At 70.8% G+C, this 56225-nt stretch carries 48 protein-coding genes and 1 pseudogene (2 of these 49 only partly in view); 37 read left to right on the top strand and 12 right to left on the bottom strand.

Features of this window, described 5'->3' with window-relative positions; translation table 11 throughout:
• From WG923_RS13210 to WG923_RS13195, 4 genes are all read right to left on the bottom strand, one after another.
• Nucleotides 1-1668, bottom strand: partial view of a hybrid sensor histidine kinase/response regulator gene (locus tag WG923_RS13210; RefSeq protein WP_340351434.1) — the 5' portion only. The gene continues 99 nt to the left of window position 1, outside the view; the window shows 1668 of its 1767 coding nt (coding positions 1-1668); the start codon lies at nt 1666-1668; the stop codon falls past the left edge of the window.
• A 28-nt stretch (nt 1669-1696) separates the two neighbouring features.
• The gene (locus WG923_RS13205; RefSeq protein ID WP_340351433.1) at nt 1697-2446 is read right to left on the bottom strand and encodes a hypothetical protein; all 750 of its coding nucleotides are present in this window, start codon (nt 2444-2446) and stop codon (nt 1697-1699) included.
• A 268-nt stretch (nt 2447-2714) separates the two neighbouring features.
• Nucleotides 2715-4460 carry a hybrid sensor histidine kinase/response regulator gene (locus tag WG923_RS13200; RefSeq protein WP_340351432.1) on the bottom strand — a complete coding sequence of 582 codons (1746 nt, stop codon included), beginning with the start codon at nt 4458-4460 and terminating at the stop codon, nt 2715-2717.
• 93 nt (nt 4461-4553) lie between these two features.
• On the bottom strand, nt 4554-5243 hold the full coding sequence (locus WG923_RS13195) for an N-acyl amino acid synthase FeeM domain-containing protein (protein WP_340351431.1): 690 nt from the start codon (nt 5241-5243) through the stop codon (nt 4554-4556).
• Between the two features lie 236 nt (nt 5244-5479).
• Between WG923_RS13195 and WG923_RS13190 the strand changes: the two genes are divergently transcribed.
• The 16 genes and pseudogenes from WG923_RS13190 (at nt 5480) to WG923_RS13115 (ending at nt 23848) form a co-directional block, all read left to right on the top strand.
• The gene (locus WG923_RS13190) at nt 5480-7579 is read left to right on the top strand and encodes a 3-hydroxyacyl-CoA dehydrogenase NAD-binding domain-containing protein (RefSeq protein WP_340351430.1); all 2100 of its coding nucleotides are present in this window, start codon (nt 5480-5482) and stop codon (nt 7577-7579) included.
• 49 nt (nt 7580-7628) lie between these two features.
• A pseudogene (locus tag WG923_RS13185) lies at nt 7629-9125 on the top strand (M20 family peptidase); the annotation flags it as partial.
• A 25-nt stretch (nt 9126-9150) separates the two neighbouring features.
• The gene (locus WG923_RS13180; RefSeq protein ID WP_340351429.1) at nt 9151-10326 is read left to right on the top strand and encodes an acetyl-CoA C-acyltransferase; all 1176 of its coding nucleotides are present in this window, start codon (nt 9151-9153) and stop codon (nt 10324-10326) included.
• A 148-nt stretch (nt 10327-10474) separates the two neighbouring features.
• Entirely contained in the window at nt 10475-12301 is a 1827-nt protein-coding gene (locus WG923_RS13175) for an acyl-CoA dehydrogenase (protein ID WP_340351428.1), read from the top strand.
• Nucleotides 12301-12516 (top strand): hypothetical protein, encoded by a 216-nt coding sequence (locus tag WG923_RS13170; protein ID WP_340351427.1) that lies wholly within the window; start codon nt 12301-12303, stop codon nt 12514-12516. The genes WG923_RS13175 and WG923_RS13170 overlap by 1 nt, the downstream gene beginning before the upstream one ends.
• A gap of 149 nt (nt 12517-12665) precedes the next feature.
• Complete coding sequence (locus tag WG923_RS13165; RefSeq protein ID WP_340351426.1) at nt 12666-13685, top strand: NAD-dependent epimerase/dehydratase family protein; 1020 nt, start codon at nt 12666-12668, stop codon at nt 13683-13685.
• Nucleotides 13682-14539 (top strand): phosphatase PAP2 family protein, encoded by an 858-nt coding sequence (locus tag WG923_RS13160; RefSeq protein WP_340351425.1) that lies wholly within the window; start codon nt 13682-13684, stop codon nt 14537-14539. Before WG923_RS13165 ends, WG923_RS13160 begins: the two co-directional genes overlap by 4 nt.
• The gene (locus WG923_RS13155) at nt 14536-15468 is read left to right on the top strand and encodes a hypothetical protein (RefSeq protein ID WP_340351424.1); all 933 of its coding nucleotides are present in this window, start codon (nt 14536-14538) and stop codon (nt 15466-15468) included. The genes WG923_RS13160 and WG923_RS13155 overlap by 4 nt, the downstream gene beginning before the upstream one ends.
• Nucleotides 15465-16532, top strand: coding sequence for a glycosyltransferase family 2 protein (locus tag WG923_RS13150; RefSeq protein ID WP_340351423.1), 1068 nt, complete (start codon nt 15465-15467; stop codon nt 16530-16532). The genes WG923_RS13155 and WG923_RS13150 overlap by 4 nt, the downstream gene beginning before the upstream one ends.
• Nucleotides 16525-18099: an ArnT family glycosyltransferase gene (locus tag WG923_RS13145; protein ID WP_340351422.1), complete on the top strand. Its 1575-nt coding sequence runs from the start codon at nt 16525-16527 to the stop codon at nt 18097-18099. The genes WG923_RS13150 and WG923_RS13145 overlap by 8 nt, the downstream gene beginning before the upstream one ends.
• Before the next feature lie 87 nt (nt 18100-18186).
• Complete coding sequence (locus WG923_RS13140; protein ID WP_340351421.1) at nt 18187-18975, top strand: SDR family oxidoreductase; 789 nt, start codon at nt 18187-18189, stop codon at nt 18973-18975.
• Between the two features lie 5 nt (nt 18976-18980).
• Nucleotides 18981-19409 (top strand): PaaI family thioesterase, encoded by a 429-nt coding sequence (locus tag WG923_RS13135; protein WP_340351420.1) that lies wholly within the window; start codon nt 18981-18983, stop codon nt 19407-19409.
• Nucleotides 19410-19419: 10 nt separating this feature from the next.
• Nucleotides 19420-20433: an NADP-dependent oxidoreductase gene (locus WG923_RS13130; RefSeq protein WP_340351419.1), complete on the top strand. Its 1014-nt coding sequence runs from the start codon at nt 19420-19422 to the stop codon at nt 20431-20433.
• A 217-nt stretch (nt 20434-20650) separates the two neighbouring features.
• The gene (locus WG923_RS13125; RefSeq protein WP_340351593.1) at nt 20651-22300 is read left to right on the top strand and encodes an isovaleryl-CoA dehydrogenase; all 1650 of its coding nucleotides are present in this window, start codon (nt 20651-20653) and stop codon (nt 22298-22300) included.
• A gap of 16 nt (nt 22301-22316) precedes the next feature.
• A complete protein-coding gene (locus WG923_RS13120) occupies nt 22317-23270 on the top strand; it encodes a glutathione S-transferase family protein (protein ID WP_340351418.1) in 954 nt (317 codons plus the stop codon).
• 8 nt (nt 23271-23278) lie between these two features.
• Nucleotides 23279-23848, top strand: a complete 570-nt coding sequence (locus WG923_RS13115; RefSeq protein WP_340351417.1) for a methylated-DNA--[protein]-cysteine S-methyltransferase — start codon at nt 23279-23281, stop codon at nt 23846-23848.
• Nucleotides 23849-24222: 374 nt separating this feature from the next.
• On the opposite strand, the gene WG923_RS13110 is transcribed toward WG923_RS13115, so the two are convergent.
• A complete protein-coding gene (locus WG923_RS13110) occupies nt 24223-24915 on the bottom strand; it encodes a hypothetical protein (protein ID WP_340351416.1) in 693 nt (230 codons plus the stop codon).
• 131 nt (nt 24916-25046) lie between these two features.
• Here WG923_RS13110 and WG923_RS13105 point away from each other — a divergent pair, with 131 nt between their 5' ends.
• The 4 genes from WG923_RS13105 (at nt 25047) to WG923_RS13090 (ending at nt 30606) form a co-directional block, all read left to right on the top strand.
• Complete coding sequence (locus tag WG923_RS13105; protein ID WP_340351415.1) at nt 25047-27368, top strand: Tex family protein; 2322 nt, start codon at nt 25047-25049, stop codon at nt 27366-27368.
• Nucleotides 27369-27465: 97 nt separating this feature from the next.
• Complete coding sequence (locus tag WG923_RS13100) at nt 27466-28365, top strand: hypothetical protein (protein ID WP_340351414.1); 900 nt, start codon at nt 27466-27468, stop codon at nt 28363-28365.
• A gap of 5 nt (nt 28366-28370) precedes the next feature.
• On the top strand, nt 28371-29507 hold the full coding sequence (locus WG923_RS13095) for a serine/threonine-protein kinase (protein WP_340351413.1): 1137 nt from the start codon (nt 28371-28373) through the stop codon (nt 29505-29507).
• A 10-nt stretch (nt 29508-29517) separates the two neighbouring features.
• Entirely contained in the window at nt 29518-30606 is a 1089-nt protein-coding gene (locus tag WG923_RS13090) for a patatin-like phospholipase family protein (RefSeq protein ID WP_340351412.1), read from the top strand.
• Nucleotides 30607-30744: 138 nt separating this feature from the next.
• Here the strand turns inward: WG923_RS13090 and WG923_RS13085 are convergent, their stop codons facing one another.
• Nucleotides 30745-31881 carry an iron-containing alcohol dehydrogenase gene (locus WG923_RS13085; protein ID WP_340351411.1) on the bottom strand — a complete coding sequence of 379 codons (1137 nt, stop codon included), beginning with the start codon at nt 31879-31881 and terminating at the stop codon, nt 30745-30747.
• Nucleotides 31882-31981: 100 nt separating this feature from the next.
• Between WG923_RS13085 and WG923_RS13080 the strand changes: the two genes are divergently transcribed.
• From WG923_RS13080 to WG923_RS13070, 3 genes are read left to right on the top strand one after another with little or no spacing between them, the layout of a single operon-like run.
• Nucleotides 31982-32893, top strand: a complete 912-nt coding sequence (locus WG923_RS13080) for an alpha/beta hydrolase (RefSeq protein ID WP_340351592.1) — start codon at nt 31982-31984, stop codon at nt 32891-32893.
• Entirely contained in the window at nt 32890-33759 is an 870-nt protein-coding gene (locus WG923_RS13075; protein WP_340351410.1) for a YbgC/FadM family acyl-CoA thioesterase, read from the top strand. The genes WG923_RS13080 and WG923_RS13075 overlap by 4 nt, the downstream gene beginning before the upstream one ends.
• A 3-nt stretch (nt 33760-33762) precedes the next feature.
• Nucleotides 33763-36024 (top strand): O-antigen ligase family protein, encoded by a 2262-nt coding sequence (locus WG923_RS13070; protein ID WP_340351409.1) that lies wholly within the window; start codon nt 33763-33765, stop codon nt 36022-36024.
• Nucleotides 36025-36042: 18 nt separating this feature from the next.
• Here the strand turns inward: WG923_RS13070 and ygfZ are convergent, their stop codons facing one another.
• The gene (ygfZ, locus tag WG923_RS13065; RefSeq protein ID WP_340351408.1) at nt 36043-36948 is read right to left on the bottom strand and encodes a CAF17-like 4Fe-4S cluster assembly/insertion protein YgfZ; all 906 of its coding nucleotides are present in this window, start codon (nt 36946-36948) and stop codon (nt 36043-36045) included.
• A 72-nt stretch (nt 36949-37020) separates the two neighbouring features.
• Between ygfZ and mltG the strand changes: the two genes are divergently transcribed.
• From mltG to WG923_RS13035, 6 genes are all read left to right on the top strand, one after another.
• On the top strand, nt 37021-37989 hold the full coding sequence (gene mltG, locus WG923_RS13060; protein ID WP_340351591.1) for an endolytic transglycosylase MltG: 969 nt from the start codon (nt 37021-37023) through the stop codon (nt 37987-37989).
• Nucleotides 37986-38630: a dTMP kinase gene (tmk, locus tag WG923_RS13055; RefSeq protein WP_340351407.1), complete on the top strand. Its 645-nt coding sequence runs from the start codon at nt 37986-37988 to the stop codon at nt 38628-38630. Before mltG ends, tmk begins: the two co-directional genes overlap by 4 nt.
• Nucleotides 38627-39622 carry a DNA polymerase III subunit delta' gene (locus tag WG923_RS13050; protein ID WP_340351406.1) on the top strand — a complete coding sequence of 332 codons (996 nt, stop codon included), beginning with the start codon at nt 38627-38629 and terminating at the stop codon, nt 39620-39622. The genes tmk and WG923_RS13050 overlap by 4 nt, the downstream gene beginning before the upstream one ends.
• A complete protein-coding gene (locus WG923_RS13045) occupies nt 39619-39975 on the top strand; it encodes a PilZ domain-containing protein (protein ID WP_340351405.1) in 357 nt (118 codons plus the stop codon). The genes WG923_RS13050 and WG923_RS13045 overlap by 4 nt, the downstream gene beginning before the upstream one ends.
• A 78-nt stretch (nt 39976-40053) precedes the next feature.
• The gene (locus tag WG923_RS13040; protein WP_340351404.1) at nt 40054-40860 is read left to right on the top strand and encodes a TatD family hydrolase; all 807 of its coding nucleotides are present in this window, start codon (nt 40054-40056) and stop codon (nt 40858-40860) included.
• Nucleotides 40857-41516: an ankyrin repeat domain-containing protein gene (locus WG923_RS13035; protein WP_340351403.1), complete on the top strand. Its 660-nt coding sequence runs from the start codon at nt 40857-40859 to the stop codon at nt 41514-41516. Before WG923_RS13040 ends, WG923_RS13035 begins: the two co-directional genes overlap by 4 nt.
• A 38-nt stretch (nt 41517-41554) precedes the next feature.
• Here the strand turns inward: WG923_RS13035 and WG923_RS13030 are convergent, their stop codons facing one another.
• Nucleotides 41555-41926 (bottom strand): hypothetical protein, encoded by a 372-nt coding sequence (locus WG923_RS13030; protein ID WP_340351402.1) that lies wholly within the window; start codon nt 41924-41926, stop codon nt 41555-41557.
• A gap of 396 nt (nt 41927-42322) precedes the next feature.
• Between WG923_RS13030 and WG923_RS13025 the strand changes: the two genes are divergently transcribed.
• The 3 genes from WG923_RS13025 to WG923_RS13015 all read left to right on the top strand — a co-directional run bounded on the left by WG923_RS13025 (nt 42323) and on the right by WG923_RS13015 (nt 47234).
• Complete coding sequence (locus WG923_RS13025) at nt 42323-43699, top strand: hypothetical protein (RefSeq protein ID WP_340351401.1); 1377 nt, start codon at nt 42323-42325, stop codon at nt 43697-43699.
• 124 nt (nt 43700-43823) lie between these two features.
• Entirely contained in the window at nt 43824-44831 is a 1008-nt protein-coding gene (locus WG923_RS13020; RefSeq protein ID WP_340351400.1) for a hypothetical protein, read from the top strand.
• A gap of 45 nt (nt 44832-44876) precedes the next feature.
• Nucleotides 44877-47234 (top strand): hypothetical protein, encoded by a 2358-nt coding sequence (locus tag WG923_RS13015; RefSeq protein ID WP_340351399.1) that lies wholly within the window; start codon nt 44877-44879, stop codon nt 47232-47234.
• 76 nt (nt 47235-47310) lie between these two features.
• Here WG923_RS13015 and WG923_RS13010 read toward each other — a convergent pair whose 3' ends face one another.
• Nucleotides 47311-48207, bottom strand: coding sequence for a LysR family transcriptional regulator (locus WG923_RS13010; protein ID WP_340351398.1), 897 nt, complete (start codon nt 48205-48207; stop codon nt 47311-47313).
• Nucleotides 48208-48304: 97 nt separating this feature from the next.
• Between WG923_RS13010 and WG923_RS13005 the strand changes: the two genes are divergently transcribed.
• Genes WG923_RS13005 through WG923_RS12985 form a run of 5 tightly spaced genes read left to right on the top strand, consistent with a single transcriptional unit; the run spans nt 48305 to nt 54427 of the window.
• Nucleotides 48305-49279 (top strand): Bug family tripartite tricarboxylate transporter substrate binding protein, encoded by a 975-nt coding sequence (locus tag WG923_RS13005; RefSeq protein ID WP_340351397.1) that lies wholly within the window; start codon nt 48305-48307, stop codon nt 49277-49279.
• Between the two features lie 10 nt (nt 49280-49289).
• Nucleotides 49290-51413, top strand: coding sequence for an acetate--CoA ligase family protein (locus tag WG923_RS13000; RefSeq protein WP_340351396.1), 2124 nt, complete (start codon nt 49290-49292; stop codon nt 51411-51413).
• Nucleotides 51406-52188 carry an enoyl-CoA hydratase/isomerase family protein gene (locus WG923_RS12995; RefSeq protein WP_340351395.1) on the top strand — a complete coding sequence of 261 codons (783 nt, stop codon included), beginning with the start codon at nt 51406-51408 and terminating at the stop codon, nt 52186-52188. Before WG923_RS13000 ends, WG923_RS12995 begins: the two co-directional genes overlap by 8 nt.
• Nucleotides 52185-53618: an aldehyde dehydrogenase family protein gene (locus WG923_RS12990; RefSeq protein WP_340351394.1), complete on the top strand. Its 1434-nt coding sequence runs from the start codon at nt 52185-52187 to the stop codon at nt 53616-53618. The genes WG923_RS12995 and WG923_RS12990 overlap by 4 nt, the downstream gene beginning before the upstream one ends.
• Nucleotides 53615-54427 (top strand): enoyl-CoA hydratase, encoded by an 813-nt coding sequence (locus tag WG923_RS12985; protein ID WP_340351393.1) that lies wholly within the window; start codon nt 53615-53617, stop codon nt 54425-54427. Before WG923_RS12990 ends, WG923_RS12985 begins: the two co-directional genes overlap by 4 nt.
• Nucleotides 54428-54469: 42 nt before the next feature.
• Here the strand turns inward: WG923_RS12985 and WG923_RS12980 are convergent, their stop codons facing one another.
• The 3 genes from WG923_RS12980 to WG923_RS12970 all read right to left on the bottom strand — a co-directional run.
• On the bottom strand, nt 54470-54937 hold the full coding sequence (locus WG923_RS12980) for a L,D-transpeptidase Cds6 family protein (protein ID WP_340351392.1): 468 nt from the start codon (nt 54935-54937) through the stop codon (nt 54470-54472).
• A gap of 136 nt (nt 54938-55073) precedes the next feature.
• Nucleotides 55074-56141: an ACR3 family arsenite efflux transporter gene (gene arsB, locus WG923_RS12975; RefSeq protein ID WP_340351391.1), complete on the bottom strand. Its 1068-nt coding sequence runs from the start codon at nt 56139-56141 to the stop codon at nt 55074-55076.
• A gap of 16 nt (nt 56142-56157) precedes the next feature.
• A protein-coding gene (locus WG923_RS12970; protein ID WP_340351390.1) for an ArsI/CadI family heavy metal resistance metalloenzyme crosses the window boundary here: on the bottom strand, nt 56158-56225 show its final stretch. 397 nt of this gene lie beyond the right edge of the window; the window shows 68 of its 465 coding nt (coding positions 398-465); its start codon lies off the right edge, out of view — the gene reads right to left on this strand; the stop codon is at nt 56158-56160.

Below are 56225 nucleotides of genomic sequence, written 5' to 3'. Positions count from 1 at the left end.
CGGCTGGATCGGCTTGGTCAGGTAGCCGTTCATGCCGACCGCGAGCGCGCCTTCGCGCCACGCGGGCAGGTCGTTGGCGCTGAGCGCCAGCACCGGGATGGAATTGGCCGGCGCCGGCCGCTCCCGCAGGGCGCGCGTCGCCTCGATGCCGCTGATGCCCGGCATCTCCATGTCCATCAGGATCGCCGCCGGACGGGCGCCGTCGTCGATGATCTTCAGCGCTTCCTGGCCATGGCGGGCCTCCACCACGCGCAGGTCCAGCTCGCGCAGGCGCGCCTTCACGATGGCGCGGTTGAACGCGCTGTCGTCCACCACCAGGATGGTGCGGCCACCGAAGCTCACGTGCGGCGCTGCGGGCAGGGCGAGCGGCGCCGGCAGCGGCGCGGGCTCGATGCCCTCGGGCGCGGGCGGGAAGCTCAGGGTGAATTCCGTGTAGCGGCCGAGTTCCGAATCGCACCGGATGTCCCCGCCGAAGGCCCGCATCGCGCGGCGGCAGAAGGCCAGGCCGAGGCCCGTGCCCTCGCTCTTGCCGAACGAGTGGAATTCCTCGAACAGTTCCGGCAGGCGCTCCGCCGCGATGCCGGGGCCGGTGTCGCGCACGACGATGCGGTGCACCGGTGCGGCCTCGACCGAGACGGTGATGCTCGCCTCCGGGTGCAGCGGCAGGTAGTACAGCGCGTTCTTCAGCAGGTTGAAGAGGACCAGCACGCAGGCCGTCTCCTCGCCGCGGAAGATGAAGTCGCCGGCGACCTGCACCTCGACGCGGGAGCGCTGCTCCTGGCTTTCGTACGCGTACTCCTGCACCGCCTTGTGCACGCACATGGCCGCCGACAGCAGGGTGAAGCTGCTGCTGTCCAGCGCCTTGCCGTTGACCTGCTGCAGCGTCAGCGTGATGGCCTGCAGCCCGCGGTGGGCGGCGTTGGTGCCCTGCGCCAGCTCGCGCGCGATGGCATCGAGCTGGTGCAGCGGCACCGCCACGACATCGCCCTTGCCGCGCGGCAGCAGGGACTGCGCGGTGCGCATGGCATGCTGGACCTGGGCGAGCGGATTGCGCACCTCGTGGGCGATGGAGCCCGCGAGGCCCGAATACAGGCGACGCAGGCGTTCCAGCTCGGCGCGCCGCTCCACGTACTTGGAGATGCTGCCGCCGGCGACGACCACCAGGCACAGCGGCACCCACCAGTAGAGGAATTCCAGCGGGAAATCGGCGGCCGGCTTGGTGGCCAGGAAATACGCCGAAGCGGCAACGTAGCCGCCCACGATCATGATCAGGGTGTTGCGCCAGTCCGTCAGCAGGATGACCAGCATCGCGCCGAGCATCATGTTGACCACGGTGTTGGGCGCGCCGCGGTTCTCCAGCAGCGACAGCGGCATGAAGAACGCGAGGCAGTAGAAGACCGTGGCGTAGGAGTAGGGCAGGTAGAAGCGGGCGACCGGTGCGGGCCACCAGCGGCGCAGGGCCAGCAGCACGCAGCCGATGATGGCCGGGATGCGGAACCAGACGTCGTCCCAGCGCGGCGGCAGCTTGCCGGTCAGGCGCACCAGGTACAGCGCCGAGAACGCCACCACGCCCACCACCCCGATCCAGTCCAGCAGGGTCGAGTTGGTCTCATGGTGGAAGCGGTACGAACGCGAGAGCCCGCGGGTGAAGCGTTTGAAGGCGTCCATGCGTTATCCCTCCTTTCCGGCACTGCTTTCAGGCGGCGGCAGCCGGCGCGATGGCCGGCTCCCGGCGGGCGAAGCCCCCCTGCAGGTGGGGCGCCTGGATCGCGTGGGGCTGCCAGGCCCGGGGCTCCTCCAGCGGGACCGGCAGGTGCAGGGCGGCGGCGACATCGGCCACGCGGCCGTGCACCAGGGCATAGCGCCCGCCGCTCTCGCCGGTGGCGGTGAGGACGGTGCGCATGCCGACGCGGCGCCACAGCCGGGCCATGGCCAGGGTGGTCGTCGCGTGGAAGTGGCGCACGTCCTCGAGCTGCATCAGCTCCTCGAGCGTGACGCTCAGGCATTCCAGCAGCAGGTCGGGATGGCGGTCCTCGGGTTCCATGATCACGCGCCCGACCTCCCAGCTGCCTTCGCCGAGGATCGAAGCGTCGAACGAGGTCTTCTGCAGCAGCCGCTCGGCCCCGGTGAGGCCGTGGCCGGTGGGCACGAAGCGCAGCGTGGCGAGCGGCCGTTGCTCGCGGTAGACCGCCGTGACGATGCCGATCTCGTCGCGGGTCTGCTCGAAGGGCTTGAGGCCCAGGCCGAGGTCCTGCTCGACACGGAAGGCGGCGTGACGGCGCAGCCCGGCAATGTCCTCGCGTTCGCGCGCCGTCCTGAGCACGCGCAGGCGCAACCCCGGCACGTAGCCCGCCTGCTCCGGATTCAGCGCCGCGAGCGGCAGCAACAGCGGCTCGTCCAGCCAGTCGGCGTGACGCGCCGACGGAAAGTTGCTCATCGTGCTCATTCTTCTGTTTCCTCCTTGATATTGCTCTGTGTTTCTGTGATCGCCGTCACATGCCCGAAGGGCCCAGCACGCAGCATGCCAAGAAAGGCCGCGGATGGCCATGAGCCTCAAGCTTCCTTAAGGAAATGGAGTAATGGCCGGGAGGGAAAGCGATGCGAAAACGAGTCTGCGGCGACAACACTGTCGCAAGATCGCGAACCTTCGTATGACTCGCCACAGAGGGGAAAAACCCCCATTGCCGGGCGTACCGGGGGGGGCTGGCGAGGGGTCAGAAACCCGCCGTCTGGCCCGAGGGCTGAAACGGCTCGTTGCTGGCGGCGAGCCTCAGGACGCGCTCGAGTTCGGCGCGCAGCAGCTCGGGTTGCAGGGGCTTGGTCAGGTAGCCGTCCATGCCGGCGGCGAGGGCGCTGTCGCGCGAGGCCGGCAGGTCGTTGGCGCTGACCCCCAGCACCGGGATGGTGCTGGCGGGCCCCGGGCGGGCCCGCAGGGCGCGCGTCGCATCCATTCCGCTCAGGCCGGGCATCTGCACATCCATGAGGATGGCCGCCGGCCGGGCGCCTTCGTCGATCATGCGCAGGGCCTCGCTGCCGTGCTGGGCCTCCAGCGCGTGCACCCCGAGTTCGCGCAGGCGCGCCTTGACGATGGTGCGGTTGAAGGCGCTGTCGTCCACCACCAGCACGGTGCGGCCGGCCAGGTCCACCTGCGGGCCGGCGGACAGGGCGGCCGGAGTGCTTTGCGGTTGCGCCGCCGGGGAGGCCGGGGGGAAGGTCAGCGCGAACTCGGTGAAGCGGCCGAGTTCCGATCGGCAGGAGATGTTGCCGCCGAAGGCCTGCATCGCGCGCCGGCAGAACGCCAGCCCGAGGCCCGTGCCCTCGCTCTTGCCGGAGGACTGGAACTCCTCGAACAGGCGCGCCAGCAGTTCCGGGGCGATGCCGGGACCGCTGTCGCGCACGACCACGCGATGCTCCGGCGTGCGCTCGACCGTGATGGTGATGATCGCGTCCGGGTGCAGGGGCAGGTAGTACAGCGCGTTCTTCAGCAGGTTGAAGACGATCAGCACGAAGGTGGTCTCGTCCCCGATGAAGGTGAAATCGTCGGCCACCTCGATGCGCACGCGCGAGCGCTGGTGGGCCCCTTCGTAGACGTACTCGTCGACCGCCTTGTGCACGCAGGCGGCGGCCGAAAGCGGCCGGAACTGCGCCGGATCGAACGCCCGGTGGCTGAGTTGCTGCAGCGTGACCGTGATGCCCTGCAGGCCCCGCCGGACGGCATGCCGGCCCTGCGCCGCCAGGGCGGACAGTCGCCGCAGTTCGTCCCGGCTGAGTCCCGGCGCATTCGGCTGGCCGGCACGGCGCAGGCTCGCCTCGATGGTCTCCAGGGCATGTTCCACGTGGGCCAGCGGCGTGCGCATCTCGTGCGCGACGGAGCCCGCCATGCCCGAATAGAGCCGGCGCATGCGCTCCAGCTCGGCCCGCTTTTCCACGTACTTGGAGATGCTGCCGCCGGCCACCAGCACGGCGCTGAGCGGCACCCACCACACCAGGAAGGTGGAGGGCAGGCGCGGGTCGGGGTTGGTCAGCCAGTACGCCGCGATGCTGGTGGCGTAGCCGCCCAGCATCAGCACCACCGAGTTGCGCCAGTCGGTCAGCAGGATGATGAGCAGCGCGCTCACCACCATGTTGATGATCGTCGGCGTGGCGGCCTGGTTCTGCAGCAGCGTGAACGGCAGGAAGAACGCCAGCGAGTAGAAGATCGTGAGGTACGAGAAGGGCAGGAACCAGCGCTGCAGCCGCTGCGGCCAGGACTTGCGCGCCACCAGCAGCGCGCACATGGCGATGGCCACCAGCCGCCAGGGCAGGTCGTCGTACAGGGGCGGCAGCTTGCCCGTGAACCGCAGCAGGTAGATCAGCGGGAAGGCGACCGTGCCGACCAGCCCGATCCCCTTCAGCAACCCGGGGCTGCCGGCGTGGTGCAGCCGGTAGCTCCGTGCCAGATCCCTGATGACTGTCTTCATGCCCCTCCCGGCTCCCGGTGCCGCCTCACGCCAGTGGCCTGCGCCCGGCCCGGGGTTTGCCCATCAATGTAGCAAACACCGGACGCGCGCCAATCAGTCGGCCAGCGCCATGTCTTCTTCGTGCCGCGCAGCCGCCACGAGGCCGGGGTGCCGTTGCGGCACGGCGACGTGCAGGGCCGCCGCGACGGCGTCCACGTGGCCGGACACCAGCACGAACGGCCGGCCGCTGGCGCCCACCAGCGGCGCCGTGGCATGCATGCCGAAGCGGCGCCACAGCCGCGCCATGGCGGGGGTGGAGATCGCATAGAAATGCTCGACCTCGCGCGTGTCCATCAGCACCTGCAGCGCCATGCAGAAGCACTGGTGCAGCAGTTCGGGCGAACGCTCCTCGGGGGCCACGATCAGGCGGCCCACCTCCCAGTTGCCGGGGCCGAGGATCTCGGGGGCCGCGCTGCGGTCCGCCCAGACGCGCTCGGCGGCGGTCAGGCGCAGGCCGCTGGGCACCAGGCGCAGCGTGGCGACCAGCTTGGCGCCGCGGTAGATCGCGGTCACGACGCCGACGTCGTCGCGCGCCGACTCGAAGGGCATCAGGCCGGCGCCCAGGTCGTCCTCGACCCCCATGGGCGCGTGCTTGCGCAAGGGAACCAGCACCTGCCGCTCCTCCGGGGTGGTCAGCACCTTCAGGTGCAGGGCCGCGCCGAAGCCGCTCCACTCCTGCCGGGCGAAGTCGGTGCCCGGGAAGGCGGCGAAGCGGGTCGAGGCGAGTTGGGAACTGGCTTGCATGAGAGTCCTCCTGTCGGATTATTGGATGTTGCCGCGCGCCGGGTGTCGCGGGGATACCAGAATGTGCGGCGCCTCTAGCATGGCGCATACCCCCTGTCCAGCTCAAGTGTGGCGAGACAAGACCCCGTGCCGCGGTCCTGTCCCACCTGCGACTGGGAGCGGGGATGCGCCCGGCGACGCACTTTAGAATCGAGAAGCGAACGAGCGTTCTTTTTCCTGACGAAGGGACCCACCCCATGACGGCTGAATACAAGGTCCACGGCGACGTGGCCGTGATCACCATGAACAACCCACCCGTCAACGGGCTGGGCTACGCCACCCGCACCGCGATCGCCGCCGGCATCGACCAGGCCAACGCGGACCCGGCCGTCAAGGCCATCGTGATCGCGGGCGCGGGCAAGGCCTTCTCCGGCGGGGCGGACATCAAGGAGTTCGGCACTCCCAAGGCCACGCAGGACCCGAACCTGCTCTCCGTGATCCTGGCCTGCGAGAACTCCGCCAAGCCGATCGTGGCCGCGATCCACTCCGTGGCCATGGGCGGCGGGCTGGAGCTGGCGCTCGGCTGCCATTACCGCATCGCCGCCCCGGGCGCGAACATCGCGCTGCCCGAGGTGAAGCTGGGCCTCATCCCCGGTGCCGGCGGCACCCAGCGCCTGCCGCGCGTGCTGGGCGTGGAAGCCGCCCTGAACATGATCGTGAGCGGCGAGCCCGTCAAGAGCGAGATGCTGGCCAGGCTGCCGGGGCAGAAGCTGTTCGACCGCATGGCGGCGTCGCCCGAGGGCCTGCTGGAGGAGGCGATCGCCTTCGCCCGCTCGGTGGCCGACACGCGCCCGCTGCCGCTGGTGCGCAACATGCCGTGCAAGCACCCCTTGGGGGACGCCTACTTCGGTTTCGCGCGCAACATGGTCAAGGGCATGGCCCGCAACTTCCCGGCGCCGGCCAAGTGCGTGGATGCGGTGGAGTCCGCGACGAAGAAGAAGTTCGACGAGGGCATGGCCTACGAGCGCGAGATCTTCACCGCGCTGATGTTCACGCCGGAGTGCCGCGCGCTGCGCCACCTGTTCGTGGCCGAGCGCGCCGCCTCCAAGATCGCCGACGTGCCGGACGACACGCCGCAGCGCAAGATCGAGCGCGTCGCCGTCATCGGCGCCGGCACCATGGGCGGCGGCATCTCCATGAACTTCCTCAACGCGGGCATCCCCGTCACCATGCTGGAGATGAAGCAGGACGCCCTGGACCGCGGCGTCGCCACCATGCGCAAGAACTACGAGTCGCAGGTGAAGAAGGGCAAGCTCAAGCAGGACAAGTACGACGAGCGCATGGGCCTGCTCAAGACCACGCTCTCCTACGAGGACATCAAGGACGCCGACCTCGTGATCGAGGCGGTGTTCGAGGAGATGGGCGTCAAGCAGAAGGTGTTCGAGCAGCTCGATGCCGTCATGAAGAAGGGCGCGATCCTCGCCTCCAACACCTCCACGCTGGACCTGGACAAGATCGCCGCGTTCACCAGGCGGCCCGAGGACGTGATCGGCCTGCACTTCTTCAGTCCGGCCAACGTGATGAAGCTGCTGGAAGTGGTGCGCGGGGCGAAGACGGGCAAGGACGTGCTCGCCACCGTGATGGCGCTGGCCAAAAAGATCCGCAAGACGGCGGTCGTCTCCGGCGTCACCGACGGCTTCATCGGCAACCGCATGATCGAGCAGTACAGCCGGCAGGCCGGTTTCCTGCTGGACGAGGGCGCCACGCCGCAGCAGGTGGACCGGGCGATCGAGAAGTTCGGCTTCGCCATGGGCCCGTTCCGCATGGGCGACCTGGCCGGCAACGACATCGGCTGGGCGATCCGCAAGCGCCGGTCGCAGGAGCGTCCCAACATGCTCTATAGCCGCACGGCCGACAAGCTGTGCGAGCTGGGCCGCTTCGGCCAGAAGACCGGCGCCGGCTGGTACGACTACCAGCAGGGCAAGCGCGATGCGATCCCCTCGAAGCTGGTCGAGGACATGATCGCCGAGCACCGCAAGTCCCTGGGCGTGGAGCCGCGCAAGATCTCCGACGACGAGATCGTGCAGCGCCTGGTGTTCTCGCTGGTCAACGAGGGCGCGCGCATCCTGGAAGAGGGCATCGCCGCCCGCGCGAGCGACATCGACATGGTCTACATCACCGGCTACGGCTTCCCGGTGCACCGGGGCGGCCCGATGCTCTATGCCGACCAGGTGGGGCTGTTCAACGTGGTCCAGGCCATGAAGCGCTTCCAGAAGAACCCGCGCGACGACGCGAAGTTCTGGGAGCCGGCGCCGCTGCTGCTCAAGCTGGCGCAAGAGGGCAAGACCTTCAACTGACGGCCGCGGGCCCCCGCGCGCGGGGGCCCGGCCGTCATCCCCGCGCAGGCGGGGATCCACGACCCCGCCCATGATCAAGCGCGCCGTCCTCGCGTTCCTCGCCCTCGTGCTGCTGCTGGCCGCCGGCGTCGCGGCCAACACGCTGCGCCAGGGCTCGCGCCAGCTCGCGGTGCCGCCGGCGCCGCCGCTGGCCGTCGACGCGCAGGCGGTGGCCGACAAGCTCGCCGGCGCGGTGCGCCTGCAGACCATCGCGAGCCTCGACGACCCGGCCCTCAACGCGGGCGAATTCCGCAAGCTGCACGCCTGGCTGGAACAGCGCTTTCCGCTGGTCCATGCCCGCCTGCGGCGCGAGGTGGTCGGCGACCTGAGCCTGCTCTATACCTGGCCCGGCACCGATCCCCAGGCCAAGCCGATCGCCCTGCTCGCCCACCAGGACGTGGTGCCCGTCGCCCCCGGCACCGAGACGGCGTGGCAGGTGCCGCCCTTCGCCGGTGTGGTGCGGGACGGCTACGTGTGGGGCCGCGGCGCCTGGGACGACAAGGGCAACCTGGTCGCGCAGCTCGAGGCCATCGAGATGCTGCTGGCCGCCGGCTTCCAGCCGCGGCAGACCGTCTACCTCGCCTCGGGCGCCGACGAGGAAGCCAGTGGCGCCCGCGGCGCCGGCCAGATCGTCCGCCTGCTGCAGCAGCGCCAGGTGCGGCTCGATTTCGTGCTCGACGAGGGCCTGGTGATCACGGAGGGCCTGGTGCCCGGCGTGCAGGCGCCGGTGGCGCTGGTGGGCGTGGCGGAGAAAGGCTATGTGTCGCTGGGCCTGAAGGTCAGCGCGCCGGCGGGCCATTCTTCGCTGCCCCCGGCCCCGGGCACGAGCGCGATCGCGATCATGAGCGAGGGCCTGCGGCGGCTGGACCAGGATCAGTTCCCCGCCGCGCTGCAGGGCGTCGCGCGCGAGATGTTCGAGACCACCGCGCCCGAGATGCGCGGCTTCCAGCGGGTGGCGCTGTCCAACCTGTGGCTGTTCGGCCCGCTGGTGCGCGCGCAGCTGGAGAAAGCGCCCGGCAGCAACGCGATGCTGCGGACCACCACGGCGCTGACGGTGGTGCGCGCCGGCGAGAAGGACAACGTGCTGCCGGGCGAGGCGCAGGCGGTGGTCAACTTCCGCATCCTGCCGGGCGAATCGCGCGCGAGCGTCAAGCAGCACGTGCAGGCCACGCTGGGGGATCGCTTCACGGTGCGGGAACTCCCCGGCGGCTACGAGCCCACGCCCGTGACGCCCACCCGCTCCGCCTCGTACCAGCAGATCCAGCGCACGCTGCGCTCGCTGTTTCCCGGGCTCGTCGTCGCGCCCTCGCTCTATGTCGCCGGCTCCGATTCGCGCCTGTTCGTGCCGATCGCCGACCACATCTACCGTTTCTCCCCCGTGCGCGCGAAGGCCGAAGACCTGCAGCGCCTGCACGGCACCAACGAGCGCATCGCCGTCGCCAACCTGGCGGAGCTGGTGCGCTTCTACCATCAACTGTTGCGCAACCTGAACGCGCCCACCGCCTGACCGGAACCTACGAAAGGCCATCACCATGAGCAACGCCGTCATCGTCTCCACCGCCCGCACCCCCCTTGCCAAGAGCTGGAAGGGGGCGTTCAACATGACGCACGGTGCCACCCTGGGCGGCCACGTCGTCAAGGCCGCGATCCAGCGCGCGGGCGTCGCGCCCGACGCGGTGGAGGACGTGCTCATGGGCTGCGCCAACCCCGAGGGCGCGACGGGCGCCAACATCGCGCGCCAGATCGCGCTGATGGCCGACCTGCCGGTGACGGTGTCGGGCGCCACGGTCAACCGCTTCTGCTCCTCCGGCCTGCAGACGATCGCGATGGTGTCGCAGCGGATCATCGCGGGCGAGGGCGAGGTCTACGTGGCTGGCGGGGTGGAGAGCATCTCCTGCGTGCAGCAGGAGATGAACCAGCACATGCTGCGGGACCCGGCGCTGATGGAGAAGAAGCCCGAGATCTACTGGTCGATGCTGCAGACGGCGGAGCAGGTGGCCAAGCGCTACGACATCTCGCGCGACCAGATGGACGAATACGGCGCGGCCAGCCAGCAGAAGGCCTGCGCGGCGCAGGAAGCCGGCCTGTTCAAGGCCGAGATCGCGCCGATCACCGTCAAGGCCGGCGTGGCCGACCCGGTGATGGGCCTCATGACCAAGGAGGTGACGGCGTCGCAGGACGAAGGCCTGCGCCCCGGCACGACCAAGGAAGGCATTGCCGGCATCAAGCCGGCGCTGCCGGGCGGGGTGATCTCCGCCGGCAACGCCAGCCAGTTCTCCGACGGCGCGGGCGCCTGCGTGGTGGTGAGCGAGGAGTACGCCGGCCGCAACAACCTGAAGCCGATCGGGCGCTTCCTCGGCTTCGCGGTGGCGGGCTGCGAGCCGGACGAAATGGGCATCGGGCCCGTCTTCGCGGTGCCCAAGGTGCTCAAGCGCCTGGGCCTGACGGTGCAGGACATCGACCTGTGGGAGCTGAACGAGGCCTTCGCGGTGCAGGTGATCTATTGCCGCGACAAGCTGGGCATCCCGGCCGACCGCCTGAACGTCAACGGCGGCGCCATCGCCGTGGGCCACCCCTATGGCGTCTCCGGCCAGCGCCTGACCGGCCACGCCCTCCTGGAAGGCAAGCGCCGCGGCGCCAAGCGCGTCCTCGTCACGATGTGCATCGGCGGCGGGATGGGGGCGGCGGGGGTGTTCGAGGTCCTCTGAAAACGGACTGCCGGACGCAGAGGACGCGAAGGGTACGCAGAGGACGCAAAAGGGACAAGGAAGACTTTCGAAGGTTTTCTTTGCGTTCTCTGCGTACCCTTTGCGTCCTCTGCGTCCGGATGTTTGTCTTCCTTCGCCAGCCCCCGCCATGTCCACCCTCCGTCCCACCCTCGAATTCCTCCTCTACGACTGGCTGCACGCGGATCGGCTGACCGAGCGGCCGCGGTTTGCGGACCATTCGCGCGAGACCTTCGGGGCGGTGCTCGATACCTGCGAGCGCATCGCGCGCGAGAAGTACGCGCCCTTCAACCGGCTGGTCGACACCGAGGAGCCCCGCTTCGACGGCGAGCGCGTGATCCTGCCGCGGGCCACCCACGAGGCCCACGACGCCTACGTCGCCTCCGGCATGCTCAGCGCCGCGCAGGACTACGACATCGGCGGCATGCAGCTGCCGTACACCATCGAGGCCGCGGCGGGCACCTTCTTCACCACCGCCTCCGTCAGCATCGGCGGCGGCCTGCTCACCATCGGCAACGCCAACCTGCTGCTGGCGCACGGCACCGAGCTGCAGAAGAGGGTCTTCGCGCTCAACGAATTCAGCGGGCGCTTCTCCGGCACCATGTGCCTGTCGGAGCCGCAGGCGGGCTCGTCGCTGTCGGACGTGGCCACCCGCGCGACTCCCGACGGCGAGGACTTCGAGGGCGATCCCCTCGGCCCCCGGTATCGCCTCAAGGGCAACAAGATGTGGATCTCGGCCGGCGAGCACGAGCTGGCCGAGAACATCGTGCACCTGGTGCTCGCCAAGATCCCCGGTGCGGACGGCAGGCTGGTCCCCGGCACGCGCGGCATCTCGCTGTTCATCGTGCCCAAGAAGCTGGTGGATACCGAGGGGCGCCTGACCGGCGAACGCAACGACATCGCGCTGGCAGGCCTCAACCACAAGCTGGGGTGGCGCGGCACGACCAACACGCTGCTCAATTTCGGCGAGGGCCGGTACCCCGTGCGCGGGGCCCCGGGTGCCATCGGCTACCTCGTGGGGCGCCCCGGCGAGGGCCTGCGCTGCATGTTCCACATGATGAACGAGGCGCGCATCGGCATCGGCCTGGCGGCCACCTCGCTGGGCCTGGCCGGCTACTACGCCTCGCTCGAATACGCCAGGAACCGCCCGCAAGGCCGCCCGGTCGGACCGGCGGGCAAGGACCCCGCGCAACCACAGGTGCGCATCATCGAGCACGCCGACATCAAGCGCATGCTGCTGGGGCAGAAGTCGTACTGCGAAGGGGCGCTCGCGCTGCTGCTGCAATGCGCGCGGCTGGTGGACGAACAGCACACCGGTGCGCCGCAGGCCGCGGACGAAGCGCGCCTGCTGCTGGAAGTGCTGACGCCGGTGGCCAAGAGCTGGCCCAGCGAGTTCTGCCTGGAGGCGAACTCGCTGGCGATCCAGATCCTCGGCGGCTACGGCTATACCCGCGACTTCCCGGTGGAACAGTACTGGCGCGACAACCGCCTGAACATGATCCACGAGGGCACGCACGGTATCCAGGCGGCGGACCTGCTCGGTCGCAAGGTGGTCATGGAAGGCGGCAAGGGCCTGCTGCTGCTGGCCGGCCGCGTCAACGCGACGATCGAGCGCGCCATCCAGCAGCCGCACCTGGCGCAGCACGCCAACGCGCTGGGGCAGGCGCTGCAGCAGGTCGGCGCCGCCACCAAGGCCGCATGGGCCACCGGCAACCCCGCCGACGCGCTGGCGAACGCGGTGCCCTACATGCAGGCCTTCGGCCACCTGGTGATCGCCTGGACCTGGCTCGACGTGCTGCTGGCCCTGCCGGCGCAGCCAGTGCAGGCGCAGGACGAGGGCCGCCTGCGTGCGGCACGGTATTTTTTCCACTACGAGCTGCCGAAGATCCCGGCCTGGCTGCAGGTGGTGCAGACGCGCGATGCAACCTGCGCCACCATGCCGGAGGACGCTTTCTGATGCCCCCGCAACGCACGCTGGACCGGCTGGACACCACCGCCTGGGTGCTGATCTACGGCGGGCTGTTCGCGCTGGTGCTGGGCATCGCCTCGCATGGCGAGACGGCGATCGGCGGCTGGAGCCTCAGCGTGCTGGGCGTGCTCGCCGCGCTCGCCGGCGTCGTGCTGATCGTGATCCGTGCCCGCATGACGCCGGACGAGCCGCCGCGCCGCTGAGGCGCGGGGTGACGTGCGTTAAGGCGGGGGCAATGTTTCTGTTGCATACTTTGGCGCCGTAGGTCCGCGACACCGGCGCCGACGGCAGGCTTGCGGCCTGCACCTCGCCGCCGGGGGCCTTCCCCGTTTGTTCTTCCTTCCCCGGGCGCATGAAGATCCTGCTCACCGGTGCAGCCGGTTTCATCGGCATGCACGTCGCCCTGCGCCTGCTGGCGCGCGGCGACGAGGTCGTCGGCATCGACAACCTCAACGACTACTACGACCCCGCGCTCAAGCTGGCCCGCCTGGCGCGCCTGCGCGCATACCCGCAGTTCCGCTTCCAGCAGCTGTCGATCGACGACGGCCCCGCGCTCGCGGAGGCCTTTCACCGCGCCACGCCGCAGCGCGTGGTGCACCTGGCCGCGCAGGTCGGCGTGCGCCATTCCGTGGTGGCGCCGCACGCCAGCGCCGGCTCGAACCTGCAGGGCTTCGTCAACGTGCTCGAAGGCTGCCGCGCCCTGCAGGTGGAGCACCTGCTGTACGCCAGCAGCTCCAGCGTCTACGGCGCCAACGCGCAGCTGCCGTACGTGGAGGAGGAGGGCGTCGATCACCCGCTGAGCCTCTACGCGGCCACCAAGCGCGCCAACGAGCTGATGGCGCATGCCTACAGTCACCTGTTCCGCCTCCCCGTTACCGGCGTGCGCTTCTTCACGGTGTATGGTCCCTGGGGACGGCCCGACATGGCGATGTTCCGCTTCACCCGCGCGATCCTCGAAGGCCAGCCGCTGGACCTGTACAACGAAGGCCACATGGTGCGCGACTTCACCTTCATCGACGACGTCGTGGAGCCCGTGGTGCGCCTGCTGGACAAGCCCGCGACGCCCGACCCCGCGTTCGATCCCACCCGGCCGGACCCGGCCACCAGCGACGCCCCCTTCCGCATCTTCAACGTCGGCGGCGGCCACCCGGTGCAGCTGCTGGAACTGATCGAAGCCCTCGAGGCGACGCTGGGCCGCAAGGCGCAGCGGCGCCTGATGCCCATGCAGCCGGGCGACGTGCTCGCCACCGGCGCGCAGACGCGCCGCCTGCAGGAATGGATCGGCCCCTGTCCGGCGACCCCGCTGCGGGAGGGCCTGCGCCGCTTCGCCGACTGGTACCTGAGCCATCACGCGGCGCCGGGGCGGCCATGAGCACGATGCCGGTTTCCTCGCGTCGCGCCCTGGCCTGGCTGCTCGGCGGCGCGGCCCTCCTCGTGCTCGCGGGCATCGTCGTGCACCTCACGGGCACCGATGCGGCCTGGCTGCTGCGCGTGCATGCGGCGGCGCCGTCGTGGATCGAGACGCTCCTGTGGTCCTCGCTGACGGTGCTGGGCCTCGGCTGGTGCGCGCTGATCCTGGTGCTGGCCGCCGACCGCGGGCCAGGGTGGCTGGCCGCCCTGCTGGTCCCGGCCTTCGTGGTGGGCGGCCTGCTCACGCACGTCACCAAGTGGCTGCTGGCGGTGCCGCGGCCGGCGGGCACGGGCCTCGCGCCGCACATGCACGTGATCGGCGACGCGTTCCGCGGCTCCGTGTCCATGCCCTCCGGCCATTCGGTCACGGCCGCCGCGATGGCGGCCCTGCTGTGCCTGGCCATTCCGCGTCGCCGGCTGGCGTGGCGGGTGCTGCTGCTGGCGGCCGCCGCGGCGATCGCCGTCTCGCGCGTCGTGGTCGGCGCGCACTGGCCCTCGGATGTCCTGGTCGGCTTCGGGCTGGGCCTGCTGGCCGTGGCGCTGTGCCTGGCCGCCGTCGAAGGCGGCGTCGGCCAGCGCCTGCACGCAGCGCTGACGCGGCGGATCGCCACGCGCGCGGGGCAGCGCTGGGTGGCGCTGGTCGAGGTGCTCGGCGCCGTCGGCCTGCTCAAGGAGCGCACCGGCTATCCCGCGGGGCAGCCGGTCGTGATCGCCATCGCCGTCGTGGCCTGCGCCAGCGCGGTGTGGCGCTGGCGCGCCACGCGCGAATCGCGGGCGCTGCCGTCCCTGCCCGATACGCCCGCGGAGCGCACATGAAGCCCGTGGAAGTCGCAGCGCCGGAGCCGGCCGCGGCACGGCCGCTGCACTGGGTGCGCGTGGGCCTCACGGTGCTGGTGTGCCTGCTGGCCTGGGCCTGGCTGCTGCGGCATGCGCAGATCGACGCGCTGGTCGCACAGGCCGCCCGGGTGCCCGTGTGGGGCTGGTTGGCCGCCGGCATGGCCCTGCTGGCGGGGCACGGCCTGCGGGCGGTGCGCCTGCAGCGCGACTGGCGCCACCTGGCGCACGTGCGCTGGTGGGAGTGCCTGCGCCTCGTGCTCACGCACAACGCGATGGTGCTGATGCTGCCGCTGCGCGCCGGCGAGGCCGCCTACCTGATGGCCGTGCGGCGCCAGTGGGGCGTCGGCTGGGGCGCGGCGGGCGTCGCCCTGCTGCGCTGGCGGCTGCAGGACCTGGCGGTGCTGGGCATGCTCGCCGTCCTGCTCCTGCTGCCGCTGCCCGGTTGGCAGCGCGTGCTGCTCGCCGTGCTGTCGGCCGCCGTGCTGCACTTCCTGCTGCCGCCCGTGTGGCGCTGGCTGGCCGCCCGCGCCGGCGTGGCCGGGGGTGCCGTCGGCGCGATCACCGATCCGTGGAAGGGCCTGGCGGTGAGCGCCGGCAACTGGACGCTCAAGGTGCTGGCCAACGGCAGCCTGCTGGCCGCGCTGGCCGGCCTGCCGCTGGCGGACGCCTGGCGTGCCGCGCTGGGCGGCGAGCTGGCCGGCGTCCAGCCCCTGCAGCCGCCCGTGGGGCTCGGCACCTACGAGGGCGGCGTCTGGCTCGCCGCCGGTGCGGCCCCTGGTGCCGTGGGCACCGTCGTCGCCGCCGCCCTGGCGGTGCATGCTTTCAGCCTGGCCGTGGCGCTGGGCTCCGCGGCCCTGGCGCAGCTGCGCCTGCCCGGGCCCACCGTGCGCGAGGAGTCGCCTTCATGAATTCCGCTTCCCTGGCCCAGCCGGCAGTGGCCGAGCCCACCGTCGTCGAACCCACCTCCACCGACCTCGCCGCGCTGCCGGTGCACCGCCTCTCGGTGGTCGTGCCGATGTACAACGAGGCCGAGAACGCCATCGCGCTGATCGACGCCGTGCAGGCCGCGCTGGCCGCCTATCCCTGGCCGTGGGAGCTGATCGTGGTGGACGACGGCAGCACCGACGGCACCGGCCGCGCGCTGGACCGGCGCGCGCGCGAAACCGGCCCGCACATCCGCGTGCTGCACCTGGCGCGCAACTTCCGCCAGACCGCGGCGATGCAGGCGGGCATCGATGCCTCGCGCGGCGACGTCGTGGCGACGCTCGACGGCGACCTGCAGAACGACCCGGCCGACATCCCGCGCATGGTGGCGCGCCTGCTCACCGAGGACCTGGACATGGTCGCCGGTTGGCGGCGCGAGCGCCAGGACGGCATGTTCATGCGCAAGATTCCGTCGCGGCTGGCCAACCGGCTGATCCGGCGGGTGAGCGGCCTGAAGTTCCAGGACCTGGGCTGCAGCCTGAAGATCTTCCGCGGCAGCGTGCTGCGGCAGGTGCGCCTGTACGGCGAGATGCACCGCTTCATCCCCGCCTGGCTCGCAACGGTGACCAGCCCCTCGCGCATGGCGGAGGAGCCGGTGCGGCACCACGCGCGCCGCGCCGGCACCTCCAAGTACGGCATCTCGCGTACCTTCCGCGTGCTGATCGACCTGCTGGCGATCCACTTCTTCCTGCGCTTCGGCAGCCGCCCGGGCCACTTCTTCGGCGGCATCGGGCTGGCGGTGCTGTTCATCGGCAGCCTGATGCTGGGTTACATGGGCGCACTCAAGCTCGCGGGCCACGACGTCGGCACCCGGCCGATGCTCTCGCTCGGTTTCTTCCTCGTGCTGGGCGGCGTGCAGCTGCTCACGACCGGCGTGCTAGCCGAACTGCTGGTGCGCGTGTACTTCGACGTGGGGCGCGCGCGTCCCTATCGCGTGCGCGGCGGCGATGCCGGCGAGACCCCGGTGGAGGGCGGCTGGCATGGCTGAACCCGCGCCGGCCGCGGCCCGCTGGGAGGGCGGGGCCGCGGTGCCCGCCTGGCGCCGCATCGCCTGGGCGTTGCTGCTCGCCCTGCCGCTGCTGTGGCAGCTCGGGGGCACGCCGCTGTTCGACGTCGACGAAGGCGCGTTCTCCGAGGCCACCCGCGAGATGCTGGCCAGCGGCGACTGGGGCCACACCACGCTCAATGGCGCGGCCCGCTTCGACAAGCCGATCGGCATCTACTGGCTGCAGGCGGCATCGGCCTCGGTGTTCGGCCTCCATGAATTCGCGCTGCGCCTGCCCTCGGCGCTGGCCTGCTGGGCGATGGCGCTCGCGCTGGCCGGCTTCGCCGCGCGCCGCTGGGGCGAGCGCGCCGGGCTGCTGGCCGGCGTGCTGACGGTCACCACCCTGGGCTTCCAGATGATCGGCCGCGCCGCCACCGCCGACGGCGTGCTGAACCTGCTGCTGGTGCTGGCCACGCTCGATGCCTGGCGCTACCTGGAATCGGGCGCGAAGGCGCCGCTGCGGCGCACCTTCGGCTGGGTCGGCCTCGGGCTGGTCGTGAAGGGGCCGATCGCGATCCTGGTGCCCGGCGCGGCGGTGCTCGTGTGGTGCACCGCCAGCCGGCGCTGGGCGCCGCTGCGCCGCGCGCTGGCGGACCTGCCCGGGTGGGCCCTGCTGCTGGCCCTGGCCGTGCCCTGGTACGCCTATGCGCTCGACCGGCACGGCATGGCCTTCGTCGAGGGCTTCCTGTTCAAGCACAACGTCGAACGCTTCACCGGCACCATCGGCGGCCATGCGGGCTCGCCCCTGTACTTCCTCGTCGTGCTGCCGCTGCTCGCCTTGCCGTGGACGCCGCTGCTGGCGGCGGTGGTGGCCCGCTGGCGCACCATCTGGGCCGATCCGCTGGGGCGCTACCTGCTCGGTTGGAGCAGCTTCGTCGTGCTGTTCTTCTCCTTCGCGTCGACCAAGCTGCCGCACTACGTGCTGTACGGCCATGCGCCGCTGGTGCTGCTGATGGCCCGCCTGCTGGCCGACGCCTCGCCGCGCTGGCGCCGGGTGGCGGCGGGCGGCCTCCTCTTCACCGCGCTGCTGGTGGCGGCGCTGCCCTTCCTGGTGCTGCAGTTCGCGCCCGCGATCCACGACCCGTTCTATCGCGCGCTGCTCTCCGGGGCGCCGGCGCCGGGCGTGGCGCCGCTGGTCGTGCTGGCGATCGCCCTCGGGCTGCTGCTCGCCTGGCGGCCGGCGCAGGCACCGTCGCCGCTGCGCCTGGCCGCCGCGGGCGGTGTGGTGGCCCTGTTCATCGCCGGCGCGGCCTTGCCCTGGTTCGGCGAGGCCCTGCAGGGGCCGGTGCGGCGCGCGGCCGCCGCCGCGGCTTCGCATCCCGGCACGGTGGCGCAGTGGCAGGTGCACCTTCCCAGCTTCGCGGTGTACCTGCAGCGCGTCTCGCCCAAGCGCGAGCCGCTGCCCGATGACATGGCGCTCACGCGCGTCGACCGCCTGCCGCCCTACGACGACAGCCGCGCGCGGCTGTTCGAGGAGCGCGGCGTGGTGCTGCTCGGCCCGCGGCGTTGATCCGGGGCGCTGTCCCTGACGCGGCAGGCGGGGCCGCGCGACTTTCGGCATGATTCGTCCTCTCCCACAAAAGACCCGAGGACGACCATGACACGCAGCGTTTTCCAGCTGTTCGACCTGAAAGGCAAGACGGCCCTCGTGACCGGCGGCTCGCGCGGCCTGGGCCTGCAGCTGGCCCACGCACTGGGCGAGGCCGGCGCCCGCATCATGCTGACCGCGCGCAAGGAGGGCGAGCTGGAGGAGGCGGTCGCGGACCTGCAGGCCGCCAACATCGACGCCCGCTGGATCGCCGCCGACTGCGCCCGCGAGGAGGACATCCGCCGCGTGGCGGACCAGACGCTGGAGCGCATGGGCGACGTCGACATCCTCGTGAACAACGCCGGTGCCGCCTGGGGCGCGCCGGCCGAGGACCATCCGGTGGAAGCCTGGGACAAGGTGATGAACCTCAACATCCGTGGCTACTTCCTGCTCGCGCAGCAGATCGGCAAGCGCAGCATGATCCCGCGCAAGCAGGGCCGCATCGTCAACGTGGCCTCCATCGCGGGCCTGGGCGGCAATCCGCAGGGCCACAGCACCATCGCCTACAACACCTCCAAGGGCGCCGTGATCACGTTCACCCAGGCGCTGGCGGCCGAATGGGGCAAGTACGGGATCAACGTGAACGCGATCTGCCCCGGCTTCTTCCCGAGCAAGATGACGAAGCACACGCTGGACACCATGGGCGAGGAACTGCTGAAGAACGCCCCGCTGCACCGCTTCGGCGACGACGAGGACCTGAAGGGGGTGTGCCTGCTGTTCGCGTCCGACGCCGGCAAGCACATCACCGGGCAGTGGCTGGCCGTCGACGGCGGCGTCTCGTGCATCGCGGGGGGCTGAGCAAAGTGCCGACTCCCAAGCTGTTTGGCGTCGAGATCCCTTTCGTCGAGCACCTCGGCTTCGAGCTGCTGCAGATGGAAGGGGGCGAATCCACCCTCCAGTTCGCGCCGAAGCACGAACACATGAACTCCTTCCTGGTGACGCACGGCGGCGCCATCATGACGCTGCTGGACGTGACCATGGCCACCGCGGCGCGCAGCCTCGACCTGGAAACGGGCGTGGTCACGATCGAGATGAAGACCATCTTCATGCAGCCCTGCCAGGGCGTGCTGACGGGCAAGGGCCGGCTGATGCACCGCACGAAGTCCATGGCCTTCACCGAGGGAACGGTCTACGATGCCGAGGGCCGGGCCTGCGCCCATGCCACCGGCACCTTCAAGTACGTCCGGCGCCACGCGCCCACGGCCCCGGCCAACGCCATCTCCACCGACTGAGGACGCCCCCATGCCCCAGAACCGTCAATTCCTCCTGGACAGCCGCCCGCAAGGCGAGGCGCGCGCCGACAACTTCAAGCTCGTGACCGGCGAGACCCCGCCGCTGAAGGAGGGCGAGGTGCTCGTGCGGCACCACTACCTCAGCCTCGACCCGTACATGCGCGGGCGCATGAACGACGCCAAGAGCTATGCCGCGCCCCAGCCGCTGGGCCAGGTGATGCAGGGCGGCACGGTGGGCGAGGTGGTGGAAAGCCGCAGCCCGAAGTTCCAGCCCGGCGACAAGGTCGTGGGCATGGGCGGCTGGCAGGAATATGCCGTGGTGTCGGGAGAGCAGGGCGGCCTGCGCAAGGTGGACACCGCGCACGTGCCGCTGTCGCATTACCTCGGCGCGGTGGGCATGCCGGGCGTGACGGCCTGGTACGGCCTGACGCAGATCATCCAGCCCAAGGCGGGCCAGACGGTGGTGGTCAGCGCCGCCAGCGGCGCGGTCGGCAGCGCGCTGGGCGTGCTGGCGAAACAGCGCGGCTGCCGCGCCGTGGGCATCGCCGGCGGGCCCGACAAGTGCAGCTACGTCGAGCAGGAACTGGGCTTCGACGCCTGCGTCGACTACAAGCAGCACGGCGACGCGCAGTCGCTCGCCCGGGCACTGAAGGAAGCCTGCCCCGGTGGCATCGACGGCTACTTCGAGAACGTCGGCGGCATGGTGATGGACGCCGTGATGCTGCGCATGAATGCCTTCGGCCGCATCGCGCTGTGCGGGATGATCGCCGGCTACGACGGCAAGCCGATCCCGATGGCGTATCCGCAGCTGATCCTGACCAATCGCCTGCTGGTGCAGGGCTTCATCGTCAGCGAGCACATGGAGCTGTGGCCCCAGGCGCTGCAGGAGCTGGGCACGCTGGTCGGCACCGGCAAGTTCCGCCCGCGCGAGAGCGTGGCGCAGGGCCTCGAATCCGCGCCGGAAGCGTTCCTGGGCATGCTCAAGGGCCGCAACTTCGGCAAGCAGGTGGTCAAGCTGGTCTGAGAGAAGACGGACTTCCGGACGCAGAGGACGCGAAGGGTACGCAGAGAACGCAAAAGAGACAAAGAAAATTGGAAGGTTTTCTTTTGCGCCTTCTGCGTACCCTTTGCGTCCTCTGCGTCCGGTTGTTGGCTGTTTGGCTGTCGCCCGGCCCCCTCGACTGCCCAGCAGCCCGCAGGTGCGCGATACTCCTGCGATCACGTCCGCGACGGGAGGCGCCATGCCGGAGTTCGCCACGCACGAAGTGTTCAACCAGCCCGAGCCGCTGGTGGACATCAACCTGTTCGAGACCAACCGCGCGCTGCAGGACGCCCTGCGCTTCAACGCGCCCGGGCTCGATCCCGCGCCGCTGCGCGAGCTCGGTGCCCTGGCCGGCTCGGCCGGGATGCAGGCGCACGCGCGCCTGGCCAACGTGCACACTCCCGAGCTGCGCACGCACGACCGCTTCGGCCACCGCATCGACGAGGTGGAGTTCCATCCCAGCTACCACGCGCTGATGGCCGCGGCGGTGCAGGCGGGGCTGCACGGGACACCCTGGGCTTCACCCGGTGGAGGCGCTCCCCACGTGCTGCGCGCCGCCGGCTTCATGCTCTTCACCGAGCTCGAGCCTTCGATCCTGTGCCCCATCTCGATGACCTACGCGGTCACGCCGGCGCTGCGGGGCAATCCCGCCGTGTCGAAGGAGTGGGCGCCCAAGCTCACCAGCCGCAGCTACGACCCGCGCCTGCTGCCGTTCACGCTCAAGACCGGCGTGACGATGGGCATGGGCATGACCGAGAAGCAGGGCGGCTCGGACGTGCGCTCCAACACCACCCGCGCGGTGTCCGACGGCGCGGACGACTGGGGCCGGCGTTTCCGCGTCACCGGCCACAAGTGGTTCTTCTCCGCGCCGATGTGCGATGCCTTCCTGGTGCTCGCCAACACCGAGGCGGGCCTGAGCTGCCTGTTCCTGCCGCGCGTGCTGCCGGACGGCAGCCGCAACGCGCTGCGCATCCAGCGCCTGAAGGACAAGCTGGGCAACAAGGCCAATGCCAGCTCCGAAGTGGAATTCCACGACGCGGCGGCGTGGCTGGTGGGCGAAGAGGGCCGCGGCGTGCCGATGATCCTGCAGATGGGGACCATGACGCGCCTCGACTGCGCGCTGGGCACCAGCGGCCTGATGCGGCAGGCGCTCGCCCTGGCCCTGCACCACACGGAGCAGCGGGTGGCCTTCGGCAAGCCGCTCCTCGAGCAGCCGCTGATGCGCAACGTGCTGGCCGACCTGGCGCTGGAAAGCGAGGCGGCGACCGCGCTGGCGCTGCGCCTGGCGCGCGGCTACGACCGGCGCGACGACGCGCACGAGGCCGCGGTCGCGCGCCTGCTCACGCCGATCTCCAAGTTCTGGATCTGCAAGCGCGGCAGCGCCTTCGGCCAGGAAGCCATGGAGTGCCTGGGCGGCAACGGCTACGTCGAGGAGAACGGCGAAGGCGTGATGGCGCGCATCTACCGCGAGATGCCGGTCAATTCGATCTGGGAGGGCGCCGGCAACATCATGGCGCTGGACCTGCTGCGGGCCCTGCGCGGCGGCGATGCGGCCGCGGCGCTGGCGCACGAACTGGCCCCGGCCAAGGGCGCGCATCCGGCGCTGGACCGCGCCGCCGCGCAGCTGCCCGCGCGCATCGAGCAGATGGCCACCGAGGTGGAGGCGCGCCGGCTGGCGCAGGAAGTGGCGCTGGCCGTGCAGGGCGCGCTGCTGGCGCAGACCGCGCCGCCAGCGGTGGTGGACGCCTTCTGCGCCTCGCGCCTGGGCGGCGACTGGGGCCAGGCCTTCGGCACGCTGTCCGCCCGCACCGATTTCGACGCGATCCTCGCGCGCGCCCTCCCGCACTGAACGAGAACGAGCCCGCATGAACGACCTCCTCCTGCACCACTACCCCAGCTCGCCCTTCTCCGAGAAGATCCGCCTCGTCCTGGGCTACAAGAAGCTGCCCTGGAAGTCGGTGCACATCCCGCCGATCATGCCCAAGCCCGAGGTGATCGCGCTGACCGGCGGCTACCGCCGCACGCCGGTGCTGCAGGTGGGGGCGGACATCTATTGCGACACGGCCCTCATCTGCGACGTGCTGGAGCACGTGCGGCCCGAGCCCACGCTGTACCCGCCGCACCTCAAGGGCGTGTGCCGCATCTTCGCGCAGTGGGCGGACTCCACGCTGTTCTGGGCCGCCATGGGCTACAACCTGCAGCCCAAGGGCGCGGCGCACGTGTTCGCCAAGGCGCCGCCCGAGGCGGCCCGGGCCTTCGCCGACGACCGCAAGGCCATGGCCGTCAACATGGTGCGGCTGCGCCCCGGCGACGCCACCTCGGCCTACCGCTCCTACCTGCGCCGCATCGCCAACATGGCCGACGAGCACGACTTCCTGTTCGGGATGGAGCCCTGCGTGGCCGACTTCGCGGCCTACCACGGCATCTGGTACACGCGAACGCAGGTGCCGCTGCTGGCGGACATCCTGAACGCGACCCCTTCGGTGGGGGAGTGGGCCAACCGGTTGGAGGCGATCGGGCACGGCCCCATGACGCAGCTCACGCCGCAGGACGCCGTGACCATCGCGGCCGCGATGGAACCGCAACCGCCGGGCGCCAACCTCCTGGTGGACAGCGCCTTCCAGGACGACCACGGCATCGCCCTGGGCAGCCGTGTGACGATCACGCCCGAGTCCTTCGGCAACGAAGCCACCGAGGGCGAGCTGATCGCGGCCACGCGCACGCACTACAGCCTGCGCCGCGAGGATGCGCGCGCCGGCCTCGTGCACGTGCATTTCCCGCGCCTGGGCTACGTGCTGCGCGCGGCGGCGCCGACCTGAGGTCCGCCATGGTGCGCGCGCAGGGCTGCTGCCTGTTCGACACCGCCATCGGGCCTTGCGGGATCGCGTGGACGGATGCTGCCCTGGCAGCGGTGCAGCTGCCGGAGGCCACGCGCGCCGGCACGCTGCGGCGGCTGCTGCGTTCCGTGGGGCAAGAGGTCCCGGAGGGCGAGCCGCCTGCGTTCGTGCGGACGGCGATCGCACGGATCCAGGCGCTGCTCGCCGGTGCGAAGGACGATCTCGCGGACCTGCCGCTGGCCATGGAGGGTGTGCCGCCGTTCCACCAGCGGGTGTACGAGGTCACGCGGGCGATCCCGCCGGGCGAGGTCCTGACCTATGGAGAGGTGGCGCGCCGGGTCGGCGAGCCGGGCGCGGCGCGGGCCGTGGGGCAGGCGCTGGGGAAGAATCCCTTCGCGCCGGTGATCCCCTGCCATCGCGTGCTCGCGGCAGGCGGCAGGTCAGGCGGCTTTTCGGCGGAAGGCGGGGCAGACACGAAGCTGCGGATGCTGGAGATCGAGCGGGCGCGGCTGGGGCTGGAGCCGGGCCTTTTCGACGGAAGTGACCGTCGAGTGAAGTGAACGTCGACTGAAGTGAAGGTCAGTCCCGCGGAGGCGGGAATCCAGGGCTTGCCAGACAGGGAGCGGCCGCGGCCGCTCTCCCCGGGTCCCCGCCTGCGCGGGGACGACGGAGGTATCGGCAGGCGAGCGAGACGGGGGCGGTGGCCGACAGCGCTGGGGTTTCGCTTCGCTCCACCGCCAGCCTACCGGAACGCTTCACCGCCAGCCTGCCGGAACGCTTCACCGCCAGCCTGCCGGAACGCTCCACCGCCAGCCTGCCGGAACGCTCCACCGCCAGCCTGCCGGAACGCTTCACGCCAGCCTGCCGGAACGCTTCACCGCAGCCCGCCGGAACGCTTCACAGCCGGCCTGCCGCAACGAATGGCTGCGCCCGCTCAGAACCAGCGCCGCCAGCCCGAAGGCTCGTTCGGCCGGTCCACCCCTGCCGGGCGCTCGTCGCGCGGCAATTCGCGCTCGGCAGCCCGCATGCGCTCCTCGCGCAGCCGCTCCTCCTCGCGCATCTGCGCCAGGCGCGCTTCGTCGGCCGTCGCATGCTCGCCTTCGCGGATCGCCTGCACGGCTTCGCCGCGCGTAACGGGCGGCACGACGGCCGGGCCGCTGCCCCAGCCCGCGCGCTCGAAACGCGTCTCCATCCGGTGCTCGACCTCGTTCAGGCGCGCGGCCAGCATGCGGTTGGTCGTCTCGGTCTGCGCGCGCAGTTCGCGCTGCAGCTCGGTCGTGCGCAGGGTGTCGCGCTCGCGCAGTTCGCGCAGGTTCTCCTCGAGAAAGGTGCGCAGCTCGGTGAAGCGCGAGGCCTCGGCCTTGTCGGCGAGGGCGCGCTGGGCCTCGAGTTCCTTGTAGTGATGGCGCGAATCCAGCAGCGCGCTGGTGCGGATCGCACCGGCGGACAGCACGAAGGCGATGACGGCCAGGGCGAGCAGGGTCAGCAGGATGGCGCCGAGCGGCGCGTCCACGACCACGGGGCCGAACAGCAGCGGCGAGGTGCGCATCACCTCGGACCAGTTGAGGGCGGCGAAGGCGGCGACCAGCAGGATCGCCACCACGAGCAGGATCAGGCGCGAGCGCATGGGTTCTCCTTGGGGTTGCTGTCAAGTTTCTCTGCAGTGCCCCCGCCACAGCTGTCAGCCAGACACCTATTTCGATGTACGGGGGGTGTGGCAAACTCGCGCGCTCTCCGGTGCTCCGCAGTAGTAACACGATGCAAAAAATCATCCGGCAGATCGCTGCCGAACTCCGCGTCCAGGAAAGCCAGGTCCGCTCCGCCGTCGACCTGCTGGACGGCGGGGCCAGCGTTCCCTTCATCGCCCGCTACCGAAAGGAAGTCACTGGCGGCCTGGACGACATTCACCTGCGCGAACTCGAAGCCCGCCTTTCGTACCTGCGCGAGCTGGAGGACCGCCGGGAGGCCGTCCTCAAGAGCATCGAGGAGCAGGGCAAGCTCACCCCCGAACTGCGCGCCGCCCTCGAGGCCGCGCCGACCAAGCAGGAGCTCGAGGACCTGTACCTGCCCTTCAAGCCGCGGCGCCGCACCAAGGGCCAGATCGCCCGCGAAGCCGGCCTGGAGCCGCTGGCCGACCTGCTGTGGGCCGACCCGGCCCGCGACCCGGCCACCGAAGCCCTGGCCTTCGTGAAGACGGAAAAGGGCGAAGGCGGGGAGGATTTCACGACCGTTCCCGCCGTGCTTGATGGCGTGCGCGACATCCTTTCGGAACGCTGGGCCGAGGACGCGGTGCTGGTGCAGTCGCTGCGCCAGTGGCTGTGGACCGAGGGCCTGCTGAAATCGAAGCTGGCTGCCGGCAAGGACGAGAACAACCCCGATGTCGCCAAGTTCCGCGACTACTTCGACTACGACGAGCCGATCGGCAAGGTGCCTTCGCACCGGGCGCTGGCCGTGTTCCGCGGCCGGGCGCAGGAAATCCTCGACGTGAAGCTGGTGCTGCCGGTGGAGCCGGAGCCCGGCCAGCCCTCGATCGCCGAGGGCAGGATCGCGCTGCACCTCGGGTGGAGCCACGCCAGGCGCGCTGGCGACGACCTGCTGCGCAAGTGCGTGGCCTGGACGTGGCGCGTGAAGCTGTCGCTCTCTACCGAGCGTGACCTGTTCGCGCGCCTGCGCGAGGAGGCCGAGAAGGTGGCGATCAAGGTGTTCGCCGAGAACTTGCGCGACCTGCTGCTGGCCGCGCCCGCCGGGCCGCGCGTGGTGATGGGCCTGGACCCCGGCATCCGCACCGGCGTGAAGGTGGCCGTGGTCGACGCCACCGGCAAGCTGGTGGACACGGCCACCGTGTATCCGCACGAGCCGCGCCGCGACTGGGAAGGCTCGCTGCACACGCTGGCCCAGTTGTGCCGCAAGCACGGCGTGAACCTGGTCGCGATCGGCAACGGCACCGCCAGCCGCGAGACCGACAAGCTGGCCGCGGACCTGGCCAAACGGCTCGATGCCGACCTCCAGCGGATCGTGGTGAGCGAGGCCGGCGCCTCGGTCTATTCGGCCAGCGAGTACGCGTCCCGGGAGATGCCCGACGTGGACGTGAGCCTGCGCGGTGCGGCCAGCATCGCGCGCCGCCTGCAGGACCCGCTGGCGGAGCTGGTGAAGATCGATCCCAAGTCGATCGGCGTCGGCCAGTACCAGCACGACGTGAACCAGAGCGAGCTGGCGCGCATGCTGGATTCCGTCGTGGAGGACTGCGTGAACAAGGTCGGCGTGGACCTCAACACCGCCAGCGCGCCGCTGCTGTCGCGCGTCTCGGGCCTGTCGCCTTCGGTGGCGCGCGCCGTCGTGCAATGGCGCGAATCGAACGGCGCCTTCCGCAACCGCCAGCAGCTGCTGCAGGTCAGCGGCCTCGGCCCCAAGACCTTCGAGCAGAGCGCGGGCTTCCTGCGCATCCGCGGCGGCGACAACCCGCTGGACATGACCGGCGTGCACCCCGAGACCTATCCGGTGGTGGAGAAGATCCTGGCGACGGTGCAAAAGCCGGTGCAGGAACTGATGGGCCGCGCCGAGATGCTCAAGGCGCTCAAGCCCGAGCTGTTCGCCAACGAGAAGTTCGGCGTGATCACGGTCAAGGACATCCTGGGCGAGCTGGAGAAGCCGGGCCGCGACCCGCGCCCGGACTTCAAGGTGGCGCGCTTCAACGAGGGTGTGGACGACATCGCCGACCTGCAGCCCGGCATGGAGCTGGAAGGCACGGTCAGCAACGTGGCCGCCTTCGGCGCCTTCGTGGACCTGGGCGTGCACCAGGACGGCCTGGTGCACGTGAGCCAGCTGTCGCACAAGTTCGTGCAGGACGCCCGCGAGGTGGTGAAGACGGGCGACATCGTCAAGGTGAAGGTGCTCGAAGTGGACGCCGCGCGCAAGCGCATCAGCCTGACGATGAAGCTCGGCGCGCCGGTGGGCCGCAAGGATGCGCCGCGGGACAACCGTTTCGAGGGCGCGGCCCGCGGCCAGCGCGCGAGCGGCAACCCCGCGATCGGCTCCGCCATGCAGGGCGCCTTCGCCAAGCTGCAGGGGCTGCGCAAGTAGCCTCGTGCAGGCGACCGCCCCCCGCGTCCCCCTTCCGACCGGCCGCGCCATGGAGGGCGCGCAGAATGCAGCGCATGCGCTCGGCGATGGCGATGCGATGAAGCAGGAGCCCCGGCCCGTGGCGGGCTGCATCCTGTTCCTGCGGCTGCGCGGCACCGATGCCGCGCCGCCTGCCGGCGAGCAGGCCTTGCGCGCCGCGCTCGAAGCGGCCGCGGCCGCCTGGGACCGCAAGCTCCGGGTGGTGCTGCAGGCGCCGGAAGGTTTTGCACTGGCGGGCCCGGTGGTGCCCTCGGTGGCGCTCGCCGCCGCCCGCCGCGCCGCTGCTCACACGCCAGCCGGCGCCGTGTCGATGGCGCTGCACCACGGGCCCCTGCGCGCGCTCGCGCAAGCGCCCGGCGGCCCGCGCCTGGCGGGCGAGGGCCTCACCACCGCCGCCGTCGTCGCCGGACTCGCCGGCGGGCGCACCGTGCTCTCGGCCGCATTCCGCGACGCGCTGCGGCAGGAGGCGCCGGATCTCGCCGACGACGTGGAGCCGATCACGGACGTCGCCGGGCCCGGCGGTGCCGCGCTGTTCCGCGACGATCCGGCGGGCGCGCGCAGGCGCGGCCAGCGCCGCACGCTGCTGGCGGCCGGCGGCATGGCGGCCCTCCTGGCCGCGGGCTGGGCGGGGCGCGAGGCGCGCCAGCACTACGAGGCCGCCCACCGGCCGGCCGTGATCGTGCTGGACATCCGGCCCTCCGGCGAAGTGTTCATCGACGGCGTGGCGCAGGGCGCCAGCCCGCCGCTCACGCGCGTGTCGGTTGCGCCGGGCGCGCACACGATCGAGGTGCGCAACACGCGCGCCAGGCCGCTGCGGCTGCAGGTGGACTTGCAGCCCGGGCAGGAACTGGCCGTGAAGCACGTCTTCCCGCCACCGCCGGCGCCGCGGCGTCCCGCGCCGCCCAAGGCGAAGCCCAGGCCCGAGCCGGGGCCGCTCGATCGCTTCAAGTTCTGGTGAACGTCGTGAGCACCCCGCTGCCTTTCACCCACCTGGGCCGCTACCGCATCCTGCGCGAGCTGGGACGCGGCGCCATGGGCGTGGTGTACCTGGCGGAGGACGAGTCGCTGCAGCGGCAGGTGGCGATCAAGACCCTGCTGCTGCCCGACGACGCCAAGGACAGCCGCGAGCTCGAAGCGCGCTTCCGCCAGGAGGCCAAGGCCGCCGGCGGCGTGAGCCATCCGAACACGATCACGATCTACGACTTCGGCCGCGAGGGCAACTGGCTCTACATCGCGATGGAGCGGCTGCAGGGGGTGGAGCTGCGCGAGCTGATGGAGGGCGGGCCGCTTCCGCTGGACGGGGCGCTGGACATCGCGGGGCAGGTGGCGCTGGGGCTGGCCGCCGCGCACGAACGCGGCGTGGTCCATCGCGACGTGAAGCCGGGCAACATCATGGTGCTGCCCGGCGGCCTGGCCAAGATCATGGACTTCGGCATCGCGCGCATGAAGACGTCCGACGTGCGCACGGCCACCGGCACCATGATCGGCTCGCCCAAGTACATGTCGCCGGAGCAGGTCAACGGCCACATGGTGGACCAGCGCAGCGACATCTTCTCGCTGGGCTCGCTGCTGTACGAGATGGTGACGGGCCAGGCTGCCTTCCAGGGCGGCAACCTGGGGCAGCTGCTGGCGGCGATCATGCATGGCGCGCCGGTGCCGCCCTCGCAGGTCAGGGCGGACCTGCCGGCGTCCATCGAGCTGGTGATCACGCGTGCGATGCAGAAGAACCCGCGCTCGCGCTACCAGGATGCGGGCGAGATGGCCCGCGACCTGGCGCAGTGCCGTGCCACCCTGGTGCGCGCGCACGCGGTGCCTGCGGCTGCGGCCGCGGCCGAGGCTGCGGCTGCGGCGGCGGGGGACCCCTACGCGGCCACGGCGCCGGCAAAGTCCCAGGCCGTCGACGTGGACGTCACCGTTGCGAACGGGCAGGGGGGCTGGTCGCTCGCGCCCGGCTTCGATTCCAGCGCCGGCTTGCGCGCGCTGGCCGAAGGGCGGGTCGCGCCTTCGGGCCGGCAAGGGCCGTCGTGGGCCGTCACCGCCTGGACCTGCGGCTACCTGCTGGCGGCCGGCGTGGCGCTGCTGGTCGCCTTCGGCTCCTAGAATCCGCGCGATGCAAGCCTTGCGCATCTACGCCGGGCCGGCGGCGCGCCTTCACATCGCGCAGCACGGGCTCGCGGCGCGCGACATCGGCGTGGTGCCGGCCGCGGCGGGCGGACCGAAGGGTCTCATCCTCGGGCCGCTGGACCGCTTCCTGTTCGGCCAGTGGCTGCCCGCCACCGACCACACGATCCATCTCGTCGGCGCTTCCATAGGCGCGTGGCGCATGGCCACGGCCTGCCTGCGCGAACCGGTGCAGGCCTTCGAGCGGCTGGAGCGCGACTACATCGCGCAGCACTACGACTTGCCGCCGGGACAGCGCACGCCGACGGCAGCGCACGTATCGCAGCGCTTCGGCGAGAGCCTGGAGGCCTTCTACGGCGGGCGCATCCGCGAGGTGCTGGAGCATCCGCGCTTGCGGCTGCACATCGTCACGTCGCGCGGGCGGCACGTGCTGCGGCGCGAGCACCGCCTCGGCACGCCGCTGGGATATCTCGGCGCCTTCCTCGCCAACACGCTGCATCGCCGCGCCATGGGCGCCTGGCTGGAGCGCGTGGTGTTCTCGGCGCCTGAACACGGCGTGGCCTGTCCGCTGCCTTTCGGCACGGAGGATTTCCCGACGCGGCAGGTGGCGCTGACCGAAGCCAACTTCCAGCCCGCGCTGCAGGCGAGCTGCTCGATCCCTTTCGTGCTGCAGGCCGTGCACGACATCCCGGGAGCACCGCGCGGCGCGTACTGGGACGGCGGCATCACGGACTACCACTTGCACCTGAAGTACGACTGCGGGCCGGGCCCCGGGCTGGTGCTGTATCCGCACTTCCAGAAGGCCGTGGTGCCGGGCTGGCTGGACAAGGGCCTGACATGGCGCCATCGCGCCACGCCGTATCTCGATCGCATGATCGTGCTGGCGCCGGATGCCGACTGGGTGCGCTCGCTGCCGAACGCGAAGCTGCCGGACCGGACGGATTTCGCGCGGTATGGCACGGACCTGCAGGCGCGCATCCGCGCATGGACTGCGGCCGCGGACGCGAGCCGCCAGCTGGCCGACGAATTCGCGGCGTGGCTGGAGAAACCGGATCCTGCGCGGGTCGAGGCCTTGTAGGAAGCGGACTGCCGGACGCAGAGGACGCGAAAGATACGCAGAGGACGCAAAAAAGACAAAGAAAACTTTAAAAGGTTTTCTTTTGCGTCCTCTGCGTACCCTTTGCGTCCTCTGCGTCCGGCTGTCCGCTCCCGCTCCCTACATCGACGCTTCGAGCATCTCCCGATAGTCCTCCCGCGACGCCTCGCGCGGATTCGTCTTGTGGCAGTGGTCCGCCATCGCGCCGTCGATGATCTTCTCGAACCACTCCCGCTGCACGCCCATGGCGGCCAGGCCCGAGGGCAGCTCCAGCCGTGCGCTCATGTCGCGGATCGCCTCCGGGATGTCTCCGCCCGAGCGCAGCCCCATCGCATGCGCCATGCGGTCCAGCCGGCGCTCCTTCTGCACCGCCGGCGACTGCGCGTTGAAGCGCACCACCGCCGGCAGGAACATGGCGTTGAGCGTACCGTGGTGCAGCCGCGGATCGACCCCGCCCAGGCTGTGGCTCAGGGAGTGCACGCAGCCCAGTCCCTTCTGGAAGGCCATCGCGCCCTGCATCGAGGCGCTCATGAGGTTCAGCCGCGCCTCGCGGTCGCTGCCGTCGCGGGTGGCCCGCTCGATGTGCGCCCAGCCGCGCTCCAGGCCGTCCAGGGCGATGCCGTCGGCCGGGGGGTTGAACGCCGACGACATGAAGGTCTCCATGCAGTGCGCGATCGCGTCCATGCCGGTGGCGGCCGTCAGCTTCGGCGGCAGGCCCATGGTGAGTTCGGGATCGCAGATCGCCGTCTTCGGTACCAGGTGCCAGGAATGGAAGCCGAGCTTGCGGTGGTCGTCGACGATGATGATCGCGCCGCGCGCGACCTCGCTGCCCGTGCCGCTGGTGGTGGGCACCGCGATCAGGGGCGCGACCTTGTCGGTGATCCGCGGCGAGCCGCCCTCGATGGTGGCGTAGCGGGTCAGCGGACCCTCGTGGGTGGCCGCGATGGCGACGCCCTTGGCGCAGTCGATCGCCGAGCCGCCGCCCACGGCGACCAGGCCGTCGCAGCCCTGCGCCCGGTAGATCTCCGCGGCGGCCCGCACGGCGGCCTCGGTGGGATTCGAGGGCGTGCCGTCGAACACCGCGTGCGGCAGGCCCTGCAGCGCATCCAGCGCCTGCTGCAGCACGCCGGCGGCGCGCACGCCCGCGTCGGTGACGACCAGGGGCCGGGTGATGCCCACGCGCTCGCATTCGGATTTCAGCAGGCGGATCGCGCCGAACTCGAACTGGATCTGGGTGACGTAGTAGATGAGGGCCATGGCTGCCTGCGTCGCTTAGGATGGGGAGCCTGACTGTAACGCCGCGACAGGCGTCCCCCCGGTGACATTCCTTCCGCAGTTTCCCGAACTCACGCCCGCCATGCGCTCCGTGCTGCAGGGCATGGCGCGCTCGCGCCACGTGCCGATGTACCGCCTGTCCCCGCAGGAGGCGAGGGCGGCCTACGAGAAGGGCGCCCACGTGCTGGAGCCGTCGCCGCCCGAGCTCGCCCGCGTGCAGGACCTGCGCATCCCGACGCGCGACGGCGACGCGCTGCCGGCGCGGCTCTACGCGCCTTCCACGCAGGCGCTGCCGGTGCTGCTGTACTTCCACGGCGGCGGCTTCACGATCGGCAGCGTCGCTTCGCACGACACCCTGTGCCGCATCCTCGCCGGCCGCAGCGGCTGCGCCGTCGTCTCGGTGGGCTACCGCCTTGCGCCCGAGCACCGATTCCCCATCGCCGTCGACGATGCCTGGGACGCGACGCGATGGCTTGCCGCCGGCGCAGCTTCCCTGGGGCTGGACGCGCTCCGGCTGGCGGTCGGCGGCGACAGCGCGGGCGGCACGCTGGCCACCGTCTGCGCCACGCTGGCCCGCGACGCCGGCCTCCCGCTGCGCCTGCAGCTGCTGTTCTATCCCGGCTGCGCCGCGCGCCAGGAGGCGCGTTCGCATCAGCGCTACCACCAGGGCCTGATCCTGGAGCAGGCCCACATCGAATACTTCTTCGGCCAGTACATCGCCGACGCGCAGCGCGAGGACTGGCGCTTCGCCCCGCTGAACACGCCGGACGTCGACGGCGTCGCGCCGGCCTGGTTCGGCCTGGCCGAGTGCGACCCGCTGGTGGACGACGCGATCGCCTACGCGGATAAACTGCGGGCTGCCGGGGTGGCCGTGGACCTGGAGATCTACCGCGGCGTCACCCACGAATTCATCAAGATGGGCCGCGCGCTGCCCGAGGCCCGGCAGGCCCAGGCCGACGCGGCGGCCGCCCTCCAACGCGCCTTGCAAGAATGAACAGAGAAGATTTCCGATTCTTTCACCGGCTGCGCGTGCGCTGGGCCGAAGTGGACATGCAGAAGATCGTCTTCAATGCCCACTACCTGATGTACTTCGACACGGCGGTGGCGGACTACTGGCGCGCCCTGGCCATGCCCTACGAGGAAGCCATGCAGCTGCTGCAGGGCGACATCTACCTGAAGAAGGGCACCGTCGAATTCCACGCCTCGGCCCGCATGGACGACCGGCTCGACGTCGGCCTGAAGTGCGCCCGCGTCGGCAACTCCTCGATGCTGTTCACGGGCGCGATCTTCCGCGCCGAGGAACTGCTGATCACCTGCGAGCTGGTCTACGTGTTCGCGGATCCCGCCACGCAGACCTCGCGGCCGGTGCCTGCGCTGCTGCGCGAGATGCTCACGGGCTACGAAGCGGGCGAGCCGATGATCCAGGTGAAGACCGGCACCTGGGCGGAACTCGGCGCCGAAGCCGGGCGCATCCGCACCGAGGTGTTCGTCAAGGAGCAGCGCATCCCCGCCGAACTCGAGTGGGACGAGGCCGATGCGACGGCGCTGCACGCGGTGGCCTACAACCGGCTCGGCCAGGCGATCGCCACCGGGCGGCTGCTGCCGGCCACCGGCGGCGTGGCGAAGATCGGCCGCATGGCGGTGCACCAGGTGCTGCGCGGCGGCGGCTTCGGCGAGCAGGTGCTGCGCACGCTCGCTCTGGAGGCGGCCCGGCGCGGCGACCGCGCGATCGAGCTGCATGCCCAGCGCACCGCGAAGGACTTCTATGCGCGCCTGGGCTTCGAGCCCCAGGGGACACCCTTCGAGGAAGCGGGCATCCCGCACCTGACGATGACCAGCGCCTTGCCGCTGGAGCGCTGACCCGTGGCCCGCAAACGCAAACCCGGGCCCGGCGCGCGGCCCGCAGACCTGCCGCTGGCCGACGCGCGGCCCGCTCCCGCGGTCTCCGCCGCCGCCGTCCCCGCCGCCCCGCCGGCCACCGATCTCCCGCGCGAGCCCGCGAACGACGGCTGGGCGGTGGGCGTGCTCGCCCTCGCGCTGTTCCTCGCCCCGGCGCTGGGCGTGCCCCACGAGCTGCTGCTGCAGGACACGCTCAAGTCCATCGTCGTGTCCTTCGGCGCCCTGGCGGCGGCGCTGCTGTTCCTGTTCGCGCAGCGCAAGCGCGTCCAGCCGCTGCGGTGGCACGGCGTCCTGTGGCTGCCTCTGCTGCTGATGGCGTATGCCCTGGGCAGCATGGCCTGGTCGCATGCCTTCCTGGCCGGCGTGGAGGCGGTGCGCTGGTTCGTCTTCGCGCTGATCGCGTGGATCGGCCTCAACACCTTCACCCGCGAACGCCTGCGCGCGCTCGCCTGGGCCTTCCATGCCGGCGCGCTGGTGGCCACCTTCTGGGCCATGGCGCAGTTCTGGGGCGGACTGGAGATGTTCCCGCAGGGGCCGCGCCCGTCCTCCACCTTCATCAACCGCAACTTCTACGCGGAGTACACGGTCTGCGCGCTGCCTTTCGGCGCGCTGCTGCTGGCGCGCGCGCGGGGCAGCGCCCGGGTGGCGCTGCTGGCCTTCAGCCTCGGCCTGCTGGCCACCGGCGTCCTGATGACCGGCACGCGATCGGCGCTGATCGCGATGACGGTGCTGATGCTGGCGGTGCTGCCGCTGGTGGCGTGGCGCTGCCGCGCGCGACTGGCCTGCACCGGCTGGTCGCGCGGGCTGCAGGCCGGCGCGCTGGCGGTGATCGTGGGCACGGTGCTGCTGCTGGGCATGCTGCCCACCTCCACCCAGGCCGTCATCGACGAGAACTTCGGCACCACGCCGATCGAGCGCGGGCTGCACCGCGCGCAGCAGATCGGGCCCGGCGACTACTCGCTGAACCTGCGCATGGTGATGTGGAAGGCGACGCTGACGGCCATCGCGGCGCGTCCGCTCACCGGCCTGGGCGCCGGCGCCTGGGAGAACGAGATCCCGCGCTACCAGGCCGAAGGCTCGCAGCTGGAGACCGACTATTACGTGCACAACGAGTTCCTGCAGCTCGTGGCCGAATACGGCGTGGTCGGCTGGATCTTCCTGCTGCTGCTGGCCGCCTACCTGCTCGCATCCGCCTGGCGCACCTGGGCGCCGGGCGAGCGCGAAGGCCAGGAGGACCAGCTCTGGCGCGCCACGCTGCTGGCCAGCCTGTTCGCGCTGATGCTGGTGAGCAGCATCGGCTTTCCGTGGCGGCTGGCGGCCACGGGAGCGCTGTTCGCGGCCTGCCTGGGCGGCCTCGCGGCCTCGGACGCGCGCCTGGGGCCGGTGCGCCGGCTGCTCGCGCAGCCCCTGCGCTGGTCGCCCCGCATCGCGCACGTCGCACTGGGCGCTGTCAGCGTGTGCGTGGTGCTGGCCCTCGCGATCACGCAGCGCGCCGCGGAGAGCGAGCAGAAGCTGGTGGGCGCGGCCAAGATCGCGCTGTCGCTCTCGGCCACCGGCAACCCGAACGACCCCGCCTTCGCGGCCAAGCGCCGGGAGATGCTGGAGCTGGTGCGCCAGGGCATCGCGCTGAACCCCCACTACCGCAAGATCACCCCGATGGTGGCGGACGAACTGGCCCGCTGGGGCGACTGGCGCGACGCCACCTGGATCTGGGAGAGCGTGCTGTCCTCGCGGCCCTACGTGGTGGCCATCATGACCAACGTGGCCCGCGGCTACGCCACCCTCGGCCAGCCGGACAAGGCGCAGGCCTACCTGGACCGCGCCCGGCGCCTGCAGCCGCGCGCACCCTCCGTGCGCTCGCTGGAGGTGATCCTGGCGGCGCGCTCGGGCGACGAGAAGCGCGCCCTGGCGCTGGCGAAGGCGGCCTACGACGAGGGCATCGCCGACTTCGACATGGTCAACACGTATTTCCTGCTGGCGTGGCGCGCCAACCAGTTCGACGTGGCGCAGAAGCTGCTGGACGAGCGGATGCAGCGCTGGCCCGAGACCCGCGCGCGGGGGCTCGTGCAGCAGGGCACGCTGGCCCTGGAACTCAAGCAGCAGGAGCGCGCGCTGCAGTCGTTCCGCGCCGGCCTGGCCGCGGCTGCGTCACCGCAGGAACGCGCTTCGCTGGTGGAGGAGATCCCGGCGGAGTTCCGCGCCCAGGTCGCGGCTTCGGCTCGTTGAGGCCGGCCGCCTGACACCCTAGATGTCGGCCAGCAGCGGGTAGGGCAGGGGCAGCAGCGCCAGGGCCGGGCCGTCGGCGCGCTGCGCGTGCAGGTCGCCCGCTTGTGCGGCGGCCAGCTGCAGCGAGACGATCGCGTCCCAGCCGCCTGCGGGCGAGGGCGCCGCCTGCGCGACCAGTCCGGCGGGCTGCTCGGGGTCCGCGGCCTGGAACACCTCCTGGCCGGCGGCGAGTTCGGCATCGCAATGCGCGACGAAGGCGCGGCGCTTGAGCGTGCCGCGGAACTGGCTGCGCGCCACCACCTCCTGGCCGGGATAGCAGCCCTTCTTGAAGTTCACGCCGCCCACCGATTCGTAATTGAGCATCTGCGGCACGAAGGCCTCGACGATCGGCTGCGTGATGGTGGCGATGCCGCTGCGCACCTCGGCCCATTGCCACAGGCTCGTTTCGAGCGCCGGCCCGGCCGGGGCTGCGGCGCCCGCGCGGCCGACCCACAGCGCGCGCGGCTGGCCCTCGGCCGGATAGAGCTGCACCCGCCAGCCGCCGGCCGCCTCGCGCACGCTCCAGGGCGCATCGGCGGGGGTCGCCGGCTCGCCGACCAGGCCGTACAGCGCCAGCTCGCTGCTCGCGTCGCTGAGCTTGACCTTGGTGCGCAGCACGAACATGGACAGGCGCTTGAGCGTGGAGGGCAGCACGTCGCGGCTGCACACGAGCAGGATCTCGTCGGCCGCGCGCCGGAAGGCGATGAAGCTGGCCAGCATCCGGCCCTTGGCCGTGCAGAAGGCCGCCAGCCGGGCTTCGGCCGCGCCGAGCAGGGCGAAATCCTGCGTCAGCTGGTTGTGCAGGAACTTCGCCGCCTCCTCGCCTTGGGCACGGATCACGCCGAGGTGTGGCAGGGGGGCGACGCCATTCAGGGATTGGGACATGGGTGAATTATCATGGCCCGCTGATTCCAGTTGCCGGGCAAGGACGTGCGCCGCTTTATCACCCTGCTGTTCATGCTGGCGCTGCTGGCCGTTGCCGCTGCCGGCGCGGCCGGCTGGTGGTGGATCCACCACCCGCTGCGCCTCGCGGCCCCCTCCCTCGACCTGTCCATCGAGCCGGGCACGCTGCCGCGTGGCGTGGCGCAGGCCGTGCGCGACGCGGGCGTCGACGTCGACCCGCGCCTGCTCTATGCCTGGTTCCGCATCTCCGGCGAGGGCCAGCGGATCAAGGCCGGCAGCTACGAGCTGGAACGCGGCATCACCCCCGAGCGCCTGCTGGACAAGCTCGCCCGCGGCGAGGAGTCGCTGCGCGCCGTGACCGTGGTGGAAGGCTGGACCTTCCGCCAGCTGCGCGCCGCGCTGGCCAAGGCCGACCAGCTGAAGCCCGACGCCGCGAACCTGAGCGACGCCGAGCTGATGAAGCAGCTGGGGCGCCCCGGGGTGCACCCCGAAGGCCGCTTCTTCCCCGACACGTACACCTATTCCAAGGGCTCCAGCGACCTCAAGGTGTACCGGCGCGCCCTGCGCGCGATGGACAAGCGCCTGGCGCAGGCCTGGGCGCAGCGCGCGCCGCAATCCGTGCTGAAGACGGTCGACGAAGTGCTGATCCTCGCCAGCATCGTGGAAAAGGAAACCGGCAAGTCGGCCGACCGCACGCTGGTTTCCGCGGTGTTCCAGAACCGCCTGAAGATCGGCATGCCGCTGCAGACCGACCCCACCGTGATCTACGGCCTCGGCGAGAAGTTCGACGGCAACCTGCGCAAGATCGACCTGCAGACCGACGGGCCCTACAACACCTACCTGCGCCCCGGCCTGCCGCCGACGCCGATCGCCCTGCCGGGGAAGGCCTCGCTGCTGGCGGCGGTGCAGCCGGCGAAAGGCAACTTCCTGTACTTCGTGGGCAAGGGCGACGGCAGCAGCCATTTCAGCGCCTCGCTCGACGAACACAACCAGGCGGTCAACAAGTACCAGCGCGGTCGATGACACGCGGCCTCTTCATCAGCTTCGAGGGCATCGACGGCGCCGGCAAGTCCACGCACATCGATGCCCTGGCCGCGGCCCTGCGCGCGCGCGGACGCACCGTGGTGCTCACCCGCGAGCCGGGCGGCACGCCGCTGGCCGAAAAGCTGCGGGCGCTGGCCCTGAACGACCCCATGGATCCGCTCACCGAGGCGCTGCTGATGTTCGCGGCGCGGCGCGACCACCTGCTGCAGGTGATCGAGCCGGCCCTGGCGCGCGGCGACGCCGTGCTGTGCGACCGCTTCACCGACGCCACCTTCGCCTACCAGGGCGCGGGCCGCGGCTTCGACCCGGAGGTGCTGGCGGGCCTGGAGCGCTGGGTGCAATCGGTGCCCGCGCTGGCCGCGCCGGCGATCCGCCAGCCGGACGTGACCGTCTGGTTCGACCTCGCGCCGGCCGTCGCGGCGCAGCGCCTGGCCGGCGCCCGCGTGCCGGACAAGTTCGAGTCGCAGCCGCAGGCCTTCTTCGCCCGCGTCGCCGCCGGCTATGCGGCCCGTGCAGCGACCGACCCGCATCGCTTCCTGCGGGTGGCTGCCGACCAGCCCCGCGAGGCAGTGTGGCGCGACGTGGAAGAGGGCCTGAAGGCCCGGGGGCTGCTGGCATGACCGCCCCCTGGATCCGCGCGCAACTGCGCCAGCTGCTCGCCCAGCGCGGCCACGCCTGGCTGCTGCAGGGACCGTCGGGACTTGGACAGTACAAGTTGGCCCTGGACCTGGCGCAGGCCTGGCTGTGCGACGAGCCGACGCCCGACGGCGCCTGCGGCCACTGCCGCAGCTGCCACCAGGTGGAGGTGCGCAGCCACACGGACCTGGCGGTGCTGCTGCCGGAGACCGAGATGCTGGCGCGAGGCTGGCCCCTGGGCGAGAAGGCGCAAGACGACATCGACCAGAAGAAGCGCAAGGCCAGCCGCGAGATCCGCGTGGAGGCCATGCGCGATGCGATCGAGTTCGCCCAGCGCACCAGCGGCCGTGGCCGCGGCAAGGTGGTGCTGGTGTATCCGGCCGACCGCATGAACACGATCACCGCCAACACGCTGCTCAAGACGCTGGAAGAGCCGCCCGGCGACGTGCGCTTCGTGCTGGCCACCGAGGCGGCGCACCTGCTGCTGCCCACCATCCGCAGCCGCTGCCAGGCCCACCCCATGGCCTGGCCGGTGGCCGCCGAAGCCGAAGGCTGGCTGCAGGAGGAGGGCGTTCCCGCCGCCGCCGCGCCGGTGCTGCTGCGCGCCGCGGGAGGCCGTCCGGAAGACGCGCTGCGCCTGCACCGGTCGGGGCTGGACGCCCGGGCGTGGTCGCAATGGCCCAAGGCGCTGGTGCGCGGCGACGCCGGCGCGATCGCCGACTGGGGGCCGGCCGACCTGGTCGAGTCCCTGCAGAAGCTCTGTCACGACCTGCTGGCGGTGCGTTCGGGCGCCGCGCCGCGCTTCTTCGAGGCCACCGACCTGCCGCCGCCGGCCTCCGTGGAGGCGCTCACGGGCTGGTGGCGCAGCCTGGCTGCGACTTCCCGCACGGTCGACCACCCCTTCAACGCCGGTTTGATGCTGGAGGACCTTGTGAGCCAGGCGCGGGCGGCCCTACACTCGAGGAGCCACCCATGAGTACCGCCAACACGCCCCGCCCGAGCGTCATCCAGCTCGCCATCAAGGAAAAGGCGGCCCTCTACGCCGCCTACATCCCGCTGTTCTCCGATGGCGGCGTGTTCATCCCCACCACCCGCGAGTACAAGCTGGGCGACGACGTCTACGTGCTGCTGTCGCTGCCGGACGACCCGCAGCGCTACCCCGTGGCCGGCAAGGTCGCCTGGGTCACGCCGGCGCGGGCGGCGGCCAACCGCACCCAGGGCGTGGGCGTGCGTTTCCCCTCCGACGACAAGTCCAAGCTGCTGAAGGTCAAGATCGAGGAGATCCTCGGCGGCCACCTGGCCTCCGAGCGGCCCACGCAGACCATCTGATGCCCGGGCGCGCGGGCGCCTAGAATCCCTTTTTCAGCGCCGCGGGTCGCGAGGCCGCGCGGCGCGCCTGCTTTTGCCATGTTCGTCGATTCCCACTGCCACCTGAGCTTTCCCGAGCTTGCCGCCCAACTGCCCCAGATCCGCCAGGCCATGGCCGACGCGAAGGTGGACCGCGCGCTTTGCATCTGCACGACCCTGGAGGAGTTCGAGGACGTGCACGCGCTGGCGATGCGCTACGACAACTTCTGGGCCTCCGCCGGCGTGCACCCGGACAACGAAGGCATCGCCGAACCGACAGTGGACAAGCTGCTGGAACTGGCCGCCCGGCCCAGGGTGGTGGGCATCGGCGAGACCGGCCTGGACTACTACCAGATGCAAGAGCGCAAGGGCGGCCGCAGCATCGCGGACCTGGAGTGGCAGCGGGAGCGCTTTCGCACCCACATCCGCGCCGCGCACGCCTGCCGCAAGCCCCTGATCATCCACACGCGGGCCGCGTCGGCCGACACGATCCGGATCCTGAAGGAAGAGGGCGAGGACGGCTCCGCGGCCTCCGTGGGCGGCGTGTTCCACTGCTTCACCGAGACGGCCGAAGTGGCGCGGGCCGCGCTGGACCTGGGCTTCCACATCTCGTTTTCCGGGATCCTCACCTTCAAGAGCGCGGCCGACCTGCGCGAAGTGGCGCGCTTCGTCCCGGAGGACCGTCTGCTGATCGAGACCGACAGCCCCTACCTCGCCCCGGTGCCGTATCGCGGCAAGACCAACAACCCCTCCTACGTCCCCTATGTGGCAAGGCAGGTGGCGGAGGTGCGCGGACTGTCCGTGGAACGCGTGGCGGAGCTCACCAGCCGCAATTTCGAGACCTTGTTCCAGCCGGCCGCATCATGAGAAGTTACTTCAAGACCGCCTTCTATCTTGTTGCCCTGCTTTCGCTTTCCCTGGCGCGGGCGGGCTCCTACGAGGACTTCTTCCAGGCCGTCAGGCAGGACGACGGCCGCACGATCACGCAGCTGCTGCAACGCGGGTTCGATCCCAACGCCCTCGATCCGAACAAGACACCCGGCCTGTTCATCGCGGTCAGGGAAGGCTCCCTGAAGGCGGCGGAGGCGCTGATCGCCTGGCCCAAGACGCAGGTGGAATGGCGCAGCCCCAAGGACGAAAGCCCGCTGATGCTCGCCGCGCTCAAGGGCCACAAGGAGATCGTGCGCAAGCTGATCGCCCGCGACGCCGACGTGAACAAGACGGGCTGGACGCCGTTGCACTATGCGGCCACGGGCGGGCACGTGGAGATCATCCAGATCCTGCTGGACGAATATGCGTACATCGATGCGGAGTCGCCCAACAAGTCGACGCCGCTCATGATGGCGGCCAAGTACGGCACGCCGGCGGCCGTGAAGCTGCTACTGGAGGCGGGTGCCGACCCGAACCTGCGCAACGAGCTGGGGCTGTCGGCCATCGAGTTCGCGCAACAGGGCAACCGGCGCGATTCGGCCGAAATGATCGCGGCGGCGATCCGTGCCGCGCACCCCAAAGGCAAATGGTGACAACCACTTGCCTGGGAAACTTCAAGTGCTGATCGGGCCTACTGGGTGGTGCACGGGTTGATCAGCTCGACGCCCGCGGACATGACCCCGGTGTCGGCGCGGCAGCGCGCCATGTCGGCGTAGTGTCCCTGGACCAGCATGCCCGGCGGGTTGTAGCGCAGCGTGGCGCGCGCCTGGAAGCCGCTGGCGGGCGTTTCCTGGCAACGGGCAGTGCGGCCGGCCAGGGTTTCGACGCGGCGGCAGATGGCATCGTCCGGATAGTCGAACTGGCGGATCACCTTGCCCGCGGTGTCACGGTAGACCAGGTGTTTGCCCGTGCCTGCCGCAACACCCTTGTACAGAGGGTCCTGCGACGCGCAGCCGGCCAGCAGGACGGCCGCGATGACGGTGAAGCTCGCGATCAAGTGCATGGGGTCTCCCAAATAATCGTGGACCGCGGTCCATCCGCGGCGTCACGTTTTTTACATGGATTCGGCGCTGTCGGGGGGCCTCTGTAACCGCCGTTCTTGATTGATACGATGCGTATTATGTCAAATCACGCGCAGACACGAGGCTTAGCCGGCAGGCGTACTCCTCGCTAAGTGAATTCCGGGGATGCCTCGGCCTTCCTTGAACAGCCGCAGCTTTCCGCCCATTCTTGGCTCGGCGCGACGGCTCGAAGGCGGTCACGACGCGCTGGCAGATGAGCGTCATCCCCCCCCCAGGTGACCGACAGACCGCGAGAGGCCACTGCGGTGCCGCTCGAAACGGCACCCGTTGGCTCGTTCACTGCACTGCGCGATCAACGTGAGAGAGGAGCGCCAAGCATGTCACCCGAACAGGAAAAACTGGTTCTAGCGAGCCTGTACGACCGCCTACACGACGCCGTGACCTATTCGCCGGAGGGGAAGGCGCCGGCGTTTTCGCCCCAGAACATCTACTTCCAGATGACCAAGAACACGGTGCTGCGGCCGTCCGACTTCGCCGACATGCTCAGCCCGGCGAATCCCAACGGCAACCAGCTCACCGCGGAGCTCTACTCCGCCATGGTGGACAAGCTGCCGTCCCCGGGCCCGCTCTGGGCCGACAGCACCGACAAGCTGTCGGATGAATACGCGAACCTCGCCGCCGCGAACACGGATTCCAAGCCGACGCCCGACCAGCAAAAGCTCTACGACGACGCTTTCAACTTCCTGGTCACCGAGGTCGAAGGCAAGGATTTCCGGGGCAACGTCACCAGGACCTACAACCCGAGTCCCATCGCCCTCGCCTATGAACAGGCCAAGGCGGCCTACATCTCCGCGGTTTCGGGCTATCGCACGGCCTACAACGGCTACGACCTGACGAAGAAGGAGGACCAGAGGGCCTGGAACGCGGCGGCGCCCATGCTGCAGAACCTGGTGGACCAGACCTGGAACGCCTGGGGCCGCGCCGGCAAGACGGAAGTCGAGGAAGCGCAGGCGGCATTGAACTCGACGATCGGCGACGCGGTCAGGCTGGCGATCGACCAGATCGCCAAGTCGACTTCCGCGGAACACAAGCTGCCGTCCTCGACGCCGGGCGGTTTCGCCTGGCTGCCGTCGTACGGCGTGCCGACCGAGTGGGCCTCCGACGACCTGCACGGGCCGAAACTCGAGTTCACCAGCGCCTATCTGAACAAGACCACCAGCAGCCAGGCCGACAGCTATGGGGCCCAGGCGGGCGGCAGCTTCGGGCTGTTCCACGCGTCCGGTGGCGTCGAAGGGGAACACAAGAGCTCCTCGTCGCACATGGACGCCCAGAACCTGAAGCTCGAGGCGGAACTGATCGCGGTGTCGATCGTGCGCCCGTGGTTCAGTCCCCTGCTCCTGGGCATGAACGGCTGGTGGATCAACTCCGCCAGGAAGGGCGAACTGTCCAACGGCGACCCGAAGAACCCGGCGGGAACCCTGGCACTGATCCCCACGGGATTCGTGCTGGCGAAGAACGTGAAGATCACGGCCGACTTCTCCTCGGAAGACAAGAAGTTCATCAGCAACTCGATCGCCACCAAGGCGGAGGCGGGCTGGGGGCCGTTCAGCTTCAGCGGCAAGTACGCCCACTCCGACTCGAAGGAGGATTTCAACTCGAAGTTCGATGGCGGCTCCCTCGTGTTTCCGGGCCTGCAACTGATCGCCTGGATCAACACGGTCCCGCGGCTGAGCCCTCCGCGCGACCCGAAGTAGCTTCACCCGTCGCGTCAGCGCGGGCCCGGGCGGACGGGACTTCCGTCCGCCCCCGTCGATCCCGCCGCATGCAGTGGTCGTGGCGGATCTCGCGCACGTGCGCGGCAGTCGGGAGGACGAGCCGATGAACCTGCTGGATGCCATTGCGGTCCAACTGCCGCCGCTGGATGCGTTCGCCCGCGCGAGCACGCGACGGCGCGCCCTGCCCCAGGATGTTCGAGCCACCGCGGCCGCCGCGGCGAGCGTCAAGCCCGTGCTCCAGTTCGGCCTGGCGCCCATGGCGCTCGACCTGAAGCGATACGCCGACGCGAGGTCGAATTCGAGGCCGGACGGGGATCTCCGCGCCCTCGCCGCCTTCCGGGATCTCGTCGATCCCGTGCCGAGCTTCACGCGCTTCTACGCTTCCAGCGGCATGTCCACCGAACGCCTCTACGAATCCATCCTCGAGGGCGCCACCCTGGCTGCCGACAGCCCGTTCACCGCCCGGCTGTTTGCGGATGCCAGGGCGCAGTTCGAGGCCGACACGTTCGCGAACATGGATGGCACGCCCGGCCGCTGGCGCCCGGTGTATGCGGTCCCCGACGACTGGTCCGATCTTTCCATCGAGGGACGGTTCCAGGACCTCGCCGTCGACCTGCCGGAGCCGCAAGGCGGCGGCGGGGGTGCCTACGCCATGATCGGCGATCCGGCGCCGCTGGGCCTGAGCGTCAGCGAGCCGGCCGGCATCAAGACGTCCTCCGATCCGGCAACGACGATCCATTCCTTCCGGATGAAGTACCTGCCGGTGTTCTTCAACCGGCCCTGGTTCCGGTACGAGTTGTTCCAGGCCGGAGGATGGTTGTTGTCGCAGCAGCGCAGCGGCTACTGTTCCTCGGGGGACCTGCACGACAACGGGGGCGTGTTTCCGCTGCTGCCGACCGGCATGTTGCTGGGCAGGGATATCGCGCTCGATGCAAGCTGGGGGCACACGGACCGGGCGGTGCTCTCCTCCGCCCTGGCGCGCGGCACGCAGGTGTCGCTCGGTCCCTTCAGCCTGAACGCTGCCGCATCCCCCACGGATGTCCAGGTGGTGGCGTGGACCAGTTCGCTGGTGCCGTTCTCCCCCCGGCAGTCCAATGTCCCGGGGCCGTGACGGCGCGGCCCCGCTCTCGAGTCCGTCGCCGCGAGGAGTAGCGCCATGCCACCCGTCAGCTATGCCAACTTCGAATTCAACCGGATGCGGCAGGAGCAGCGCTGGAGCCCGATCGAGCAGTTCAACGGCGATCTCGCGGGCTTCGCCAGCTTCGCCGGCCGCCCCCACCCCGCGAGCGGCGCCACGCCGGGAATCAGCCCCCACGCACTGGCGACGATGAAGGCGATCTATCCCGAGGTGGAAGCCGGCGCCGGCGCGGGCGGACTGCGTCCCGGCAAGTTCATGATCTACGTGCACGCCGCAAGGGACCGGGTCTTCGTGTCGCTGGCCAGGAGCTCGGATCCCGTCACGCTCGTCTGGTCCTGCTGGAACAGCGAGGAACTGGAACCCGCGGCTTCCTTCCGCAGGATGGGCGCGATTGCCCGGGGAAAGCGGACGGGCATCGAGGTCGTCTACCCCGCCGCGGAAGACAAGGCCTTCATGTGGAAGGCTTCATCCGTTCATCCGCTGCAGGTGCTGGAGAACGCGTACCAGCGGATCGTCCACCACGCGGGCCGCGAGCCGGACGCCGACCGGATCAAGGAGCAATCGGAGACGCTGGCGCGCTACTTCATCCCAGATGCGGGCCCGCCGGTGAGCTTCACCTTCACCCCCGCCGACCTCCAGAGCGGCCCGGATTTCGCCGCGGTACGGATGAACCACCTGATCGAGGGCTTCTACCTGTTTCGCCTGCTCGTCCCTTATCGCATCAAGTCGGCAGAGCCGATCAGCGACGACCTGCGCGCGGAGTTGAGCGGGGACCTGACGAAGCTGCTGCACAACGGCGACGCGGGCAGGATGGGATGGCTGTCGAAGTGGCTGACGGAGAAGATCGCGGAACTCGGGCGCAGCATCCGGGCGCTGAACAGGCCGGGCCAGCAGCGCCGCGTCGTGTTCTTCCTCAAGGGCGGGCGGGCGCTGAACTTCTATCTCGGCACCCCGGAAAAAGGCGAGAACGACTGGGACACGCAGGTCGTCATCGACCCCGGCCTGCCGGCGGAGGACTGGTACCGCTGCTACTCCGAGGTCCACGACGTGCTGCTGGCGGCCTTGCGGAGATTCAAGGCGGAATTCACCGCGCTCGTGGAGGCCAACGCCTCGCCGTTCGCCGAGTACCTGCGCGGCAAGACGGCCCCCGATCTTGCCGACGACGACGAAAGCGCAAGGAACGAAGCCAGCGACATCCACAGCGGCGGGGACACGGCGACGTGCAAGGCCGAACTGATCGACATCGGCATCCCTCGCCGCGATTCCGCTTCCGCGCTGGAGGAGTGGACGCGCCTGAGCGCGCAGGGCGCCCTGCTGGAGGCCGCGAACGGCGTGGTCTACCCGCATCGCACCTACTACCTGAACGAATACCTGATGATGATCCGCGATGCCTTCCTTCCCAATGCGGACGCGAAGAAGGCACCCAAGCGCATCACCCGCTTCGGCCTGATCCTGGCCAGCGAGGGGCCCTCGATGGTCGATAGCAGGCGCCTGGCCGTGCTGCCGAAGACCGCGGACCGGATCGCGACGATCCAGGCCAAGGGCCGCCGCGAGTTGTTCGGGATCATGATGAGCGAGTTCGCGCAGGCCTACAACCTGGTGCAGGACCGCGAACTCGCGGCCCTGTTCGATACCGAGGCGGCGGCGACGGTCGCCAATCCTCCCGCCCTGCCCCCGGCGTTGGCCAAGGTGCTGGACGGCGCGCAAGGCGAGCTCGCCACGGACGTCGGCGTCGCTCACGCGCTGTCGGAGCGGATGGCGGCGCATTGGACGGCCCGGACCGCGTTCTTCCAGGCGCGCCAGGAGTTCTTCGACACCTTCCTGCGCGATCTGGCGCGCGCGACGAACCGTGCGCTGGGCGACATCGGCGCCCAGTTCGCGGTGGCCGGGAGCTACGCGGCGCGCCTGCACGCCCGGCACCTGCGCATGGCGCCGGACGGCCTGGAACCGGTCCGCCGCATCCTCGTGAAGCTGCAGTGCCCGCGCGGCAGCAACGAAGCGCAGGTGCTGGCCGCGGTGGCCCAGGCCATCGCCAAGGCAGCCGCCGACAGCGGCAAGCTGGCGGTGGCCGACGTGCCGGACGCGAAGAACCGGTCCATGGTCCTGTTGTGGAAGGAAAAGGTTCCGATCGAGCCGTTCAACTATGCGCCGCTCGTGATGAAGATCCGTGGCGCGGCGCAGGGCGGCAACCAGCTTCCCGTCCTCGCATCGATCGACGGCATGCCCGTCCTCGACCTGCGCTACCTCGCGGCGGACTACCTGAAGAAGACCTCGAAGATCGACGAACAGGGATCCCGGCGCGTGCTGGCCTCGGCCGCCGCCGCCGTCTCGGAGATGCTGTCCCGGTTCGACTTCGACAGCGACGAAGACGATTGAACCCTTCGCCGCTGCCCAGGCAGCGCCCGACCGGATGGACGGGGGCGCTGCTGCATCCTCGTGGCTGGCCGGGCGCTCACCGCACCAGCCGCGGCGCCAGCGCCCGGATGCGCCCCGCGACGTGGCGTGCGGCGCGGGTCAAGGGCCGCTGCGACGTGACGGCGAGCACGATCGTGCGGCGGATGCCGGGCTTGACGACCGGCGCGGCGCCCAGGGTGCCACGCGCGAGTTCTTCCTTCACCGCCATCAGCGGCAGCAGCGTGTAGGCCAGGCCGCTCAGCGCCACGTCCTTCATGCTGCCGGAGCTGTCGACCTCCATCACGATCTCGAGCCGCAAGCCATGCCGGCGGGCCAGCTGGTCGAGGGTCTGCCGCAGCCCGTTGGGGACCGAAGGCAGGACCAGCGGCACGCCGGCGAGGGACTTGAAGGCAACGCTGTCCTGGGCCAGCAGCGCGCTGCCGGCCTGGCCGATCAGATAGGTGTCGGCCGTGCCCAGCACCTCCTCCGACCGGGCGACGCCGGGGCCATAGCGGTTGATGACCGCCAGGTCCAGCCGGCCGCTGGCCAGTTGTTCGTCGAGGTTGCCGCTGAAACCTTCGGCCGCGTGCAGCCGCACGCCCGGCGCCCCCGCGCGCAGGTCGGCGAACAGCAGCGGCAGCAGCTGCGGCGCGAGCGAGGGCAGCACGCCGACATGCACGGTGCCGGTCGGCACGCCGGCGGTTTCGCGCGCGATCGCATCCAGCCGCGCCACCTGGTCCAGCGCGGCCCGCACTTCCGGCAGCATGCGGCGCCCGAATTCGGACAGGGCCATGCCGCGCCCCGTGCGCTCGAACAGGCGGTCGCCCCAGGCCGATTCCAGCGCCGCGACATGGCGGCTGATCAGCGATTCGGCCAGGTCGGTCGCGGCCCCGGCGCGCGCCAGCGAGCCCTGCTCCGCCACGTGCACGAAGGACTGCAGCTGCTTGAGGTTCATGCCTTCACTTTAATGCAAGGCTGGATTGCACCAGCCACTCTTTCCGGCAAGCCTGCGCCGGCCTAATCTCCGTCACCCATCCAAGGAGACAAGCACCATGCGCATCGCGAAGCTGATCGTCGGCCTCACCGCCGCCCTCTCCATCGTTCCCCTGGCCCATGCGCAGGCACCGGCGTATCCGCGCGGACCCGTGACGCTCGTGGTGCCCTTCCCCGCCGGCGGCCCGACCGACGCCATGGCGCGCCAGCTCGCGCTCAAGCTCGGCGAGCGCCTCGGCCAGCAGGTGGTGGTGGACAACAGGGGCGGCGCCGGCGGCAGCATCGCGGCCGAGGCGGTGGCCAGGGCGGCACCGGACGGCCAGACGCTGTTCTTCGGCACCACGGGCACCATGGCCATCAATCCCAGCCTGTACGCCAAGCTGCGCTACGACCCGCTGAAGGATTTCGCGCCGGTGAGCCTGATGGCCACCACCATGAACGTGCTGGTCGTCAACCCGGAAGTGCCGGCGAAGAACCTCGGCGACCTGGTCAAGCTGGCCCGGGCGAAGCCGAACACCATGACCTACGGCTCCGCGGGCAACGGCAGTTCCAACCACCTCTCGGGCGAGCTGTTCCGCACCAGTGCAGGATTGCAGATCGCCCACGTGCCCTACAAGGGCAGCGCGCCGGCGCTGGTGGACCTGCTGGGTGGCCGGATCACGATGATGTTCGACACCATCGCCCAGCAGACCGGCAACATCGCCGCCGGCAAGGTGCGGGCGCTGGCGGTCACCGGGCCGCGGCGCTCCCCGCTGCTGCCCGACGTGCCCACCGCGCAGGAAGCGGGCCTGAAGGACTTCGACGTGACGATCTGGTACGGCGTGCTGGCACCGGCCGCAACGCCGGCGCCCGTGATCGAGCGCCTGAACCGCGAGATCGTCGCCGTGATGTCGACCGAGGAGATGAAGAAGCGCATGCAGGCCGACGGCGCCGAGGCGCGGCCGACCTCCGCCGCCGAATTCGCCGCCCTCATCCGGCACGACATGGCCAAGTGGGGCCCGGTGGTCAAGGCGTCCGGCGCCTCGCTCGACTGAGGGCCCGTACGTGACCCCCATCGACCCGCGCATCGCCGCCATGTACCGGCCGCGCAGCATCGCCGTGATCGGCGCCACCGAGGACCGCAACCGCGTGGGCGGCAGGCCGCTGCACTACCTGCGCAGCTTCGGCTACCAGGGCGCGGTGTACCCGATCAACCCGAAGCGCGACACCGTCCAGGGCTACCAGGCCTATGCCGCGCTGCAGGACCTGCCCGAGGCGCCCGACGTGGCCGTGGTGGCCGTGGGCGGCGACCAGGTGCAGGGCGTGCTGCGGCAGTGCGCGGTGCGCGGCACCTCCAGCCTCGTCGTCATGAGCTCCGGCTTCGGCGAAACGGGCGCCGAGGGCGCCAGGCGCCAGGCGGAACTCGTCGCCGAGGCGCGCCGGCTGGGCGTGCGCCTCGTCGGCCCCAACGCGCAGGGCATCGCCAATTTCCAGTCGGGCGCCGTGCTGAACTTCAGCACCATGTTCATGGAGGTCGCGCCGCAGGACGGGCCCGTGGCGGTGATCAGCCAGAGCGGCGCGGCGAGCGTGATGCCCTATGCGATGCTGCGCGAGCGCGGCATCGGCGTGCGCTACGTCGTCGCCAGCGGCAACGACGCCGAAACCTCGGTGTGCGAACTGGCGCTCGCGGCGGCGGCCGATCCGGACATCCGGGTGCTGCTGCTGTACATCGAGTCGCTGGCGGATCCGGCCGTGCTCGCCGAGGCGGCGCGCATCGCCCGCGTCCGCGGCGCGGCGGTGGTGGCGCTGAAGTCCGGCCGCAGCGCCCACGGTGCCAAGGCAGCCGCCTCGCACACCGGCGCCATGGTCAACGACGACGCGCTGGTCGACGCCTTCCTGGAGAGCCACGGCATCTGGCGGGCCGACGACGTGCACGGCCTGGTCAACGCCGTGGAGCTCTACCTGGCCTCGGGCCTGCGCGCCGCGCGCCGGCTGGTGGTCATGAGCCACAGCGGCGCCGTCGGTGTCGTCTGTGCCGACACGGCGGAAAAGTTCGGGATGCCGCTGGCGGAACTCGATCGCGGCACGGTGCAGGCGCTCGCGCGCATCATGCCGGGCTTCGCCACCGCGCGGAACCCGATCGACCTCACCGCCTCGCTGCTGTCCGACGGCTCCATGTTCGCCCGCACGCTGGAGGTGCTGGCCGCCGACCCGCAGGGCGACATGTTCCTGGTCGGCGTGCCCGTGGCCGGCGAAGGCTACGACGTGCAGGGCATGGCCGCCGACACCGCGCATTTCCTGCGGCGCACCGCCAAGCCGGTGGCGGTGTCGGCCCCGCAGGCTTGCGTGCGCGCGGCCTTCCGTGCCGCCGGCGTGCCGGTGTTCGGCCACGAGACCGACGCCCTGGCGGCGCTGCACCAGGTGAGCCGCCATGCGGCGTTGGTGGAACGTGCCTCCCTCCGCTTAGCTGACGTCCCCCGTAGGCTGGCGGTGAGCGCGCGCAGCGCCGAACCCCAGCGCTCCACCACCCTCAGCGAAGCCGCCAGCCTCGCCCTGCTCCACGCCGCCGGCATCCCCGTCGTCCCGCACCGCCTGTGCCACAGCCCGCGCGAAGCGGTCCACGCCTTCCGCGAACTCGGCCCCGAGGTCGTCGTCAAGGCGTGTTCGGCGGCGATCCCGCACAAGTCGGAACACGGCCTCGTGTTCCTGCACCAGCGCAGCGAGGAAGACGTGCTGCGTTCCTACGAGGAATGCGTCGCCCGCGTGCGCGCCCTCGGCCAGCCGCTGGAGGGTGTGCTGGTGGCGCAACGCGTGCGCGGCCAGCGGGAATTCGCGCTCGGCGTGAAGCAGGACCCCCTGTTCGGCACCGCCGTGATGGTCAGCGACGGCGGCAAGTACGTCGAGGCGCTGAAGGACTTCGCGGTGCTGCTGCATCCCTTCACCGAGCAGGACGTGCTGGACAAGCTGGCCCGCCTGCGGGTCGCGCCCGTCTTCGCGGGCGTGCGCGGCGAGCCGCCGGTGGACCTCCAGGTGGTGGCGCGCACCGCGGTCGCCCTCGGCCGCTTCGCTGCCGCGCAGGGGGACCGCATCGCCTCGATCGACCTCAATCCGCTGATCGCCGGTGCGGCCGGCGCCGGCGGCTGGGCGGTCGACGCCGTGATCGAACAGGTGGAGGCACTCCATGGCTGACCGCGACGAGGCCGTCACCCTGGAACTCGCGGACCGCGTCGCAGTCGTGCGTTTCCACCGGCCGGCGGCGATGAACGCCGTGGACGACGCGATCCGCTCGGGCCTCGTTCGGGCGCTCAAGCAGCTCGATGCCGGCGACCACGCCGATGCCATCGTGCTCACCGGCAGCGGCGAGCGCGCCTTCTGCGCCGGGCAGGACCTGGAGGAATCGGCCACCGTGCAGCCGGGCAACCTGGCCGGCTGGCTGAATCGCCAGCACGCGATGTACCAGGCCGTGCGCGACGTGAGCAAGCCCATCGTCGCCGCCCTGAACGGCACGGCCGTCGGGGCCGGCTTCCAGATGGCGCTGATGTGCGACCTGCGCGTCGCCCATCCCGGCATCCGCATGGGCCAGCCGGAGGTGCGTGCGGGGCTCGCCAGCATCGTCGGCTCCTACCTGATGTCGCTGCAGATCGGCCATTCGCTGAACCAGCAACTGTCGCTCACGGGCGAACTGATTTCGGGCGAGCGCGCCCACACCATCGGCCTGGTCAACGAGCTGGTGCCGCCAGACCAGGTGCTGGAGCGGGCCCTGCAGCGGGCACGCGAGCTGGCGGCGCTGCCGCGCACCGCCTTCCGCCTGACCAAGCAGCGCTTCCGGGAGCGCACCCAGGCCGGCTTCGAGGAGGCCTGCACCGCCGGCATCCGCTACCAGCTGGAGTGCTACGCCAGCGGCGAGCCGGCACGGGTCATGGAGGAATTCCTGGCCCGTCGCCAACGCAAGGAGATGCAATGAAGAAACACGAACACCTGTGGATAGACGGCGGCTGGCGCGTTGCCGGCGGGGGCACCGACCTGCCCGTCACCGACAGCTACACCGGGGAGGTCTTCGCCAGTTACCGCTGCGCGTCCACCGCCGACGTCGACACCGCGGTGCAGGCCGCGCGCGCCGCCTTCGAGGGCTGGTCCGCCACGCCGCTGGAAGAGCGCATCGCCGCGGTGCGGCGGGTCGCCGCCGCCCTGCGCGAACGCAGCGATGCGATCGCCCGCGTGATCTCGCGCGAGGTCGGCATGCCGGGCAAGCTGTCCGCGCGCATCCAGGCCGGGGCGCCGATCGCCGCCTGGGACCTGTACGCGGACCTCGCGGGGCAGCTCGAATGGGAAACGCGCATCGCCCACTCGCTGGTGCAGCAGGTACCGGTCGGCGTGGTCGCCTGCATCACCCCCTGGAACTACCCGCTGCACCAGGTGACCGGCAAGGTCGCGCCTGCCCTGCTGGCCGGCTGCACGGTGGTGCTCAAGCCCTCCGAGCTCGCGCCCTCCAGTGCCTTCCTGCTGGCCGAGGCGGTGCAAGCGGCGGGGCTGCCGGCCGGCGTCTTCAACCTGGTCCACGGCGGCGGCCCCGACGTGGGCGAAGCGCTGGTCACGCACCCGGAGGTGGACATGGTCTCCTTCACCGGCTCAACGCGCGCGGGCCGGCGCATCGCGGCGCTGGCGGCGCAGGACATCAAGCGCGTGGCGCTGGAGCTGGGAGGCAAGTCCGCCGCCGTGGTGCTGCCCGGCGCGGACCTGAACCTGGCGGTCAAGGCGACGCTGGCCAGCTGCTTCCTGAATTCCGGCCAGACCTGTTCCGCGACCACCCGCCTGCTGGTGCCGCGCGAGCAAGCGGCGCAGGCCGCGCACCTCGCGGGTGAACTGGCGGCGTCGTGGGCCATGGGCGATCCGGCCGATCCGGCCACGCGGCTCGGCCCGCTGGTCTCCGCCGCGCAGCGCGAGAAGGTGCGCGGCATGGTCGATGCCGCCATCGCGGCCGGTGCGCGGCGTGCCACGGGCGAGCTTGCGCTGCCGCCGCACGGCTTCTTCTTCCCGCCCACGGTCTTGCACGAGGTGACGCCGCAGATGGCGATCGCGCGCGAGGAGGTGTTCGGGCCGGTGCTGGTCGTGCTCGCCTACGACAGTGTCGACGAGGCCGTGGCCATCGCCAACGGCACGGACTACGGCCTCGCCGCCACCGTGTGGGCTGCCACGCCCGCCGCCGCCCTGCCCGTGGCGCGGCGCCTGCGCGCCGGCCAGGTCGACGTCAACGGTGCGCCGTTCAACCCGCGGGCGCCCTTCGGCGGCTTCAAGCGCTCGGGCCTCGGCCGCGAGAACGGCCGTTTCGGCATCGAGGAGTTCCTCGAACCCGTGTCCCTCCAATTGCCCCCTGCCTATTTCGAGACGCCATGAGCTACCAGCAGATCCAGACCACCGTGGACGGCACGACGGCCGTCATCACCCTCGCCCGGCCCGAGCGCATGAATGCGCTGACCAAGGTGCTCGAGGCGGAATTGCGCGACGCGATCGAGCAGGCCGGCCGCAACGCGGAGATCCGCGCCATCGTGCTGACCGGCGCCGGCCGCGCCTTCTGCGCCGGCATGGACATGGACGAACTCGAGGTGCTGCCGCCCGAGGACATCCGGGCCGAGCAGTGGATGCGCCCCTACGACATGAACCGGCGCGCCGACTACCAGACCCGCTACTCGTACTTCCCCGCCGTGCCCAAGCCGATCGTCAGTGCGATCAACGGGGCGGCGGCAGGCCTGGGCCTGGTGATGGCGCTCTACAGCGATTTCCGCATCGCCTCGGAGCAGGCTGTTTTCGCGACGGCGTTCGCCAAGCGCGGCCTCATCGCCGAACACGGCATCGCCTGGATGCTGCCGCGCATCGTCGGCCATGCCAACGCCACCGACCTGCTGCTCACCTCCCGCAAGGTCGACGCCGCGGAGGCGTTGCGCATGGGCCTGGTGAACCGCGTCGTGCCGGCGGACCAGCTCCTGCCGCAGGCCCTGGCCCTCGCGCACACGCTCGCCAGCGAGGTTTCGCCGCGCTCGGTGCGGGTGATGAAGCGGCAGCTCTGGGAAGCGCCCTACCAGGGTCTCGGCGAAGCCGTGGCGCTGGCCAACGCGGAGATGTTCACCAGCCTGCAGAGCGAGGACTTCCGGGAAGGCGTGGCGCACTTCGTGGAGCGCAGGGCGGCCCGGTTCACGGGCAAGTAAAGAAGGGCGCCCCGGTGCGCGTCGCCGCAGCCACGCTCCTTCTCAAGGCTGCGGCGCCCAGGACTCCACGGTGATCCGCCAGGCCCCGCCGCCCCGCTTCAGGCGCAGCCGCTTGGCGCCGGCATCCTGGTGGCTGGCCGACATGTAGCGCTGCACGAAGTGCACTTCGGCTTCCGACTGGGTCAGGAGCCGGATGCGCAGCGCCTCCATCTCCACCGAGATCCTGCGGTTGGCCAGGCGCGCACGCCGTTCCTTCTCCCAGTCGGCGCGCGACGGCGCCCGGCCGCGGAAGTCCGGGTCGTAGAAGCGCAGGTAGGTGTCGGCCTCGCCGAGCTCCCACGCGAGCTTCCAGGCCTGCAGCGCCTGCTCGATTTCGTGTCGCCGTTGCTCGGGGGCCTGCAGGCCCGGCGTGCCGCTGTCGATCGCCAGCACGCGCGGCGCTGCATCGACCGCGAGGCTGGCCAGGCCCGCCACGGCGATGGCGAGCACCCGAAGGGGTCTGTTGCTCAATCCCGTTCCCTCCAACGTCTTCGTGTGTAACGGGATGATGCCAGCCGGCCCGCGCGCTTCGTACGGCCCGCGTCAAGGGAACCCGCAGGCAGCCGGCGGCGCCCGCCGACCGGTCAGCTTGCGGGGACGGGCGGCGCTACGCCCTCGCCTCGTACCAGCCCTTGCTGCGGTTGACGACCCGTACCACCAGCAGCATGACCGGCACTTCGATCAGCACGCCGACGACCGTGGCCAGCGCTGCGCCGGATTCGAACCCGAACAGGCTGATCGCCGCGGCCACCGCCAGCTCGAAGAAATTGCTGGCGCCGATCAGCGCCGAGGGGCAGGCCACGTTGTGCGACTCGCCGACCGCGCGATTGAGCCCGTACGCGAGCGCCGCGTTGAAGAACACCTGGATCAGGATCGGCACGGCCAGCATCGCGATCACCAGCGGCTGGTCGAGGATCGCGCGGCCCTGGAAGGCGAACAGCAGCACCAGCGTGGCCAGCAGCGCCGCGATCGACCAGGGGCCGATGCGCGCCAGGGCCGCATCGAGCGCTCCCTGCCCGCGCCGCAACAGGCTGCGTCGCCACCACTGGGCGATCAGCACCGGGATCACGATGTACAGCACCACCGAGGCGATCAGCGTGTCCCAGGGCACCACGATCGCGGACAGCCCCAGCAGCAGCGCCACGATGGGCGCGAAGGCGAACACCATGATGGTGTCGTTCAGCGCCACCTGCGACAGCGTGAAGAGCGGGTGGCCGTTGGTAAGGCGGCTCCAGACGAACACCATCGCGGTGCAGGGCGCCGCCGCCAGCAGGATCAGGCCCGCGATGTAGCTGTCGGACTGCCCCGCGGGCAGATAGGGCGCGAACACGTGCCGCACGAAGATCCATCCCAGCAGCGCCATCGAGAACGGCTTGACCGCCCAGTTCACGAACAGCGTCACGCCGATCCCGCGCCAGTGCTCGCGCACCTGGTGCAGCGCCCCGAAGTCCACCTTCACGAGCATCGGGACGATCATCACCCAGATCAGCAGGCCGACCGGCAGGTTCACCCGCGCCACTTCCATGCGGCCGATCGCCTGGAACACGCCGGGCAGGAACTGGCCGAGGGCGATGCCCAGCACGATGCACAGGAAGACCCAGACGGTGAGGTAGCGCTCGAAGACGCTCATGGGCGCGGGTTGCGCCCGGACCTCCTTCAAGGTGGCGGCAGTCATGCGTCGCGTGGCGGCCTCAGCAGCACGAGGATTTCACGGGAATGCCGACCGGCTTGCCGGCAGGCGCGCGCGGAGCGCAGCAGG

This window comes from Ramlibacter sp. AN1133 (genome assembly GCF_037890035.1).
Lineage (GTDB): Bacteria > Pseudomonadota > Gammaproteobacteria > Burkholderiales > Burkholderiaceae_C > Ramlibacter.
Note: the sequence above shows the minus strand (reverse complement) of the source record. Positions and strands in the feature narration are given on the sequence as shown.

What these genes read in the sequence shown, in the direction of transcription:
- WG923_RS13205 (WP_340351433.1), bottom strand. Translation starts at nt 2,446, where the DNA reads ATGAGCACGATGAGCAACTTTCCGTCGGCGCGTCACGCCGACTGGCTG.
- WG923_RS13200 (WP_340351432.1), bottom strand. Translation starts at nt 4,460, where the DNA reads ATGAAGACAGTCATCAGGGATCTGGCACGGAGCTACCGGCTGCACCAC.
- WG923_RS13195 (WP_340351431.1), bottom strand. Translation starts at nt 5,243, where the DNA reads ATGCAAGCCAGTTCCCAACTCGCCTCGACCCGCTTCGCCGCCTTCCCG.
- WG923_RS13190 (WP_340351430.1), top strand. Translation starts at nt 5,480, where the DNA reads ATGACGGCTGAATACAAGGTCCACGGCGACGTGGCCGTGATCACCATG.
- WG923_RS13180 (WP_340351429.1), top strand. Translation starts at nt 9,151, where the DNA reads ATGAGCAACGCCGTCATCGTCTCCACCGCCCGCACCCCCCTTGCCAAG.
- WG923_RS13175 (WP_340351428.1), top strand. Translation starts at nt 10,475, where the DNA reads ATGTCCACCCTCCGTCCCACCCTCGAATTCCTCCTCTACGACTGGCTG.
- WG923_RS13170 (WP_340351427.1), top strand. Translation starts at nt 12,301, where the DNA reads ATGCCCCCGCAACGCACGCTGGACCGGCTGGACACCACCGCCTGGGTG.
- WG923_RS13165 (WP_340351426.1), top strand. Translation starts at nt 12,666, where the DNA reads ATGAAGATCCTGCTCACCGGTGCAGCCGGTTTCATCGGCATGCACGTC.
- WG923_RS13160 (WP_340351425.1), top strand. Translation starts at nt 13,682, where the DNA reads ATGAGCACGATGCCGGTTTCCTCGCGTCGCGCCCTGGCCTGGCTGCTC.
- WG923_RS13155 (WP_340351424.1), top strand. Translation starts at nt 14,536, where the DNA reads ATGAAGCCCGTGGAAGTCGCAGCGCCGGAGCCGGCCGCGGCACGGCCG.
- WG923_RS13150 (WP_340351423.1), top strand. Translation starts at nt 15,465, where the DNA reads ATGAATTCCGCTTCCCTGGCCCAGCCGGCAGTGGCCGAGCCCACCGTC.
- WG923_RS13145 (WP_340351422.1), top strand. Translation starts at nt 16,525, where the DNA reads ATGGCTGAACCCGCGCCGGCCGCGGCCCGCTGGGAGGGCGGGGCCGCG.
- WG923_RS13140 (WP_340351421.1), top strand. Translation starts at nt 18,187, where the DNA reads ATGACACGCAGCGTTTTCCAGCTGTTCGACCTGAAAGGCAAGACGGCC.
- WG923_RS13130 (WP_340351419.1), top strand. Translation starts at nt 19,420, where the DNA reads ATGCCCCAGAACCGTCAATTCCTCCTGGACAGCCGCCCGCAAGGCGAG.
- WG923_RS13125 (WP_340351593.1), top strand. Translation starts at nt 20,651, where the DNA reads ATGCCGGAGTTCGCCACGCACGAAGTGTTCAACCAGCCCGAGCCGCTG.
- WG923_RS13120 (WP_340351418.1), top strand. Translation starts at nt 22,317, where the DNA reads ATGAACGACCTCCTCCTGCACCACTACCCCAGCTCGCCCTTCTCCGAG.
- WG923_RS13115 (WP_340351417.1), top strand. Translation starts at nt 23,279, where the DNA reads ATGGTGCGCGCGCAGGGCTGCTGCCTGTTCGACACCGCCATCGGGCCT.
- WG923_RS13110 (WP_340351416.1), bottom strand. Translation starts at nt 24,915, where the DNA reads ATGCGCTCGCGCCTGATCCTGCTCGTGGTGGCGATCCTGCTGGTCGCC.
- WG923_RS13105 (WP_340351415.1), top strand. Translation starts at nt 25,047, where the DNA reads ATGCAAAAAATCATCCGGCAGATCGCTGCCGAACTCCGCGTCCAGGAA.
- WG923_RS13100 (WP_340351414.1), top strand. Translation starts at nt 27,466, where the DNA reads ATGAAGCAGGAGCCCCGGCCCGTGGCGGGCTGCATCCTGTTCCTGCGG.
- WG923_RS13090 (WP_340351412.1), top strand. Translation starts at nt 29,518, where the DNA reads ATGCAAGCCTTGCGCATCTACGCCGGGCCGGCGGCGCGCCTTCACATC.
- WG923_RS13085 (WP_340351411.1), bottom strand. Translation starts at nt 31,881, where the DNA reads ATGGCCCTCATCTACTACGTCACCCAGATCCAGTTCGAGTTCGGCGCG.
- WG923_RS13080 (WP_340351592.1), top strand. Translation starts at nt 31,982, where the DNA reads ATGCGCTCCGTGCTGCAGGGCATGGCGCGCTCGCGCCACGTGCCGATG.
- WG923_RS13075 (WP_340351410.1), top strand. Translation starts at nt 32,890, where the DNA reads ATGAACAGAGAAGATTTCCGATTCTTTCACCGGCTGCGCGTGCGCTGG.
- ygfZ (WP_340351408.1), bottom strand. Translation starts at nt 36,948, where the DNA reads ATGTCCCAATCCCTGAATGGCGTCGCCCCCCTGCCACACCTCGGCGTG.
- mltG (WP_340351591.1), top strand. Translation starts at nt 37,021, where the DNA reads ATGCTGGCGCTGCTGGCCGTTGCCGCTGCCGGCGCGGCCGGCTGGTGG.
- tmk (WP_340351407.1), top strand. Translation starts at nt 37,986, where the DNA reads ATGACACGCGGCCTCTTCATCAGCTTCGAGGGCATCGACGGCGCCGGC.
- WG923_RS13050 (WP_340351406.1), top strand. Translation starts at nt 38,627, where the DNA reads ATGACCGCCCCCTGGATCCGCGCGCAACTGCGCCAGCTGCTCGCCCAG.
- WG923_RS13045 (WP_340351405.1), top strand. Translation starts at nt 39,619, where the DNA reads ATGAGTACCGCCAACACGCCCCGCCCGAGCGTCATCCAGCTCGCCATC.
- WG923_RS13040 (WP_340351404.1), top strand. Translation starts at nt 40,054, where the DNA reads ATGTTCGTCGATTCCCACTGCCACCTGAGCTTTCCCGAGCTTGCCGCC.
- WG923_RS13035 (WP_340351403.1), top strand. Translation starts at nt 40,857, where the DNA reads ATGAGAAGTTACTTCAAGACCGCCTTCTATCTTGTTGCCCTGCTTTCG.
- WG923_RS13030 (WP_340351402.1), bottom strand. Translation starts at nt 41,926, where the DNA reads ATGCACTTGATCGCGAGCTTCACCGTCATCGCGGCCGTCCTGCTGGCC.
- WG923_RS13025 (WP_340351401.1), top strand. Translation starts at nt 42,323, where the DNA reads ATGTCACCCGAACAGGAAAAACTGGTTCTAGCGAGCCTGTACGACCGC.
- WG923_RS13020 (WP_340351400.1), top strand. Translation starts at nt 43,824, where the DNA reads ATGAACCTGCTGGATGCCATTGCGGTCCAACTGCCGCCGCTGGATGCG.
- WG923_RS13015 (WP_340351399.1), top strand. Translation starts at nt 44,877, where the DNA reads ATGCCACCCGTCAGCTATGCCAACTTCGAATTCAACCGGATGCGGCAG.
- WG923_RS13010 (WP_340351398.1), bottom strand. Translation starts at nt 48,207, where the DNA reads ATGAACCTCAAGCAGCTGCAGTCCTTCGTGCACGTGGCGGAGCAGGGC.
- WG923_RS13005 (WP_340351397.1), top strand. Translation starts at nt 48,305, where the DNA reads ATGCGCATCGCGAAGCTGATCGTCGGCCTCACCGCCGCCCTCTCCATC.
- WG923_RS12995 (WP_340351395.1), top strand. Translation starts at nt 51,406, where the DNA reads ATGGCTGACCGCGACGAGGCCGTCACCCTGGAACTCGCGGACCGCGTC.
- WG923_RS12990 (WP_340351394.1), top strand. Translation starts at nt 52,185, where the DNA reads ATGAAGAAACACGAACACCTGTGGATAGACGGCGGCTGGCGCGTTGCC.
- WG923_RS12985 (WP_340351393.1), top strand. Translation starts at nt 53,615, where the DNA reads ATGAGCTACCAGCAGATCCAGACCACCGTGGACGGCACGACGGCCGTC.
- arsB (WP_340351391.1), bottom strand. Translation starts at nt 56,141, where the DNA reads ATGACTGCCGCCACCTTGAAGGAGGTCCGGGCGCAACCCGCGCCCATG.